Origin of the sequence: Clostridium tunisiense TJ (assembly GCF_000300195.1) — a bacterium.
Taxonomy (GTDB): Bacteria; Bacillota; Clostridia; order Clostridiales; family Clostridiaceae; genus Clostridium_J; species Clostridium_J tunisiense.
Genome location: NZ_AMQH01000021.1, coordinates 1 through 48,966 on the forward strand (window position 1 = coordinate 1; position 48,966 = coordinate 48,966).

The window sequence follows — 48,966 nt, forward strand, 5'->3', positions numbered from 1 at the left end:
CCCTAAGATGAGATTTCCCATGGCGTAAGCCAGTAAGACTCCTGAAAGAACATCAGGTTGATAGGTTAGGGGTGTAAGCATGGTAACATGTTTAGCTGACTAATACTAATAAGTCGAGGGCTTGACCTAAGACATAATTTCACTGTGCAATTTTGAAAGAACAATAAACTGTTCTTAGAACATTAAAAAGCTGTTGACAAAATAAAAACAGCTTAGTATAATGTTAAATGTAAGGTGTCAAACATCTTAAATCTGGTGATGATGCGTTTAGAAGATACACCCGTTCCCATACCGAACACGAAGGTTAAGATCTAAACGGCCAAGAGTACTGCAAGGGAGACTTTGTGGGAGGGTAGGTGGTCGCCAGGTAATATATGGATCTTTAGCTCAGTTGGTTAGAGCAACCGGCTCATAACCGGTTGGTCCGGGGTTCGAGTCCCTGAAGGTCCACCATACTTGGGGGTATAGCTCAGTTGGGAGAGCACCTGCCTTGCACGCAGGGGGTCAAGAGTTCGAATCTCTTTATCTCCACCAAAAGCAATCCATTTGGATTGCTTTTTTACTTTATAAAAAAATAACTATTAGCCATAATAATCTATAGCTTTTTAATAATTAATAAATAGCTAGTAGTAAGAATGCTAATAATAAGAGCAAAATAACAATGAGTAAAGAATTTTAGAAGTACTAAACTAATTTATTTCTAAGGAGAGAAATGTATGGCAGTATATAGAATACAACAATTTGTTAAAGCTATCACTGCAAAAATAACAGAAGAAGATTTAGCTTTAATTAATAAGTATTTAAATCATAGTGAAATAGAGCTTTTCAATAAGTTACCCATATATGACAGAAAACACTCCATTAATGTAGCTAAGGATATTATGAGGGAAGTAAATAAAGAAAGCTTTAATAAAAACAATAAAGATTTCAACTATGAGACTTTAATAAAAGCTGCATTACTTCATGATATAGGAAAGTCCTATAAAAAGCTTAATCCAATAGATAAATCTGTATTAGTACTATTAAATAAATTTACTAAGGGAAAATTAAAGAACTATAGCAATTTTAAAAAGATTCATGTTTATTATAATCATGGAGAAGAGGGCTACAAGCTTTTAAAACATAAAAATTATAGTGATAAGTTTTTAGGTGTCATAAGAGATCACCATAAAAGAGATATAAGTTGTGATTACACTAAAATTATTAAGGAATATGATGATAAAAATTAATGATATAACCTCTAGGATATAATCTTACCAATAAGGTGGATCTATCCTAGAGGTTTTTATTTTGTACTTTTATATAATGGAAAAACCTCTTCAAACTTAAGTAGAGCAATTCATTGAAAAATTACATTACATATTTCATAAATCTACCAAAGGTGGTTGACTTTATAACTACTATGCAATACAATGTAGTTATAAGGTAACTTGTATTGCAAGGTAGGTGATATTGTGGCTAATAAAACGCAACTTCTTAAAGGCATTCTAGAAGGATGTATTCTTAAGATAATAAATGAAAAAGAAACCTATGGATATGAAATTGTTGAGAAGTTAAAAAATTACGGATTAGAAGATATAAGTGAAGGAAGTATATATCCACTTCTTATAAGACTGGAGAAAAATGAGTTTTTAAATTCTACAATGAAAGACTCTCCTTTTGGACCTAAAAGAAAATATTATAGCTTATCAGTAAAAGGTGAAGCAGAGTTAGAAAGCTTTAAAGATGCATGGAATTACCTAAGTAAGGTTGTAAGTAATATTATGGAGGATTAGTTATGGGGATAGTAAAAAATTATATAAAGGATACCAATATTCATAAGGAGAAGTTAGATAAGGAGTATAGAGTTATATTTGATGAGATTATGGTATACTTTAGAACTTCAGCTTTACCAGAGAAGGAAATAGAAGTTACCATACAGGATATTTTGAGTAGCTTCTTAGAAGCTCAAGAAGCAGGAAAAACTGTAGATGAAGTTATAGGGGGGAGCTATAAAGACTTTTGTGAAAATATAATAGAAGAACTAAAGAGCACACCAAAGGATAGGAAAAGAATTATATTGTCTAATATATCTATGTTATTTCTAATTTCTATAGTTCTTATTGCTACTGACTATATTTTATATTCTATAGAAGATTTTGTGAAAGACAGAACTATAATCTTTAATTATTCAGTAAGCTTAGATACTATATTACAAGTTTTTATAGCAGTTTTAGTAATATATGCATTTTTTAAGTATGTAAGAAGCAGTGGTGTAACTAAAAAAAGTACAAAAGCTAAATTGAAAGAAGGTGCTATTTTATATTTAGCAAGCTTAATTTTTATATCTATACAAATAGGAATTAAATATTTTAAGTTATTTAATTTTGAGGGAATAGTTTTATTAAATATAAACATATATATAATAATTCCTATTCTCTATATAATAATGAAGATATTTGATTATTTTTCCAATAAGTAATATAATTAATGAAAAATAATAAATAGAATTCTACTATATGCCCTTCTAGTTTAAAACTATAAGGGCTAAACTTATAATAATTTTATATAGCAGGAGAAATTCATTATATTATTTACCATTAAATGATAAAATATATTTATAGGCAAAAATACAAGTTTGTAGCACCAAATAGTACAAGAATTATTATATGGAGGAAAATATGAGTTCTAAAAGCCGTAGAGATAAAATAAGAGAATTGTTCATAAATAATAAAGAGCCTTTAAAGGGGCAAGTTTTAGCTGAAATGTTTAATGTAACAAGGCAAGTAATTGTAAAAGATATAGCTATCATAAGGGCAGAAGGGCTAAATATTATTGCTACCCCAGAAGGTTATATCACGCTAATAGATAATTCTAACGCCCTAAAGAGAGTTATAGCAGTAAGTCACTCTAAAAACCATATGGAAGATGAATTAAAAACTATTATAAAGTATGGTGCAACTATTGAAGATGTTATAGTTGAACATCCTCTTTATGGGGAAATAAAGGCAATGCTTATGATAAAAAACTTATTTGATTTGGAAAGCTTTGTAGAAAAGTTTCAGGATTATGCTGCAGAACCATTATCAGCTATAACAAATGGTGTGCACTTGCATACAATAAGTTGTGATAATGAAGATATTTTAAATAAAATTATCAATGAACTGAGCACAAAGGGATATTTAGCTGATGCTAAAGATAAAGATTAAAGAAAAATTTCCTATGAAGTAACTATAATTAACTAAGTATAAATAAAATACTTTTAATTTAAAAGTGTAATAAATTACTTTAATGTAGACATAAATAATTTTAGGGGGAAAGGCTTTGGAAAAGGTTGCATTATTAAAATGTGAAAGCTATGATGTAGATTTAATAGAAAGTAAGATTAGAGAAGGCTTTAAACTTCTTGGGGGAGAAAAGTTTTTAAGAGAACTAATTCCTCTAAATAGTAAGGTACTACTAAAACCTAACTTACTTAGTGTAGAGCATAAGGAATCTCCTGTAGTAACTCATTATGCTGTTTTTGAAGCAGTTATTAGGGTTATTAGGGAGTATAGTGACAATATAGTCTTTGGTGATTCTCCAGGGTTTGGCGATGGAAGAAAAGCAGCAGAAAAATGTGGACTTATAGCTGTTGCTGAAAAGTATAATGTAAGCTATGTAGACTTCAATGAAAGTGTAAATGCAAAGCTAGAAAATTCACTTCTATGTAAAACTTGGACTGTGGCCAAGGCACCTTATGAAGCAGATGTGGTTATAACATTACCTAAACTTAAAACTCATGCCATGGCTTACTTCACTGGCGCAATAAAAAACCAGTTTGGTTGCATACCAGGCACAGGAAAAGCCACTTGGCATACTAGGATGCCTAAAGCAGAAAACTTTTGCAAAATGCTTTTAGACCTAAATTCTGTAGTTAAAACTAGTTTTGCTATTATGGATGGTATAGTTGCAATGGAGGGAAATGGACCTAAATCAGGAAGTCCCTATAAGCTTAATACATTAATTATGGGAAGAAGTATTACTGCAGTGGATTCAACAGCTGTAAGGCTTATAGGCTATGATAATCCTTTAGATACACCAGTATTAAAGGAGGCTTATGATTCTGGATATGGACCAGTTTTACCAGAGGATATAGAAGTACTAGGAGAAAAATTAGAAAGCTTAAAAGCTAAGGATTTTGAACTTTGTAGGAAGGGTGGAGATTTTTATTTTATAAGTCCTAAGGTTACAAACTTTTTAAGAGAGCTTATTGCTCCTAGTCCGCACTTAATACCAGAGAAGTGTATTTCTTGCAGTAGATGCAAAAAAGTATGTCCAGAAAATCCAAAGGCAATAGAAATGACAGAGAAAAATGGTAAAAAGTATCCGGAGTGGGATATGAAAAAATGTATAAGATGCTTTTGTTGTCAAGAGTTATGCCCAGTGGGAGCAATTGAAACAAAACAAAGTTCTTTAGGAAAATTAATTAATAAGGGTAAGAGGTGATATGAGTGAAAACTAAAAAAATAGCAACGTCCATAATATTAGGAATTTTAGTAATTATAGCTATCCTTGCATCTAGTATAAATATAATCATTGATTATCAATGGTTTAAGGAATTAGGATATCTTTCTGTATACTTTACAAAAATTATGGCAGTATTAAAACTTACTGTTCCAGTATTTTTAGTTGTATTTATAGGAATAACCATTTATTATAGGAGTTTAATACCTAATATAAGAAAAATTAAAAAGGTAATTGAGATAGATAAGGTAAAAGAAAGAAGAAGCTTTAAGATTTTTCTTGTTATAAATTTTATAATTTCTATGGTATTCTCCATAGCTTTTTCTAGTGAGTATTGGTATAAGATATTAGAGTATACAAGCTCTACAGAATTTTCTTTAACGGACCCAATTTTTAACAAGGATATTTCTTTCTTTGTTTTTAAACTGCCATTAATTCAGTCGCTATATAATAGTTCAATATCCTTTATGATACTTTTAGTGGTGGGTACCTTTGTTATTTACATGATACTTACAGCAAAGGATAAAATGTTTAGTAAAAATGTACAAGTAGATGGAAGAAATATTAAAAATCTTACTAGCGGAATAACTTCCTTTGCAGGAAAACAATTAGCTGTAGTTGCTGCATTTATAATGCTTCTTATATCCCTTGGATACATGATAAGTGGATGGAACTTGGCTTACTCTCCAAGGGGAATTGTGTTTGGAGCAAGTTATACAGATGTAGCAGTATCTTTAAAATTCTTTAAGGTTATAACTATAGTAGCTTTAGTTGGAGCTTTCGTAGTGTTCTTTAGTATTATGGCTAAGAAGGCTAAACCTATTATAATTTCTGTAGTTTTAATTGTAATTTTAATGATTGGAGAAAATTTAGCAGCTGGAGTGGTTCAGAAGTTTATAGTTCAATCTAATGAAAAGTCTCTAGAAAAACCTTATATTGAACATAATATAAACTACACTAAAAAGGCTTTCAATATTGATGAAATAAAAGAAGAGAACTTTGAGATTAAGAATGAGTTAAGTAGTGAAAATTTAAAGGAAAATGAAGAAATAATAGATAACATTAAAGTTAACTCCTATAGACCAGCTCTAGAGTTTTATAATCAGTTTCAGTATATAAGATATTATTATAAGTTTAATGATATTGATATTGATAGATATAATATTAATGGTAAATATAATCAAGTATTTGTGGCAGCAAGAGAGTTAGATTTTGAAAAGTTAGATGATAACTCAATCACTTGGCAAAACAAACATTTAGCTTATACTCATGGCTATGGAGTTGTAATGAGTAAGGTTAATTCTGTTACTAGCGAAGGACAGCCAGACTTTATAATGAGTAATATACCAATTTCAAATGAAACCAATATACCAATTGAAAACCCAAGAATTTATTTTGGTGAGGGTTCTAACGACTATAGCATTGTAAACACTAAACTTGGAGAACTTGATTATCCAGTTGGTGGTGAAAATGCTACTAATAACTATGATGGCAATGCAGGAATAAAAATGACTTTCCTAAATAAGCTTATTTTTGCATTAAAAGAACAAAATCCTAAGTTTATATTATCTAATGATATAACTAGTGACAGTAAAATAATTCTTCATAAAAATGTTATGGAAAGAGTTAATAAAATAGCTCCATTCTTAAGATATGACAAAGATCCTTATGTTGTTATAAGTGATAATAGACTTTACTGGATAGTAGATGGGTATACTACTTCAGATAAGTTTCCATTCTCTCAACCTATGGATGGCATTAACTATATAAGAAACTCAGTTAAAGTAGTTATTGATGCTTATAATGGGGACACTAATTTTTATGTAGTTGATGAAAGTGATCCTATTGCAATGACTTATTCAAAAATATTTCCAGAGCTTTTCAAGAAGAGCAGCGAACTTTCTGAGGATTTAAAAGCTCACTTTAGATATCCAGAGGATTTATTTACAATTCAATCTAATGTATTATCTAAATATCATGTATCAGATCCAGGAGTGTTTTATAATGGTGATGATGTATGGTCTATGGCTGAGGATAAAGAAAAAGTGGAAGCTGAACAGAAGTTTAATGAAGCAGATTATGTTACTATGAAGTTACCAAATGAAAGTAAACAAGAGATGGTAATTTTAGAGTACTTTAATACTAAGGGTAGAGATAACATGGTTGCTATGTATGGGGCTAGAATGGATGGAGAAAACTATGGAAAGATGTTCCTATATAAGTTTCCAACAGGAGGAACAATATATAGCCCAATGCTATTTAAGCAAAAGATAAATCAGGACCCAGTTATTTCTAAAGAGTTATCTCTTTGGGATACAAAAGGCTCCGAAGTTCAATTTGGAGATATATTAATAGTACCAATAGAAAATTCGCTATTATATGTAGAGCCACTTTATCTTAGAGCTTCAGGTGATAAGAGTATACCAGAGATGAAAAATGTTATAGTTGGTTATGGGGATAAGCTAGTATTAGCTCCTAATATAGAAACTGCTCTAAAGAATATTTTTAATATTAAAGATGAGAGTGGTAGCAAACCAAATACTCCAGGGCAACCTGTAGTAACAGGAGATATGAACAAGATTAAGGAAATCTATAGTAAGGCCATAGAAGCTCAAAAAAGTGGTGATTGGGCAAAATATGGTGAATATATAACTGAACTTGGAAACTTAATCAACAGTTTATCACAATAACTGACCTTATTGGAGGATACTATGGATTATGATATATTAATACTAGGTGGGGGCATCATAGGTTGTGCCCTTGCCTATGAACTTTCAAAATACAACTTAAATATTGCAGTATTAGAGAAGGATTATGATATAGGAAGTGACACTGCTTTAATAAATACAGCAACTATTTATGATGGATTAGAGAGTGAAGATGAACTATCTTCAAAACTTATAAGAAAAGGCAATTTAATGATAGAGGAATATGCAAGTAAATTTAATGTGCCTTATAAAAGATGTGGTTCTATTTATATTGCTAAGGATAAAGAGCAAGAAGAGTTTATTGATAGCATGTATAAAAGAGCTCAAAAGAAAAAAATAGAAGATGTAAAACTTTTAGAGGGCGAGGATATCTTTAAATTAGAGCCAAGTTTAGATAAAGATATAAAAAAGATACTTTATATTCCTAATACAGGAGTACTTCGTTCCTATGACCTTGCATTAGCCTATGGGGAAATTGCTTTTGATAATGGGGTAAAGTTTAAGCTTGAAGAAGAAGTAGAAAGCATAGAAAAACTTACTAAAGGCTTTAAAGTAGAAACAAATAAGAATAAGTTTACTTGTAAGATTGTAATAAACACTACACTAGATGAGAAGCTAACTAGAGGTTATGATAATAAGCCAGAAAGAACATACAATAAGAATTACTTAAAATATATTATGCTGGATAAAAAGTATGAAAAGCTATATTCTAATATAATCTTTGATATAAAGGGGAAAGAAAGAATTTATATTAGGCCTACCATAGCTGGTGAAATTATTGGTGCATACAGTAATGATAAAAATGTAAGCTATGATAAGGTTATAAAAAGATTATCCCCTGTGCTAAAATCAATAGATAGCAATAGAATAAAGATGGTGCTAGATTGGCACCTATTTGATGAACCAGTGAGAATTGATAATAATGTGGATGAAAATGGTTATATCAATGTAGAGATTAGACACTATGGTCAAGTTACCATGACCCCAGCTTTAGCCCTTAATATTTGTAATTTAGTAGTTGGAAATTTAAATTGTAAGTTAAAGAAGGACTTCATTGACAAAAGAAGAGAATACTATAAATTTAAAGAGCTTTCCAATGATGAAAGAAATGAAATAATTAGGGTAGATAAAAAGTATGGAAAAGTAATATGTGCCTGTGAAAGCATTACTGAGGGTGAGATTGTAGATGCTATAAGAAGACCCTTAGGAGCTAGAACCTTAGAAGGCATCAAGAGAAGGACTGGAGCAGGTTTTGGAAGCTGTAGAGGTTGTTACTGTAATGAGCAGATAATTTCCATACTAGCAAGAGAAACAGGAAAGAAAATAACAGAGATTGTTAAGCACTCTAAAAACTCTAGGATTATTCTAGGAAGAATAAAAGAATTTGATACTATGTAAGGAATGATTAGTTTGATGAGCGATAAAGATATATTAACTAGTATAGTTAGAGTAAAGGGTTCTTCAATACATGATGTGATGCCAGTAAAGAGTTCTAAACCTATAGATAAGGAACTTTGGATAGAATGTTCTAAAGCTTTAAGTAGAATTCATGTAGGTCCTCCTATGAATATTGGAGACATAGTGTGCAAGAATATCTTAAATACTGGAATAGATATTATATGTACTAAAAATATACCAAGAGATAAGAAATGATTTTATAATAAGTCATTGACAAATCCTAGGTAAGATAATAAAATTTATATAAAATATAAGTATTTGTATAGATTTTGGCATAAAATTTATACTAATAATAAAATAGTTAAACCATAGAAGAGAATAGTAACAGTAATATAGTGTTAAAGAGAGTCAGTATTTGGTGGAAGCTGATACACTTTATGTTGTGAATCCGCCTCTGAGGGACTGTGATGAGCAGTACGGCAATGTCGTTAAATTATTAAGAGGAATAAGTATTTTACTTATTCAATTAGGGTGGTAACGCGGAGTCTTTCGTCCCTTTGGGGACGAGAGGCTCTTTTTGTTTTATTTAAGGACACTTTATAAGGATAACCCTGTATATTTTACAGGGAAGGCTTTGGCAAAAGAATAAGCTTTTGGGGAAATTTAATTTCCTTCAAAGTCCATCTTAAAAGTGACTTGTTCTGTAATAAACTATTTTTATAAAAAATCTTGTAAAATAAACTTTAAATAAGTATATAAAGCATAGGAGGAATAGATATGTTAGATTTAAAAAGAATAAGAAATAACCCAGATGAAATTAAAGCAGGACTACTTGGAAGAAGTAAGGATTTTAATGTTTCCTTAGTAGATGAAGTAATAGGGTTAGATGAAAAAAGAAGAGGAATTCTAGTAGAAGTAGAAAACTTAAAGAGCAGAAGAAACCAAGTATCTTCAGAAATACCAAAGCGTAAAAAAGCAGGGGAAGATGTAGCTCCTATAATGGCAGAAATGAAGAAGTTAGGAGAAGATGTTAAAGCTTTTGATACTGAGGTAGCTGAAATAGATGAAAAAATTAAGAATATATTATTAAGCTTTCCAAACATTCCAAATGGGGATGTACCAGAAGGAGCTTCTGATGCAGATAATGTAGAGGTTAGAAAGTGGGGAGAACCAACAAGCTTTGGCTTTGAACCACAAGCCCATTGGGATCTAGGAACGAACTTAAATGTATTCGATTGGGAAAGAGCAGGTAAAATAACTGGTTCAAGGTTTACTGTATACAAGGGACTAGGTGCAAAACTTGAAAGGGCTATAATAAGCTACTTCTTAGACACTCATACAGAGGAAAGTGGATACACAGAAATATTACCTCCATTTATGGTAAATAGGGATAGTATGATGGGAACAGGACAGCTTCCAAAATTTGAGGAAGATGCTTTTAAGGTTACAGATACAGATTACTTCTTAATTCCTACAGCAGAAGTGCCAGTAACTAACCTTTATAGAGATGAAATATTAAATGGTGCAGAGCTTCCAATAAAGCACGCTGCTTACAGTGCTTGCTTTAGAGCAGAAGCTGGATCAGCAGGAAGAGATACTAGAGGTCTTATAAGACAGCATCAATTTAATAAAGTTGAATTAGTTAAGGTTACAAAGCCAGAACAATCCTATGAGGAGCTTGAAAAATTAACTAGAGATGCAGAAAAGGTACTTCAAGGTTTAGGACTTCCATATAGAGTAGTTAAGCTTTGTAAAGGTGATTTAGGCTTCTCTTCAGCTACAACTTACGATATAGAAGTTTGGATGCCAAGCTACAATAAATATGTAGAAATATCAAGCTGTAGCAACTTTGAAGATTTCCAAGCAAGACGTGCTAATATAAAATACAAGGAAACTCCAAAGGATAAACCAAACTTTGCTCATACACTAAATGGATCAGGGGTTGCGGTAGGAAGAACAGTAGCTGCAATTCTTGAAAATTACCAAAATGAAGATGGAACAATAACAATACCAGAAGTTTTAAGACCATATATGGCTGGAAGAACTATAATAAAATAATTAAAAAGTAAAAACTAAATGTAGGTAAAATTACTTTAAATTTCATAAAAAAATCTGTTGACTAAAGTCATTAAAGTTGTTATAATAGTCTTTGTCAGCAGACATGGAGAGATGGTCGAGTTGGTTTAAGGCACCGGTCTTGAAAACCGGCGTACGTGTGAGCGTACCGTGGGTTCGAATCCCACTCTCTCCGCCAATATTCGGAGAAATACTCAAGTGGCCGAAGAGGCGCCCCTGCTAAGGGCGTAGGTCGGGTAACCGGCGCGAGGGTTCAAATCCCTCTTTCTCCGCCAGGGATGCTCTAAGCTAGAGCATCTTTGATTTTGTTTTAACACCCTATTCATCATCACTTGATTAGTGATGTTAAAATAAATTAAATAAAAACATTGACATGGTATTGAGATTTTGATAAAATAACTATGTCAAATGATACGGAGAGATGGTCGAGTTGGTTTAAGGCACCGGTCTTGAAAACCGGCGTACGTGTGAGCGTACCCAGGGTTCGAATCCCTGTCTCTCCGCCATTTTTTTACTGTAAAATACTTAAGGCTTAAACTTAGTATTTTTTTCTTTTATATAAAGAAATTTTACTTTATAAATATTTTTAATAACTTAGGCATGGAGAAATACTCAAGAGGCCGAAGAGGCGCCCCTGCTAAGGGCGTAGGTCGGGTAACCGGCGCGAGGGTTCAAATCCCTCTTTCTCCGCCACCAAAACCTAATATGCGGCGGTAGCTCAGTTGGATAGAGTAGCTGGCTACGAACCAGTTGGTCGGGAGTTCGAATCTTCTCCGCCGCACCATGAAAATCAAGACTTGAAGTAATTCAAGTCTTGATTTTTTTGTGTAACAAAGTAAACCACTTGCTAAGCAAGTGGAAGACAAAGTCTTATGCCGTTAAGTAAAAAAACTCCTATGCTAAAATAAAAGCAGGTCTAGCTAGTCGCAAATATTAAAACATAGGAGGTCATCTAATGAAAGACACAAATATTTTATCCTATACAACATAGAACTACAAGTATCATATAGTTTTTATACCAAATACCGTAGGCAAGTGATATACGGAAGAATTAAAGTTTATATAGGTAAAATACTTAGAAAGTTATGTGAGCATAAATGTATGAAGATTATAGAGGCAAATGCATGTTTAGATTACATACATATTATAGTTAGCATTCCACCTAAAATTAGCGTAATTCAATTTATGAGATACCTAAAGGGAAAAAGTTCGCTAATGATATTTGATAGACATGCAAAGTTAAAGTATAAGTACGAGAAGAGACAGTCTTGGTGTAAAGGATATTATATAGATACAGTAGGGAGAAATAAAAACGCAATTGAAAAGTATATAAATAAACCAACTACAAGAAGGTATTACTGATGATCAAATAAGTTTAAAAGAATTTATTGACCCGTTTACGGGTGGTCTTGACTCTTTTTAAAATTCCTAACAAATACAAATGCTAATATAAGGACATCATCTGGACTTTAGAAGTCTTGTTATTTTATAAATTCTCTTAAAAGTTCTTTAGAAATTTAAGACATAAAAAACGCTTTATTACAATTATTGTAAATATTTTCACCTGAATTATTGTCAAGAAAGAGCACTTTTTTATTTACACAAAATATTTTACAGACTCTCCAATAACACAATTCTTGTAAATTCATATCTTAGAAGTATAGATTATACAAGCACTCATAAAAATTTTAAATAGTTTATCCTTTTAATCCTCATATAACCGATTATGTTCTATAACTCATCATTTTTCTTACTAAATGATTTTGATGAGTTACTAATCAATTAAGTTTTTCATTTACTTAATTGATTATACATAGATTTCACAATGAGCACCAATTTCATTTACGGTTTTATCCTCCTGTAAAACTTCAAGTACAATTTTAACTTTTCACCCAGATTTGAAACTTTTTCTCGCTTTCAGAATAATAGTGCAACCTGAGGTAGCATATTTGTGTGTCTGAGTTATTTATATCATTATAAGGAAAATAAATATACATATACTATGTCAAAATATGTTGTAAAAATATTTTGACATAATATTCGCAATAGTATATATTATGAAATATATTATATTTTATACATTTGAGTATAAAAATGTAAATTAGAATATTATTATTGGTTGTTGACTATAGGGTATTAGTAGTTAATAAGTAAACTTTTGTAGATTAGGAGATATATATGTTTGATGTAGTAACTTATTATTTGAGCAATGGAATGAGAATTATGTTACACAGGGAAAAAGGCACTAGAGTAGTAAAGACTGGAGTTATTGTAAATCAGGGAAGCATGCACGAGGAGGATAAATCAAATGGTATTTCACATTTTATAGAACATATGATATTTGCTCAATATGAGAATAATTTAGATATACAAAGCTATGTAAATGATTTGTACTCATTTGGAGCTAAATATAATGCTACAACCTATAAGGCTAATACGATGTATTATATTAGTGGGCTGTCTGATGGTGTGGAAACTTATTTGCGAATATTAAAAGACTTGGTGTTTAAGCCAAAACCTTTTGAGATCACAACTTTGAATCGCGAAAAAAGTGTAGTTGAGAGAGAATTAGTATCTTTTTACTCATCTTTTAATCAAATATCGGATAGGAGTTTACAAGCATTGTTTGGGGAAAGAGGCATTGGGAGGATTATTGTTGGGAAAAAAGAGAATATTAAAAATTTTACTCTTGATCAAATTAACGAAAAAGTAAAAAATACATATACGCCTGAAAATTCGGCTCTTGTTGTTTTTGGTGATATTGATTATTACGAAATGCAGAAGCTTATTGAAGATCTGTTTGGTGAATTAGATGATATTAAAACTATCCAACATCATGAAAATGTTCAACAGTCACCGAGCATTTATTTTAACCCTAATTATAAAGGTGAACATTCTATCGTTTCGGTCTGTTATAGAAAGATTACTAATGAAAATTCAGCTCTAATGGAAAATGTACTCGCATTATTATTATGTTCTCTTTGTGATCCTACATTATCTAATAGAATAGCCTATAGATTAAGGATGGATACTGGTTTATCGTATAAAGTAGGAGGTTTTATAAAAACTCTTAATGAATTTTATGCATCTGGAATAACTGCTGTTGCAAAAAATATAGATATTCCAGAGGTTGTTAAGATTATGATACAAAATCTAAATGAAATTCGGGAAACAGGATTTTCAGATGATGAGTTGCTTAGAGTTAAAAAAAATATAATTTACCAAAAGCTTGCTGCAAGAAATGATATGTCTACACAAGCTGATTTATTGCTGAATATGTCTATGAAGCCTATGATTTATTCTCCTGAGAATGAGATTAGGATCATTGAGAAGTTATCAAGGGATGATGTAAATAGGTGTGTGTATGACTTGTTGAATCCAGACAATTTTGGACTAGCATGTATAGGCAACTGTAATATTGATCAAGCAATTAAAGAGTTTTCTTTTTAGAGAAGGAAGGAGAAGATAATGAGTCAACTTATAACAACTGTAACATTTGGTAGTCGCATTGGGGACAAGTTTGATGAAGAAATAGATGCGAAAATAGTTTCAAATATTATGTCGTATATATATAGTGATAGAAAAACTGTTAAACAGATTTCAAGGAAGTTAAATATGCATCTTATTAGGACAACCCTCTATTTGGATTATCTGGTAAGAGAAGGTATGGTTTCATGTATAGAAGAAGAAAGTTCCTTTGGTGTCGAACGATATTTCTTTATTGAAAAAGAAAGTGAAGATGTCAAAGTACAGACAAGAGTTCGAGGTGAAAATGCACTAATTCAAATTGCTAACGAAATGGGAGAAAAAACAAAAGATATTATTGTTTCATTGAGTAAGGAAGATAAAAAGAGTATTTCTTACACTATATCAATGTTATCTGATGAAGATGTGGAAGAAATTATGATGGCTAAGAAGAAGATGGATGATCTAATGAATAGTCTTGAATCAAAATCAAATGAAGCAAAAACAAAATCTAGTCGTTATATCCTCATGTCTACATTTGCTCCTTACAAGTTTGAATCTGATAAGGAGGAAGAAGTTAGTTGTGAAAATAATACTAATTGATAGCATAAGCATTGTAAAGGTTAGGCTTGAGCCTCAGCTAGGACCATTGATCATTAGGGATTTATTAAAGGAAGAACATGATGTTGAACTTATCAGTTTTACAACTAAAATAGCTAACAATCAATTAGAATTAAAGAAATCGATTAATGATAATATTATAGAATTTTCAAAGGAAATAATTCAAAAAAGACCAGATGTAGTCACGTTCTATACTATGTGTGATTCTTTTTATTACTCGTTACGAATTGCTGAGAGGATTAAAAAGTTACAATCAAATATAATTATTATCTTTGCAGGACCTCATGCGACATTATTAGCTGAGGAGTGTTTGAATGAGTTTTGGTTTATTGACTATATTGGTTTAGGGGAAGGAGAAAAAACTGTTCTTCCGTTAATGAATGCAATTGAGAAAAATTATGGATTTGAAAAATTGGAAGGAATCGCATTTCGTAAATATAATAAGGTTATTATTAACAAACAGAAAAATTTTATTGATAATGAAGAATTGGGAAATTATACACCATATGATTACAAGCCTTATTTAGTAGAAAAAATGAAAGTAATAAGCATTGAAGGTGGGCGTGGTTGTCCTTTTAATTGCTCTTTTTGTAGTACAAGCAAGTTTTGGGGGCGAAGATATAGAATAAAACCTGTTGAGGTACTTATGAAAGAAATGAAGTTATTAAATGAAAAGTACGGTTTTCGTTATTTTACAATTCAACATGATATGTTTACTGCAAATAAGGAACATATTGTAAATTTTTGCAATTTTATGTTGGAAGATGGTAATGGCTATTTCTGGGGATGTTCATCAAGAATTGATGTTTTAGACAAATCGTTAATTCAATTGATGGCTGATGCAAAGTGTAAAAATTTATTTCTTGGTATTGAATCAGGGTCGCCAAAAATGCAGAAAAGCTTAAATAAAAATTTAGATTTAAATAATGTTCTCGACAAAGTTAGATTCATTGAACAGGTAGGAATTAAATCCACTTTGTCATTTATTTATGGTTTTCCTGATGAAAAAATAGAAGACTTTAAAATGACTATTGATTTAATAGAGCAATTGTTCATAAATAGAATTAACAATATATCTCTTCATATGTTTATGCCATTACCAAAAACTAATGAAACTAAAAAGATTGTTGACCATTTATATTTTGATGAAAAATGTATAGAACCATCAATTTTTATAAAAGGTCTTTATACAAAAGGTGATTTTGATTACATAAAAGAGCACAAAGAAGTATTTTTACAATTCTTTAGTTTCAAAAGTGAAATAAGAGAGAAGTATTCTAAATTTCCTCTATTGTTATCTGTTTTAAGAAATTCATTTAACGTGTTTACAGCATGTATTATTTATTTAATCAAAAAAATGGGATTAGTTAAGTTATATGAAAAGTATCAAGACGATATTATAAGGTTAGATTATATTATTCAGGATAAAATGTTTCAAGAAGATAAATGGGTTTTAATTAAAAAGCAGTATGAATTCATTGAAAACATATTGGATAGAGAGTTTGAGAATGAAATAAATTCTGAATATAAGCAGGTTTATTTGTTTGAAAAACTGATAATGAAATCTAAAATAAATATCAATTCAAATTCAGAAATCTATGAGTTTGATTATGATGTTTTTGAAGCAAGGAATAATTTCAACTTTATTCGTCGTAAAACATTGGCAAGGATTTTGAATGAAGGAGATAATAATGTGCGCGTTGCTAAGCTAAGTATAAAAAAATAGAACAGAGCAACAAGGAGACCTGGATAAGTGGTATAACCTCCAGAATTAATAAGTAACATGAAAACTGACCACAATTTCAAAAGTTACTTTTTAATTTAGGGGCGCACAGCGTTGCATTTTTATATGTAACTAGTAAGTGCTTTTTTAAAAAATTAATCTAAAGGAAATATGTGACATCAATTGGGGATTATGGGAAGCTATTACTAATAAAGGAGGTGAGATTTTATGAATAAGAAAATGCAAGTTAAGGGTGCATCTCAATTGAAGGATACGTCTCAAGTTAAAGATACATCTGATTTGAAGCCAAAGGATTTATGTGATGAAACAGAAATAATTGAAGAAGCAACCTTTGATGTTTCAAGCGATGAAGGTGATAACTCTTTTACTGTTGATATTATAATAGACTAATCAAGAGTAAAAAATAAAATTTATTAAGGGGGAAACAAAAATGGAAGATAAAAAAATTAAAGATGAAAAAGTTAAGGATGAAAAAATTAAGAATGAAATGATTATTGAAAAGGAAGACCAAGTAGTGACAGTTGAAGAAGGATTTGATGTAGATACTACAGAGGGTGATGATGCTATTACTATAGCATGTCTAGTTAAAGATTAGTTCTATAAGCATATAAATTTGTTGCTGTAAAAGACGTGTGCTAGTACACCTATGAATAAGAAAACGCAATTAAAAGGTACATCTCAATTGAAGCCAAAGGATTTATGTGATGAAACAGAAATAATTGAAGAAGCAACCTTTGATGTTTCAAGCGATGAAGGTGATAACTCTTTTACTGTTGATATTATAATAGACTAATCAAGAGTAAAAAATAAAATTTATTAAGGGGGAAACAAAAATGGAAGATAAAAAAATTAAAGATGAAAAAGTTAAGGATGAAAAAATTAAAAATGAAATGATTATTGAAAAGGAAGACCAAGTAGTGACAGTTGAAGAAGGATTTGATGTAGATACTACAGAGGGTGATGATGCTATTACTATAGCATGTCTAGTTAAAAGTTAGTTCTATAAGCATATAGGTTTGTTGATGTAAAAGACGTGCACTAGTACACGTCTTTTATGAAACTTTTAGGGGGAGTTTTATGGATGTATTATTCGTAAATAGTATTGAGTTTGTCGAAGGAAATGATCATCCTCAAATAGGTCAATTGATATTAAAAAAAATACTAAGTAAAAAGTATGACACAGATTATCTTAACTTTGATTACTTGCATAAAATCGGAAAAATAAAATATGTTAATTCATTAATTGAAAATTTTAAACAAATTGCAGAATATATAATAGAATTGGATCCAAAAGTTGTTGGTTTCTATACCATTAGTGATTCTTTTATTACAACTGTAAAAGTTGCTGAAATGTTAAAAAAGTTGGCACCACAGATTAAGATAATATTTGGCGGTCCTCATGCATCTTTAATTGCAGAGAAATGCATTGAACAATTTTCATTTGTTGATGCTGTAGCTATTGGCGAAGGAGAAAAGCTAATAGTTCCATTAATTGATAGGTTAATCAATGACTTCTCTCTAAGTGATGTTAAAGGAATTTGTTACTGTGAGAGTGGAAAAATTATTGTAAATCCCTGTAATGAGCTTATATCAATTGATGAATTAAATGCGAACGACAAGTTGGATTTTGGAGAGTATAATTTTAAAAAAAATGATTCACTTATGCTTGAAGCGGGAAGAGGTTGCCCTTTTAAATGCTCATTTTGTTCTACTAGCGTGTTTTGGAAAAGGAAGTACAGAGTTAAATTAGCAGAAAAAATTGTTGATGATATGGAATATTATAACAAAACCCATAAAGTAACTAAGTTTAAACTTGAACATGATATGCTAACAGCTAATAAGAAATATATTAAAGAATTGTGTGAACACATATCAATTATGAAGATGGATTATACATGGACTTGTTCAGCTAGAATAGATTGTTTAGATGAAGATATCTTGAAAGAAATGCGAAGGGCTAATTGTACAGGAATATACTTGGGTATAGAAACTGGATCGGCACGTATGCAGAAAATAGAGAATAAGAATCTTAATCTAGAAAATGCACCTAAAATATTAAAGATTTTAAAGCAATTAGAGTTTAATGTTACGGTCTCTTTTATTTATGGTTTTTATGAAGAAAATATTGAAGATTTTCGGGAGACGCTAAAATTAATGGAAAAGTGTTTGGAGTTTGATATAGACTCAATTCAACTACATAAATATATGGCTTTACCTGGAACAAAAGATAGTAATATAGTTTATGATGATTTATACTTCGATCCTGAATATGCAGGTGAGGTTTCAATTCTATACAGAGAATTATTTAAATGTGATGAATTATCTAACTTAGCGAAAAGCTCTAAAGAGATGTTTATGCAATATTATACATTTGACAATGAAGTGAGAAAAAGATATTCAAGATTTGATTTATTTATTGTCATGTTAAATATTGCCATGAATCAGGGGTTTAGAAGTAGTGTCAAATTACTGGTAAAAAGGTATGGTTATGAGCAACTTTATATAAAGTATGAAGTTTTATTCTGCCAATACTTGGATAAATATTGTGATTTAGTATTGGAGGAAATTATATCTGGTAGTTTTTTCAGAAACCAACTCATAAAAAGTTTTTTGAACGTTATGAAAACTGAATGCAAAGAGCTTGATGAAACGATATTTAAACAGATATTTATGTTTGAGTATAAGTTTTATGAGCTTAGATATATTAAAAAATTTAAGCAGATAGAGAAACCGTATCAAACTTATAAGTTTTCAATAGATATATTTGCGATGATAAAAGAAGGAAAATTGATAGTTAAAGATACTTTTGTTATGTTTGTTAGGGAAAAAACAAGACTTAAAGTCATGAAAATAAATGAGAATCAGAATTATTTTAGAGAAAATGAAATTGAGGTATTTGAATCAGATGGATGGGAGTTAGAAAATGAAAAAATATATATTTAGTAATAAAAAATTAATTTTTATGTATTTAATGATTTCTGTTGTGGTTTATATTTCTGTAACACGTATTTATGGGCTTTATTCAATAATAACTGATATTGTTAACACCATGGATTCAAGTAGAGTTCTTGAGGTGATTATTTATTGTGCAGGAGTACTTGCAATTCTGCTCATCACGCTGATTTTAAGTTCAATTTTAAAACGAAATATATTGCAAAATATATCCTATGAGATTAGAAAAGATATAATGAGAAAAGTGTATAAAATGGATATAAAATCATACTATACTAAAAATTCATCTTATTATACATCTATGCTGGTTAATGATGTAAATATGTTGGAAGAGAATTATTTTTCAAACGTATTTGAATTAGTGAGTGATATAATCCAATTATTAATTATGATATTTGCAATTGCGGTAGTAGGGTTGCCGTACTTATTAATAGTTATTATTGCAGCAATCCCTTCAGCTATTCAGCCACTGATTCTAAAAAAGAAACTTGGAAAAAAAGGCGAAAAGGTATCAGATGAAATGAAAAACTATACCAATAAGACGAAAGAATTCTTTTTATCATATGAAGTAATACATGCTTTTAGGAGAGTTTCAATATTCAATCAAATATTTAGAATCACTACTTTTGAGCTAGAAAAATCCAAATATAATTTAGAATTAATAAAAACTTTTAACACAGGGTTAATGCTAGTAGCTGTATATTCTTTAAAAATAGGTACTCAGTTATACTTCGCCAACAGCGCAATAAATGGATTAATAACTGTTGCAACGGTAACATTGTTGTTTGGATTGGCAAATAATGTAGGTAATCCGATTACTTCAATACTAACTTATCTTCAACATATAAATTCAACTAAAGAAATACAAAAAAAGGTCAATAAATTTATAAATGATAACACTACTTTAGAAAGATTAGAAGGTAGTGAATTAAATGAAAATATAAAAAATATTTGCTTAAAAGACGTTACTTTTAGTTATGATAATGAGAATAAAATTCTAGATAACCTTAATGTGAAATTTGAAAAAGGTAAAAAATATGCATTAGTAGGTGAAAGTGGTAGTGGTAAAAGTACAATTCTTAAACTTATAATGGGATACTATGAAAACTTTACAGGTAGTTACTCTATGAATGGGGTAGAGACAAAGGATTTGTCAAAAAAGTGTATAAGAAATAAAATAGTTTATCTTACACAGAATTCAGTATTGTTGGATGGAACGTTTAAAGAGAATATTACATTGTTCAGAGACAATTATCTGGACTCAGAAATCGAAAGAGTTATTAATGACGCTGCTCTTGATGATTTATATAGTGGATTTAAAAATGGACTTGACGAAATTGTTTCAGGTGGGAATGTTAATGTTTCTGGTGGTGAGAGACAGAGAATTGCAATTGCAAGGGCTATGCTTTCTAAGGCTGAAGTATTACTTATGGATGAAGGTGTATCAGCTCTTGATAATATAACAGCTATGGAAGTAGAAAAAGTACTATTGAAAGATGAAAAACAAATGCTAATTTCGGTTATACATAGAATCAATGAATCTATTGAATTATATGATTGCATTTTATATCTTGAAAATGGCAAAGTTATTGAATCAGGTAATTATAATGAATTGATGAAAAAAAATGATAAGTTTAGCAAATTGGTAGAAGGACAAGGAGGTATAAGGCATGAAGAATTATCTGCGAAAGATAATGTTTCATTCATCAGTTAGAATATGGAGTTATATGCTTGTGTTTTTTGCTTATGCAATTGTAACTGTGAAGTTTTCTAAAATGCTAGGATTAGCTTTTGATGTTGCTAGAGGAACCAAGCGTGATTATTGGCAATATGCTAAAGAATTATGTATAATAACAATTCTAATGATGGTGTTATACACTATTTATTCGATGATTAAGGTTCAAAGTAGAAAAGTAATAAACAATAACCTAAGGACAAAACTATATGAGAGCATAAATAAGCTTCCAATAGATGAGTATATGAAAAAAGATTGTGATAGCTATACATCTATACTTGTAAATGATACTACAATGATTGAAACAAATTATATTACACCTTATTTATGCATAATTGAAGAGATTATAACACTATTAGTGGCAATAGTAGCAATTATAACTATGAATTGGATGTGTAGCCTTTTTGTTTTGTTTGTAAGCGTTATACCTCTTGTTATTCCCAAATTATTCGTTGGTAAATTACAGAGTATGATGATGAGTTATTCCCAGGAGAATGAAGAATTCTTAAAGAGCACTTCTAGTTATATGGAAGGCGTTGAAGTGTTTAAGAATTATAATGCAGTTAGCGTTGTTGATAGCCAGTTTGACAAGAGTAATAAGGAATTAGGAACTGTTAAACGCAGGGCTTACCAATATATGGACATTCTAATCAGTGTTATAGCAGTAGTTTCTAATATGGTAATCTTAGGCATTCTAGTATTTGGAATGATATTGGCACTAAATGGATTGTTAACGGTAGGAGAGATATTTGCAATTACTTTTATCTCTGGAAGTATTGCTGGTCCTTTAAGTAAAATTTCACAGAACCTTCCAAAGATTATGGGATGTAAAGAAATCGTCAATAAATTAAATAAAATACTTAATTACACTTATAAAGAAAAAGAAAATGTTGAGGATATAATTGAAACAATAACATTAGATCAGGTCTCATTGGAGATTGATAATAAACAGATACTTAATCAAATAACTTTGGATCTCGAAAAGAATAAAAAATATGCATTTGTCGGGACCAGTGGTTCTGGGAAAAGCACTTTGCTTAAACTAATATTAGGTTATTATAATGATTATCAGGGAGAAATAAAGATTAACAATCATTTGCTTCAGAATGTATCAGAAGATTCACTCTACAAACAGATAACGTATATTTCACAAAACAATTTATTATTAGAAGGTACGGTTAAAGATAATATTACCATGTTTGAACCAAATTATGAGAAATCTGATATTTCATCTGTTATTGAATTTGCGGCTTTGGATAATAAAATCAAGGAAATGAATGATGGTTTAGATACATGGATTTCTGAATCGGGAGTAAATTTCTCAGGAGGAGAAAAACAGAGAATATCTATTGCTAGAGCAATGTTAAAAAACAGTAGTTTTTATTTTCTTGATGAAGCAACTTCAGCACTAGATTATGAAAATTACCTAAGAATCGAAAAATGCTTGATGAATAAACCAAATACGACATTAGTGTCTGTTACACATCGGATAGATAAAAGCATATTAGGTAAATACGACAAAATTTTCGTGTTTCATAATGGCCAGATTTGTGAACAAGGACATTTCGATGAGTTATATATGAAAAAAGGTTTCTTCTATGAATTGGTTAAAGCACAGAAAACATCATAATTATTATTGAAAGGATTTGAGCATATTGTCACAATTGAAAAGTAGGCATTATAAAGATATAAGTCCTGATGTAACTGTAGAAAGAATTATATCTAAATTGTATGAGATGGATATTAAAGTTAGTGAAAGATGGTATAGAGATGAAGAAATAAAAACAGAAAGTCTTCGTTTAAACTTTACAGGTTCAGCAATTGGGTGTAACGGTAAGGGTGTCGATAGGAATTTTGCAAGAGCAAGTGCTTATGGGGAATTATTTGAAAGATATCAAAATAACATGTTATGTGATAAAACAATGGAGATGAGAAAGCAAAACAAAAGTGAATTTGGATTTGAGTTAGCCCCTGATGAGAAAAACCTTACAATTGAGGAAATATTAAATCAAGGAAATTCTTTTACCAAATTTATTGAAGATAAATTTAATATGGTTCATATGAATGATATTGAAAAGGTTGCTTTTTTATTGAAAATTAGTAAACCTGAAAATGAAGGTAAATATTTATCTTTGCCTTTTTATAGTGTATTGGATAATCAGGTTTATTATTTACCCCAGAGCTTTTATATGAAATTTTATGGTAGTAATGGTATGGCTGCGGGAAATACTCCCGAAGAGGCAATAATTCAGGGGTTGTCAGAAATAATGGAAAGAGTTGTTCAGAAGAAAGTGATTATGGAAAACCTTTCGTTACCTGATATACCTATGGACGTATTGAAAAGGTATCCTCAAGTTTATGATATGTTTGAAAAAATAAGAAGTACTGAAGGATATCATATAGAAATTAAGGATTGTTCTTTAGGTGGTATGTATCCTGTGGCGGCATTAATTATAATTGAAAAGGATACTGGGAGATATGGAATAAAATTTGGAAGTCATCCAAGTATGGGCATTGCGATTGAAAGAGCATTTACCGAAGCCACTCAAGGCCATTCTGTTTATGAATATACTAATAGGAGCATATTTGACTTTCAAAATAATGAAGTTACTACACATTGGAACTTTGAAAACAGTATTATTAATGGCCAAGCACAATATGGCTATGAACTTTTTTCTAATTCTAATAGTTATTCATTTTTTGATTTTGATTGTGGAGACATGGATAATAAAGAGATTCTTAAGTATTGCATTAAATGTCTTACGAAAAATGGTTATGATGTGTTAATACGAGATGTGTCATATTTGGGATTACCGTCATACCATATTATTGTACCAGGAGTATCTGAAGTTTTTGAATGGGAAGAACAGGCATTAAAAGCAGACAATACATTTAAGTATGTAAGAAATTTACTACACGATCCAAACCAAATTAATAAGGATAATTGTAAACATATTATTACGTCACTTAATTATTTTTCAAAAAGTATATTGGAAAATCGTGTTCGAAAATATTATGATAATCAATATATTGAAAGTATTCCCTATGAAAATATTTATTGTGATTGTATTTATTTATCAGCTATGTGTAATGTAATAAGAGAAGAATTTGATTTATCTTTTCAAAAATTAAATTATATGCTTAAAAATGTTGATATGAGTATTCTAGAAAAAGAAGAAGTATCAAAATTAAAGGCAATTACTATGTATTTGTCAGGTAGAACAAAGATTAATGATCATAAAGAAGTAATCAGATATATCTCTAAGTTTTATAATGAAAAGTTATGTAAAGAAATAGATTTATTGTTTGAAGATGTAACAAAAGTAATTGTTAGACAATATTCTTTTAATAAATTAAATGAGAAAAAAATGAAGGACCAAATGATAAGAAAAGATATAACAAGAAAATTAAGAAAAGAGCAAAAACGATTTAAAATTGACCAAAGAGATCTTAAACTACTATTTAAGAGTATATGTACGGAGGAGATAAGCCATGGAAAAAATTAAGGATCAATTCATTGATGAGAGCAGTCTACTCGATTCTGTTATTGAATATGCTGAACAAGTAAAAAACTTATATGGCGATTTCACAAAATTAGGTGGAGTAGTATATTCAGCTCACCCATTATATCAACCAATTAGGATTAGAAGAAAAGTATAATTCTATGGGTGGTAATAATAATTATTATTGGTCTCCTTCCACAATATGGTATTTGGATGATGATACTACACTAGTTGTTGGAAAACTAAGAATTACAGGAAATGTAGTTACAATATTTCCGGATTTTTACTACAAGGCATGTAGGGGATTGTCTTTACATGGTGCGTTAAGAGAATTCTCATATATAAAAAAAGATATCATGAGAAAATTTTGGTCGTTTTTGATTCAAAATAATATTCTTATCAATCAAATTCAGGAAGTGGACAATCTATTTAATTATCAATATAAGGTTTGGGCGGGTAATTCTGAGTTTAGTCGGTTGAATGTAGGAAATATAAAGACTGTTTTGGAACATATGAATAAGGGGGTAATGAGGAATCCAGTTGGTGAGGACTCTTTATTAGGCATTAATTTATTAAAAAATCCTAATAATATACTAAATGCTATAAAAGAGCGAAAAACCAATAGACTTTTTAATAAAAGGGAACCTATTTCAATGGAAGTGTTTTCTTCTTTATTTGAAGTGTTGTCATATAGATCGAGAGTTGAGTATGCAACTAGTTATTACCCTTCGGCAGGAGCGTTGTATCCTATAGATTCATATATTTATGTAAAAGAGAAACGGGTAGAAGGACTTAATGAGGGACTATATTATTACCATCCATTTTCGCATAAAATCTTAATGATAGATGAAAAATGCAATATAAGAGACGCTCATTATGAGGGAAATAAACATACTTATGATGAATCAGCTATATCAATATTCTTTGTTTTTGACTCAGATATATCAATGCCAAAATATTTGGACAGAGGGTATTACTATGCAATAATTGATGTTGGTATTATGTGCCAAACATTAGCAATTCATGCAGAAACATTGGGTTTAAGTACTTGTATAATAGGTAATCTAAATTTTGATAGAATTTCAACACATTTTAAATTAAAGGGTAAACAAAAATATCTACTAGGAATGGAATGTGGTATAAAATTAACAATATAATAATTTGAAGATTGTGGTTATTGTGATGTGCGAGTTTGAATCTCGGCATCAGATATATTAAGTATTACATGATACTTGGTAGATTTTTTACCGCAAGAGATTATATGTTAGAAACACCTGAAACAATAGAACATATTGAGTAAAGGTATAAACCCCAAAAACTCTACAAACACGTAAAGTAAGGGGGGAGATACCAACCATAGTGTAACAATAACCTTTCTTTGATATACTTGAATAAAGTAAAAAGGAAGGTTTTTTGATGCAACGAAAGTCAATTGAAAAACTGAAGCTGTGGAAGCAACGGTTATATAAAAAGGACCAAAGGGGAATAATGTTAGTATAATATTGCAGACACAGAAATCCGAGGAACTTAAAATAAAATTAAGAGGAAAGAAGAGTTTACAAAGCAACAACCTATAATTTGTCTAATGGACATAGACAAAAACAGCTTGCTACTTATAAAGCTAATGTTATAGCTGATGAGCCAATAGTTGTAGATAAAAATATTATAACCTCATTTAATCCATCTACTTCTTTTGATGTTGCTTTTAAGCTTTTTGAAGTATTAATAAATAAGGAAAACTGTAATAATATTAAAAGACTTATGGGATTTATAAAATAGAGAATTAAATGTAAAATTAACATAGAGCTTTTAAATGTAAAATCAGTGTGAATTTTATTAATAGGTAACTTAATCTTTAAATTTAATTGGGGGTAATTTGAACTAGGGTTATTGTTTAAATATCCCTTTTTTCAATTTTAAAAGATAAGCTATGTAATTACATATGACATAAACTATCTAAGGAATTCTTCAAAAAAAGAACTTCCTTTAAAGAATTCCTTAAGGATATCTTTAAAGGAAGATACTTTTCTACAATTTATGCTCGTGTATCTAAGCGATTTCCTAAATTGGGATCTACAGCAGCACTTTTAAGCATTTCTGCTAATTGGGTAGAAGTTTCTTTGCCCCTATTCATAGCGAGCTTCATTACTGCTAGTCCAGCTGCCTCTTGTACTCTTGATTGGCTCATAGCTATTGATAATGCACCTATATCCATGATTATTCCTCCAAATCTTTATTCCAATTAATTTTCTGGGAATTTATTATCCTTGTTAATAAATAAGTAGTTGTAATAACTCATTTAGTTTCACATAGATAAAAAGATATATATGTTTATTATACCTATTAATATCATTAGGGACAACTTTATATGTTATAGAGATTTCTTCGTGTATCTCATAATTAATTTACTAAGGTTATGGTTTTCTAAATCTAATATATCTAATAGAAAAATAAAAATACTTAATTAGTTTATAAGAAACCTAGGAGTTTTAAAGCTTCTGGGTTCTTCTATTTTGGTTTATGAGTTTTTGTTGAGATAAAAGGCTTTAAGGACAGAACACAAAAAAATATAATTTTAGGTATTAAAGACTATTGACTAGAATATAGTATTAGTGTACTATCAATATAGTACACTAATACTTTAGGAGGTGTGATATGAGTTTAAAGTTTGATGAGAACCTTCCTATTTACATTCAGATAATGGATTATATAAAGAAAAAGACTGTTATAGGAGAAATTAAGGAGGGAGACAAATTGCCTTCAGTGAGAGAATTATCTAGTGATTTAAAAGTAAATCCAAACACTGTTTCAAGAGTTTATCAGGAGCTAGAAAGAGAAGGGCTTACCTATACTCAAAGAGGAATGGGAACTTTTATTACAGAGGATAAGGATATTTTATATAGCCTAAAGAAAACTATGGCAAGAGATATAGTTAGTAAATTTATTTATCAAATTAAGGAACTTCACTTTAGCAAGGATGAGATACTAGCTTTATTAAAAGAAGAAATTGATGGGGATGGGGAGTAAGTATGAGTAGTATAGTTCAAGTACAAAATTTAACAAAAAAATTTATTTCTAAAAGAGCTTTAAATGGAGTAAGTTTAACTTTAGAAAAGGGAAAGGTTTTAGGTATTTTAGGGCCAAATGGTAGTGGAAAGACTACATTAATTAAAACCCTTGCTGGGTTAACTAAAGCTTCCTCTGGAGTAGTAAAGATTGATGATAAAGATATAGGAGTTCAGTCAAAGAGCATAGTATCTTACATGCCTGACAGAAACTACTTTTATAAGTGGATGAAGGTTAAAGAAACCATAGAACTGTTTAAAGATTTTTATACTGATTTTGATGAAAGTAAATGTGTGAGCTTATTAAATAAAATGAATATACCAATGGAGGAAAAGGTTACAGCTCTTTCGAAGGGAATGCTTGAAAAGTTAAATATATCTCTTGTTCTTTCAAGAAAAGCTAAACTATTTATTTTAGATGAGCCTCTAGGAGGAGTAGATCCCGTGGCAAGAGAAGAGATTTTAGACATGATAGTAGATAACTTAGATGGAGAAAGCTCTATGATAATAACTACCCATTTAGTTAGGGATATGGAAAGATTATTTGATGAAGTCATTTATCTTAGAGAGGGCGAGATATTCCTTAAAGGGAATGCAGAAGATTTAAGGGCATCTCATGGAAAAACTATTGAAGATATATATAGGGAAATATTTGGGGTTTAGGAGGGGTTTAAATGCTTAAGTTATTAAAGTATAATTTTAAGGAAAGTACAAGGATATTAGGACCTTGTCTTTTGATAATGTCTTTATTAAATATATTTTTTTATGATTTAACTCAAATTATAACAAGTGATTTAGTACCGGTGTTTTTAGTTCTTACAAATATAGTTATTGTGGTAGTAATTCTTTACCATTTAACAACTTCATTTATTAAGGAGTTTAATGAGGATAGAGGATTTTTAACCTTTACCTTGCCTATAAGTGGTAAAAAGTTTATTTTAGCAAAGTTGTTCAATACTACTATTTGGATAATACTAATTGTTGTGACACAGGCTATTAGTGCTATTATACTAGCCTTTAGGTTAGATTCTTTAAAAATAGATGATTTTCATTTTGATATTAGCCTGCTACAGGGAGATATTAAAAGCTTTATAAATTTAATGGTCTTTGGATTTTTCACGATTTTAGTTTTATATATTTACTTCATGCTTAGCGGTTATTTCTCAGAAACTATTAGTAAAATAGCTTATAGAGGAAAATCTAAGTTTACTCAGTTTGTTATTGCGGGAACTTTATGGTTAACTCAATTTATTGTGCTTTTAAATATAACAATCAAGACAGCGATAGCTATGCCACTTTATTATAATGCAGTAGATGGAAAGTTTAACTTATCGCAAGAAAGTATTTCTATGTTTTTAGACCAAGGGTTTGTTTTTACAAATATAAACATTACGGGAATAATAATGCTAGGTTTGATTTCAGTTGCATACTTCTTTGGAATGGCATGCTTAATAGATAATAAAGTAGATTTATAAATAAGAAAGTACTAGGAGAAAGCTCCTAGTACTTTGTTTTACCCTAGTTAAAGGGAAACAAGTAAAATTAAGATGGAATAATTAAATTTCTTCTAGTGGTGGTGCAATTTTATTAGTAACTCTTGTTTCAATAAAGGAAGTAATCATAAAGGCAATAATTGAAGCTACAGAACCAGCAATTATTGCTAGAATTCCATAAGGCTCTTTCATTATTTGCCAGTAGATTCCTACAGCACTACCTACTAATATAGAAACAATACCTGCATGTTTTGAACATTTCTTCATGGATATTGCAAGTATAAAGGCTGCAAAAGGACCAGCAGCTCTAAGCATAAAGGAGAATATATTAAGGGTTATTATATTAATTTGGAATAGAGCTATACACATTGCAAGAAGTCCAATTATAACATTGCTTATTCTAGTCATTTTAATCATAGAATTGTCACTAACATCTGGATTCATATATTTTTGATATAAATCTTTTGTTATTATAGTTGAAGCACATAGCATATCTGAATCTGCGCTAGACATGGTAGAAGCAATAATTGCTGCGCAAACAAGGCCAGAAACCCATTGAGGTGCTAAACTAAATACAGCAGTTGAAAGTGCCTTGCTTGGATCTATTGATGGGAAAGCAACAAAGGCTGCTATACCAATAATAGCAGGTACAAAAGCAAATAATCCCATAAATAATGCTGACATTAAGGTGGCTTTCTTTCCAGCCTTTTCATCCTTTGCTGCAAAAACTCTAGACACCATTTCTGGACCAGACATAAAGGTAATGAAGTACTGACCAATTAAGCTAACTATTGTAGCAATGCCCATTCCGTTTAGGGACATTTTTGTTGGAGGAACCTTAGCTACTATAGTTGACCAACCACCAGCACCTTTAATTACGAAGGGAATTGCAATTAAAAGTCCAAAGAATATAATTGCCCATTGAAATAAGTCAGTAAAGGCATCCGCCCAAAGGCCACCCATAACGGTATAGATTACTGTAAATAATCCAGCTATTAAAATAGCAACCTTAACATTTATTCCAACAAGAGCAGATATGATTATTCCTGAAGCGAGAATTTGAGAGGCTGTTAAACAAAAAAGAGAAATAATATTTAATATAGATGTTATTATATGACTTGATTTTCCAAAGCGTCTACCAACTACTTCTGGAATGGTGTAAGCCATTATTTTTCTAAGTTTTGGAGCAAAGAAGGCCATTGGAATAATACCAATTGCAGCTGCAAGCACATACCAAACAGCAGACATTCCCCAGTTACCATAGGCTTTACTTGCAAGACCAACAGTACTTCCCCCACCGATGTTGTTTGCTGCTAAGCTACAAGCTACCATAATAGCAGGTAAAGCTCTCCCAGCTAGCATATAATCTGTACTATCATTAATTAAGAACTTGTTTGTGTAAAAACCTACAAAAAGCATAAGAGCTAGATAAACAATTACAATAATTAATGGAACTAAGTTTAAACTCATATAATTTCCCCCTTTAAATTGGTATAGTAATTTATATTCAAAAAACCAGGGAGTATAACTAAACAAGTTAATAAGATTTTAATAATCTGTTCAAAATTGGCAAGTTTAGAGTTTCATTAATTTACATTTCCTTGGCAATAATTATGAAAGTGAAGCTTAGTTATAAAGCTAATTAAAAAAATCCCTATGCTCTAAGCAAGGGATTTTTAAATTATATTTATATCTAATATAAAAGTTAAATTAATACTGTGATTAATATTAGTGCTGATATAACTTGAAAGGTGGAAATGGACAATCCATAAAGGGATGTTTTTAAACCTTCCTTCATAAGATCTGAAAAGTTAACTCTCATTCCAATGCCTGCAAGAGCTATTACTTCAAAGTTATTACTAATTACCTTGAAAATTTTTGATATTTCCACTGGAATAATACTTAAGCTAAATAAAAAACACATTATAAAAAATCCTGTAACATACCAAGGAATTTTAACTTTAATTTTCCTATTTTTCGCTTCGGAGTTATTAGCGCTTTCTACAGAGTGATTTTTAAAAGCTGAAAGACCTAAAACTACAAATACTAAAAATATAACTCTAACTATCTTAAATATAGTAGCTAAGTCTTTAACTCCCTCATTAACTAAAGCTCCACTAGCTACAACTTGTCCTACTGACTGAAGCACTCCACCAATTAAAGCAGAAGTTTTTAAGGTTTCTAAGGAGAACAAAGCATAACCTATAAGTGGTAAAAGTAGCATTAAAATTGTACCTACTAAGTTTACTATAGTAATAGCAATTCCCTTATCTTTGTCACTAGCACCTATAGCTGGGGCAGTAGATGCTATGGCAGAAGAACCACATACTGCATTACCACTAGCCATTAAAAGTCCAAAGTCCTGGGAAAAGCCAAATTTTCTGCCAAGATATATAGCTACAAATATTGTTATTGCCATTTGAATTACAATATAGCTTAAACCTGAAACGCCTAAGTTTAAAATTGTTTTTATGCTTAAGGTCCCTCCAAGAAGAACAATAGAATAAGAAAGTAAGGTGCTTTCACAAAATTTCGTACCTTTCCCATAAACCTTGTTTTTCCCAATAGTGTTTCCAATAAGTATACCAATTAGTATTGAAAGAGTTGCACCACCTATCATAGGGATGTAACTTCCTATAAATTTACTTGCATAAGCAATTATAATGCACACAATTAACCCAGGGAATATTTCAATAAAATCATGTTTTAATTTTGATAGTGTCATATGTCTATTCCTCCTATAAACTTTAGCAGTAAGATTTTATTCAAGTGATTAAATCTTAGTGACAGTATATCCATATAGAATTATAACAATTAAAGTAATATATTAAAAATATATTATTTTAATTGTTATAATTAAAATAATTAATGGTTAAAGAGGTTAAATTAAAGTTAAGGATGAATTTAAGCTATAAAAAAGCCCTTAAAGCTCTAAAGTTACTAATTAGATGTGGTTTGCCTGAAATAATTAGTAAGTGATTTAATAGAGAACTCTTATTATAATTTTAAAATAAAAAGGATGATAAAAATAGTAATAAAGTTTATAGTTTTTACAGAATAGAAAGGAGCTAGAAAATGATTGAGGAACTCAAAACCTTTATAGCAGTAGTTGAGTATAAAAATTTTACTAAGGCAGCAGAAGCCATAAAACTATCTCAGCCTAGTGTAAGTTTACATATTAAACATCTTGAAGAATATTTTGGAATTAGACTTATTGAAAGATCAATTAAGCAAAAAAAAATAGAAATAACCAGTGGAGGATATTTACTTTATAAGAGGGCTGGAGAAATAATTCATATTTTAGAGGAAACTAAAAATGAACTCACAAACTATGAGGAAACTGTTAGTGGAACTTTACGTATAGGGGCAAGCTTTACTATAGGGGAATATATACTTCCAGCCTTCCTTGGTAAGTTTTCTAAGGAGTTTCCATATTTGAATTTAGAAGTTAAAATTGCAAATACCGCCTCAGTTTGTGACATGATTAATAATAAGGAATTAGATATAGGTCTTATTGAAGGTGTGGTACCTTCATCTAAATTTCAGTATGAGGATTTTTTAAAGGATGAAATGGTTCTTGCTGTGTATAATAGGCATCCCTTAGTAGGAAAATCTTTAACCATAGAAAGTCTTCAAAACCAGACTTGGATTAGTAGAGAAGCTGGTTCAGGTACACAGGAGTACTTAATGGTATTCTTATCTGGAAATAATATTATTCCTAAAAATATTGTAGTGTTTGGAAGTAATTATGCGGTAAAAGAGGCTGTAGAAAATGAATTGGGAATAACAGTTATTTCTTCTCATGTAACAAAGAAAGATGTTAAAAATGGAGAAATTTCAGTAGTACCTTTAGGGGAAAAATATACAAGACATTTTTCTTATATACTACCTATTAATACTACTCCTTCAAAAGCAGTAAGAGTATTTATAGAAAAAATAAAAGAGTTAAAAAAGCCAGTATTAAAATAAAATTCAATATAATTATTAAAATAGATAAAATATTAAGCATATTCACATATTTTCGTTAATTTATTATATATTTCTGCAAAATATGGTATTATTATATTAGGTAAGACAAATTAATATATACTATATGCTTTAAGGGGGACATGTGATGGGGATGAAGTTTAAGTGGAAACCTAAAGAAATGCTTTCAAAACTAAAAATCTTTTTTTCTAAAAGAAGTGGGGCAAAACCTGAGAAGAAAAAGAGAGAGAAAAAAAGCTACGGTAAAATATTTAAGAGCAATAAGCTACAAATTGAAGGGATTTCAATAAAATATAAATTACTTTTCAATATAACAGCGTTGCTTATTTGTGCTATGTTAATAACAAGCACTATAATGTACATAAGCTCATCAGTTACAATCTTCAATCAGAGTAAAGAAGAGATGAAATCACTAATTACTAGATCCATAGAAACTATATCAGTTATGATAGAAAAAGAAGTTAGTGAAGCTTATGCTATAGCTAACACAAAAGAGAGTAGTGAGATATTAAAGAATAATGAAAGTAAGGATGCTAATGTACTTAGTAGTAATATAGGTCTTATAAACATAAATAATAAGTTTTTTAAGGAATATTTAGCTGCTAACGCTCATGTCGATAGAATATCTTTAATTGATATAACCGGTAAGATAATTTCTGATAGTGAGGAATCTTTAATTGGAAGCAGTGTAAATGACACTGAATATCATGCTACTAGCTCTAGTGGAGGAAATAGTATAAGTGACACTCTTAAATCTGTAGATGGGAAAAAAAGTGTAGTGGTATTTACATACCCTGTACTTAATAAGGAAGCTCATGGAAAATGTGTTGGCTATGTAGCACTTCATGTTTATTCAAATAGTTTTTCAAAGTACTTAAATAAAGTTAAGGTAAATAATACAGAATCTAGCTTTGCATACTTAGTAGATGAAGCAGGAAGCGTTATTTATCATCCATCTAGTGAAAAGATAGGTCAAAAGGTGGATTCAAAGGAAATTGAGGGAGTCATAGGGAAAGTAATGAAGGGCAGTAAGGTGGAAACCTCTGCTATAGAATATAAATATGAGAACAAAAAGATTTTATCGGCCTATGGGGTAACCCCTAAAACAAACTGGTTACTGGTTGTTAATGCAGATAGAGACGAAATAAGAAAACCTGTACAAGCTATGACTAAAGTGATTTTTATTGTAGCAATTTTAGTAATAATAGGAGCTGTATTAATAACTCTAGTTATGGCAAATATTATCGTTAAACCAATTATAGGGGTAACATATCTTGTTAATAAAACTTCAGAACTTGACTTAAGTAATGACGACCTAAAAAACACAGTGAAGTCAAAGGATGAGATAGGATTAATATGGAAATCAATTATAAATATGAGAACAGCTCTAAGAGAGGTAGTTAATGAGTTAACGGATGCTGGTGAAACCTTAACTAAGAATGCTAATTTAGTTGAAGAATCTGCAGAGATTTTAAAGTATGAAGCAGATGAGACTCTTTTAGAAACTGAAAACATATCTTCAGGAATACAGCAAACAGCAGCTACTGCCGAAGAGATTTCAGCATCTTCTGATGATATGTTAAATAGGGTTAATAAAATTTCTGAAGGAGCATCCTCTGGTTATGATATTACTGAAGAAATTCTAAGTAAAGCCCAAGATATTAAAGAAACATCATTAGTATCAAAGGAAAAAACAGAAGAAGTATATAGTCAAGTTAAAACTGAACTAGAAAATGCAATTAACGGTTCCAAAGAAGTTAACCAAATTCATAAACTTGCTAATTCAATTTTGGAAATCACAGAGCAAACCAATCTTTTAGCCTTAAATGCAGCCATAGAAGCAGCAAGGGCTGGGGATGCTGGAAGGGGTTTTGCTGTGGTTGCTGATGAGGTAAGAAAGCTAGCAGAGCAGTCAGGAAAAACAGCCTCAGATATCCAACACGTAGTTAGAGTAGTCCACAATTCAGTGGAAAATTTAGCTGCTGGTTCAGAAAAGATGATTAAGTTTATGGAGATTAATGTTGGAAACGATTATGAAAGAAATATTAAAGTTGGTGAGCAATACTCTAATGATGCGGGAGAATTCAATAAGTTTATGACTGAATTTAATGAAGAGGCAAGAGCTCTAACTTCAAATATTAGTGATATTGTAAGGGCTATAGAGGAAGTTTCAACAACTGTAAGTGAGGGTGCTTTAGGAGTTTCTAATGTATCTAATAAAACTAATGACATAGTTAAAAAGATTGATGAAATTAAGATTACTGCTGTAGAAAATAAAAACAGTGCAGAAAAGATTAACAATATCACATCTAAGTTTAAATTATAAAAATAGGAGTGAAGCTAAGCCTTCACTCCTATTTTTTCACCAAATCTTACTAGAGATTCCATACCATTTCGACTATTTGAAAGTAAGTCTTTATCCAGTTTAACCACATTTTCTTTAAGAAAAAGTATTACAGTGGAGCCACCGAATTTAAAGTATCCCTTTTCTTCACCTTTCTGTATATGCGCATTAGGATTATAGGTTTGAATAATAGATCCTACAAAGGTAGCACCAACTTCTAAGTAAATTACATCATCAAAGTTCTCACTATGAAATATGCTATATTCTCTTTTATTTTCTGAAAACACTCTATTTACATTTTCTAGGGCTACAGGATTAACAGAGTAATAATGGCCTGAAATAGATTTACCTGAGGAACAAGTTCCATTATCTATAAAGTGAAATCTATGATAATCTGTTGGACATAACCTAAAGATTAAGCAATATCCATTCTTATATTCCTTAGCAAGTTTTTCATCTTTTAATAGATCTTTTACATTATAGGTAAATCCTTTTACTTTAAAGGTAGTATCTTCATTAATTTTATCTATAGCTGTGAGTTTACCATCACAGGGAGAAATTAAGATATTAGCATCCATTGGTATTTCTCTAAAGTTAGGTTTTAGCTTTCTGTGAAAAAAATCATTAAAGTTATTATACTCATCAGCATGTCTTTCATACTCGCTCATATCCATGCCAAATTCTTCAATAAAAGGTTTAATTCTTTTTTTACTTAAGAAGCTATCGCAGTACTTACCATAAAGAAGAGTTAGAAATTTACGCTTAAATATAATTTCTAAAAAGGACTTTCCTAAGGCATTAGTATAAAGATAGTTAATAAACTTTCCCGCAGCTACTTTTTCTATTTCATAACGCTTTTCTTTTCTATTATAAAATTTAATCATTTTACCAACTCCAACATAGTAGTATTTATATTCTACTTGTTTAAAAATATAATATCAATATTTATATTATAGACAAATCAATAATTAAACACACCTATTAAGTCATTATTTATTGAATTTCTTATAGAAGATTCAATTATAGCCAACAAAAAAAACAACCTAGTAAATACTCGGTTGTTTTTGATTGGGTATAATTATAAACTTATATTTTATCTTTCTTTGAAGTCTTAAAGACTTCATATTCATTCATTAAGGATATTACCACTGGGCTAAGAGCCAGAAGTGCTACTAAGTTAGGGAATACCATAAAACCATTGAACATATCAGCAAGTTCCCATACTAAGTTAACTTTTAAGGTAGAACCTACAACTATAAATAATAATACTAATAATCTATATGGAGTTAAGCCTTTTTTACCAAACATATATTTTATATTTAGCTCTCCAAAGAAGTACCATCCAACAATTGTAGAGAAGGCAAAGAATAATAGACAAATTGCTATGAAGGTATGACCAAAGCCCCCAAGCCCTCTAGCAAAGGCTTCTTGAGTTAGTTGGATACCTTGTAATGCTTTACCTGAACCATCAGTAGCACTTAATGCTCCTGTAGTTATTATAACGAAAGCAGTTAGGTTTAAAATTACAAAAGTATCAATAAATACGCTTATTATAGCTACGACACCTTGCTCACCAGGGTGTTTAACCTTAGCTACTGCATGAGCATGAGGCGTTGAACCCATACCAGCTTCGTTAGAGAATAATCCTCTTGCAACCCCATATCGTACAGCTTGTTTTATTGTAACTCCTACAACACCACCAACTACAGCACTTGGATTGAAGGCACCAACTACTATAGAAGTTAAAGCAGGAATAAATTCTCCTATGTTCATAACTAAAATTCCTAAAGAAAACACAATATAAAATCCAGCCATTATAGGAACTAATTTTTCAGTAACTGATGCAATTCTGCCCATTCCACCGATAAATATAAAACCTGCAAGAACAGCAACAATAATTCCAACTACTATAGGGTTAATCCCGAAAGCAGTGTTAAAGGCATCGGCAATAGAGTTTGCTTGCACCATGTTGCCCATGAAGCCAAGAGCTAATACACAAGAAATAGAAAAAAATCCAGCTAAAAATTTACCAAGTGATTTATTTTCAAGTCCATTACTAATGTAGTAGGCGGGTCCCCCAGTAACTTCTCCATCTACTTTAGTTTTAAACTTTTGAGATAATACAGCTTCGGAATAGACAGTAGCCATTCCAAAGAATGCACTAATCCACATCCAAAAAATTGCACCAGGTCCACCAAGAGCAATAGCAGTAGCTGCTCCAGCTAAGTTACCAGTTCCAACTTGTGCGGCAATAGCAGTTGTAAGTGACTGGAAGGATGACATTCCATCTTCATCTGCTTTTTTTCCCTTTAGAGTAATACCGCCAAAAACGCTTTTGAAGCTTTCTCCAAACTTTCTAACTTGTATAAATCTAGTTTTGAAAGTAAAGTAAATACCAGTTCCACAAAGTAAGAATAGTAGAACTGAACTCCAAAGCACTGAGTTAATGTTTTCAACAATTGGTAATAATGAGTCCATGATAAATCCCCCTTATTGATTAAACTTGTTCTCAAAACTAGTTTAACACACAATTGCGAAAATTTAAACAAGTTTGATAAAAAATTCACTAAATATACAGGAAGTTTCATAAGATGACATTATTATGGCTGTTTATTATGAATAAATATAAAAAAGTTAGCAAGTATTAACTCACTAACTTTTTATTAAGATTATTATATTACTTCACTATTTGTAATTTTTCTCATATCATCATTAGATGGATTTTCGCTTCTTTTCTTGAAAAATTCTTCAGCAATTTGTGGGAACGCAAGATAAGAAAGTACATCTTCTTCTCTTGTAGTCACATCTTTTAGCATTTCTTTTGTTTTTTCAAAGGCTGGTTCCAAAGTATCGGCAAATCTTCCTGTAATAGGTTCTTCATTTCCAAGGGCTTTTTTAAGCACATCTTCATTGATTTTACCAGGAGCAGTTCCATATTCACCCTTGCAGTAAGCTTTAACCTCTTTTAGTACCATTTTATATCTTTCACCAGTTAAAATATTAACAGTTGCTTGAGTTCCTACCATTTGACTCATTGGAGTTACAAGTGGTGGATATCCTAAATCTTCTCTAACTTTTGGAACTTCAGCAAGCACTGCATCAAGCTTATCTATAGAATTTTGAGCTTTAAGTTGAGAAATCATGTTAGATAACATACCACCAGGAATTTGGTTAGTTAAACCTTCAGGTTGAGGAGTTAAAACTTTAGGATCCAGAAGACCCGAAGCTAAAACATCATTCCTTATAGGTTTAAAGAAATCATTTATATAAGTTAATTTCTGAATATTTAAGTTCGTATCATATCCTGCAGAAGTTAATGCTTGGTGAAGAGTTTCTGTTGGTGGCTGAGAAGTACCACTAGAAAATGAAGATATTGCACAATCTATACCATCAACACCAGCTTCAGCAGCTTTAAAGTAAGACATTTCAGCAAGACCATTTGTACTATGTGAATGTAAGAACACAGGAACTTTAACAGTTTCTTTTATGCTCTTAACTAAGTCATGTGCTATATTTGGCATTATAAGACCTGCCATGTCTTTGATACATATTGAGTGAGCGCCCATATTTTCAAGTTGCTTAGCTAAATGAGTATAGTTATTTACATCATGAATAGGACTCACGGTATAAACTATAGTTCCTTGAGCATGTGCACCTTGTTTTATTGTTTCATCCATGGCAACTTCAATATTTTGAAAGTCATTTAAGGCATCGAATATTCTAATTATATCCATTCCGTAGTATACAGTCATTTTTATGAACTCTCTTACTACGTCATCAGGATAATGTTTGTAACCTAATATGTTCTGACCTCTCAATAGCATTTGAAGAGGAGTTTTCTTTACTACATTTTTAATGTTTTTTAATCTATTCCATGGATCCTCATTTAAGTATCTTAGGCAAGAGTCGAAAGTTGCGCCGCCCCAACATTCCAATGAATAATATCCTGCATCATCTAATTCCTTAAGTATAGGAGCAAACTCCTCATAAGGAAGCCTAGTTGCAATAAGAGATTGATTAGCATCTCTTAGAACCGTCTCAGTTATATGAATTTTTTTCATTAAAATCACCTCTAAATAAAATGTACATAGTGTAATATTTTAGTTAATCATTAATATTTTAACATAAAGCTTTATAAAAATCTGCAACAAATCATTTATTTTTCTGAAAAATTATCCATTCCATATTAGGTTATCCTAAAAAATAGCTTAAAATTCATGAATTATTTTAATTTAAATTATAAAATTTTAATATAAAGATATGTTGACATTTTAAACCAGTTGTTATTATAATATAATTATAATTCATGCGCCCGTAGCTCAGTAGGATAGAGCGTCCCCCTCCTAAGGGGAAGGCCGGAGGTTCGACTCCTCTCGTGCGCACCAAACTTAGTAAGGCTTTGCTTTGCTAAGTTTTTTTATTATATAGAATAACCTTGGGGAAATATTTCATCTAAACTTCAAGTATATATAGATGGATAGGTTATTTGTGGTTTAATTTTACTATAAACAGGTATAATAAAATTTATTAAGGAGTTTTTATGGAAAATTCACATATGAAAATGGCTATTGAGGAAGCGAAAAAGGCCTTAGAAAGAGCTGAGGTTCCAGTTGGAGCGGTAATAGTAAAGGATGATAAGGTAATATCCGTAGCACATAACTTAAAGGAAGGGACTAAGGATCCTACTAACCATGCTGAAATTATAGCAATAAGAAAGGCTAGTGAAGTGTTAGGCAGATGGAGGCTCAATGATTGTAGTATGTATGTAACCTTAGAACCCTGCGCCATGTGTGCAGGAGCAATTATACAAAGTAGAATAAAAACCCTTTATATTGGAACTTTTGATCCAAGGGCAGGGGCTTGTGGGTCTGTGTTTAACATAACTCAAGACCATAGATTAAATCATTGGGTTAATGTAAAGTGGTTATATGATGAGGAATGTAGCAACTTATTACAAGAGTTTTTTATTGAAAGGAGAAAGTAAATGGAGAATAATTTAAATGAAGAAATACTAGATAAACTTACAAAGGTATGCATATGCAAGGGAATTCCTAGATCAACTATTAAGAAAGCAATAGCAAATGGAGCTAAAACTGTAGAGGAAGTTAATAAGGCTACAGGTAGTGGTAGTGGTGGATGCAAGGGCAGAAGATGCTCAGTAAAAATAGCAGAACTTATAAAACAATATAATGAAGAAAATGCAATAGAATAAACTTAAAGTTCAAATTGTTTTTATAGTTTAGTAAAGCTGATTTTTATATAACATTAATAAACTTTAGAGGAATCTAATTGAAATAATGAAAGTAAAAATTTTATTTTCATTTCCTATATGGTAAAATATAATAAAAAAATACAAAGGGGGATGAGCAATATGGATCCAGTGGCAATAAGATTATTTGGAATAGATATTATGTGGTATGGAGTAATAATATCTACAGGGATAATAATTGCATTATTATTAACAGAATATACCTGTAAGTTGAGAGATATAAAGTATGATGATGTATTAACAATTTTTTTAATTACATTTCCACTTGCTGTTATAGGTGCTAGGCTTTACTATGTAATATTTGAGTTTAATAATTACTATAAAGACAACCTAGGAGATATATTTAATATAAGGCAGGGAGGACTTGCAATACATGGAGCAATAATTACTACGGTATTAGTTGTGTATTTGTATGCTAAAAAGAAAGGAATGAACTTTTTAGCTTTACTGGATGTAGCAGCTCCATCTTTAATAATTGCTCAATCTCTAGGCCGTTGGGGTAACTTCTTTAACCAAGAAGCTCACGGTGGACCAGTATCTAAAGAATTTATAAGTATGTTTCCAGAATTTATTCAAAAAGGAATGTTTATAGACGGTACCTATTATCACCCTACCTTCTTATATGAATCCATCTGGAACTTAGCAGTATTTTTAGTGCTATTTTACTTAATTCATAAAGTGAGAAAAAGAGGAGTTGTAGCTTTATCTTACTTAGGATTATATTCCTTAGGAAGGTTTTTTATAGAAGGACTTAGAACTGATAGTCTTATGATAGGACCAATTAGAACGGCTCAGTTGATTAGTATTTTAGGAATAGTAATATGTATAGCAGGATTATTTATGATTTATAAAGGTAGAAAAGAATCTTTATAAGAAATGAATCTAATTTAAAGGAGTACTGGAAAATATTTATTTTCAGTACTCCTTATTTATTTGTTCGACATAAAGTAAAACACAAAATTAATAGAATACCTGAAGAGTTATTAAATGTTCTTTAAAAGTCTAACAGTAATAGTAAAATCTATTAGTATGTTTTCAGTGATTCAGCATATCTGATTCTGCCGCTAATTTTTCATTACTATTATATGTAACAAAGAGCTACTGACATTGAAACCATCTTAATTAACAATAGAATAATAACTATTTTAAAGTTGGTTTCTGTGATTTTTGTTATAACTTCTATATTATTAACATATAATAAAATTATCTCAAATGTGGAACATTTATTACAATATTAGAAAAAATTAATATACAGGATTTAAAGTTTTTTACTTGCAACATATGAATAACAATAGTATAATCATGTTACACAGTGGTGAGTTAAACAATCACTGATGGAACTTAATATAACATGGAGAGATGTCCGAGTGGTTTAAGGAGCACGCCTGGAACGCGTGTGTAGGGGTAACTCTACCGAGGGTTCGAATCCCTCTTTCTCCGCCATGTCGTACTAGATGGGGAGTTAGCGGTGCCCTGTAACCTGCAATCCGCTACAGCAGGGTTGAATCCCTCGCCTAGGTTTTAACTTGTGTGGTCTGACCCATATAAGTGGTGTTGAGAACTGGGTCCCACGCAATGGAAATTCATGAACCTCGTCAGGTCCGGAAGGAAGCAGCGATAAGTGAACACTTCCATGTGCCGTGGATTAACCTGGTTTGAGCTAACTGTATGGGTAACGCACATAGGCTAATTATCGAAGCGAGGTGTACGACTTTAATAAGATATTCAAGATGCTTTTGTGGCATCTTTTTTGTTTTATATTGAAATAAATTAAGGGTATAATTAGCTACATAGGAATTAAATTTTAAAATTTATCTATGTACATTTTTCTTCATTCTATTAGATTTTTGAGAAGTCTATATGAAGTTTATAAATATTAAAGATAAATAATATAATTCACAGATATTAACAAAGGATATATAATAGAGTTAACATAGAAAAAGAGGTGAGGCACTGTGGCATATACAGCTTTATATAGAGAGTGGAGACCTAAAGACTTCAATGACGTAGTAGGGCAAGAACACATTACTACAACCCTAAAAAATGCAATAAAAACTGATAGAATAGCTCATGCATACTTATTATGTGGTACTAGGGGAACTGGTAAGACCTCTACGGCTAAAATTCTTTCAAAGGCAGTAAATTGCCTTGATTTACAGGATGGAGAACCTTGTAATCAGTGTGAGATGTGTAAGAAAATTAATAGTGGAACAGCTATAGATGTTACTGAACTTGATGCTGCTTCCCATAACAGCGTAGATAATATAAGAGATATAATTGAAGATGTACAGTATCCTCCACAGGAAGCAAAATTTAAGGTTTTTATCATAGATGAGGTCCATATGTTATCTGTAGGAGCAGTAAATGCATTTTTAAAAACCTTAGAAGAACCACCAAGTAAAGTTATTTTTATTTTAGCAACTACGGACCCTCAAAAACTTCCAATCACCATATTATCAAGATGTCAGAGATTTGATTTTAAAAGAATAAAGGGTGAAGATATCTTTGGTAGACTTAGAACTATAGTAAGCGATTTAGGGGTATATGCTGATGATAAAAGCTTAAAACTAATTTCAAGAATTTGTGATGGAGCAATGAGAGATGCGCTTTCTGTACTAGATCAGGTAATCTCTATGAGTGATGGGAAAGTTGAATATGACAACTTAATTCAAATGCTAGGGCTTATGACCAATGAAGGATTAATCAAGGTTATGGATTCAATCATAGCTAAGGATACAGAAAGAGCTATAAGAAATATAAATGATATAGTTTATAGTGGAAAAGATATTAATATTTTTATTAAGGATTTAACAGCTCACATGAGAAATCTTCTTATGGCGAAAGTTAGTGATAATCCAGAGGAAGTTTTAGATATGTCTAGTGAAAATATAGAACTTCTAAAGGAACAAGCTAAGCAAGTTAGAGTTGAAGAGTTAATGAGGTATATCAATATTCTTCAAGAGGCTGAGGAGAATGCTAAGTTCACGAAACAAGGCAGGATATACTTAGAACTTGCTATAATTAAAATGTGTAAGATAGAATATGATACTTCTATTGAGACCATTTTAGGTAGAATAAATAAACTAGAGGAAAGTATAAGAAGTGGAGCAATTGCAGTTACTGTAAGTGAAGCATCAGAAATTAAAAACTCCATAAAAGAGGTAAAAAAGGTCTACGCTGTTCCAGAAAGAAAAGTTGAGGAAAGCTCTTCTGAAGTTCGTGAATTTCAAGAAAATAGTGAGTGTAGCTTGACTACTGAAGAAGTAAGAAAATCTTTTAAGGACATACAAGGTCTTTTAAAGGCTAGAAAAAATATGGTATTAGCAACAGCTCTTATGATGGGAGAAGTGGTATCCTGTGATAATGGAGTTATAACTATCGGCTTTGAAAAAGACTATAGCTTTCACAAGAATAGATTAGAAAAGGATGAAAGTAGAAAGGTAATGGATAATATCTTCTCGGAGGTATTAAAGCAGAGAGTTAAGGTAATATATACAATGGAGGGGGAGTATAAGGTTGTAGAGAAATCAAAGGAAGAAATTTTACTCGAAACCTTCCCATCAGAATTAATAGAAGTTCTTGATGAATAAAATTTATAGATAAAATTATAAAACTGGTTACATTATTTGATATTATTATATATACTAATATAATGAGATTATATTTTTAAGGAGGCACTATTATGGCAAAAGGCGGATTCCCAGGAATGGGCGGAAATATGAATAATTTAATAAAGCAAGCACAAAAATTCCAAAAAGAAATGGAAGAAATGCAAAAGAATCTTGAGACTAAGGCTTTTGAAGCTTCAGTTGGTGGAGGAGCAGTTACTGTAGTTGTTAACGGAAAAAAACAATTAACAGATATAACTATAAAACCAGAAGTTGTAGATGCTGATGATGTTGAGATGCTTCAAGACTTAGTTTTAGCAGCTGTAAATGAGGCTTTAAAGAAAGCTGAAGAAGATACAAACAATGCAATGGGTAAATTAACTGGTGGAATGAACATGCCAGGATTATTTTAACAACATTTTGGAGGCTTCAAGTCAATAAGCTTCTATAATTGGTAGTTGCTTAGTTTAGAAAAATTGCTTTAGTAGCAGTTTAAATCTGCTTCCAAAGCAGCTCTACAAAATGAACTAGTTCATTATTTAATAATTAGTCTTCTAAACAAAAGAGGACCTTTTAGAGGTGAATACTTTGGATTTTTATCCTATAGCCATAGAAAAACTAATTGAAGAATTTGCAAAGCTTCCAGGTATAGGGGGGAAGACGGCTCAAAGGCTGACCCTTCATGTATTAAATCTTCCTAGGGAAGAAGTAGAAGAGTTTGCAAATGCACTTATTAAAGCAAGGGGAACTATTAAGTATTGCTCCATATGTGGAAACTTTACAGACAAAGATCCTTGCTCCATATGCTCTAACCCAAATAGGGATAGAAGCACCATTTGTGTTGTGGAACAGCCAAAAGACATTATGACCATGGAAAAGGTTAGAGAGTTTAATGGCCTATATCATGTACTTCATGGTACTATATCACCTATGAGTGGCAGAGGACCAGAGGACATAAAGTTAAAAGAGTTAATAACTCGTATAAATGGTGAGCCAAAGGAAATTATAGTTGCAACTAACCCTAATATTGAGGGGGAGGCAACAGCAATGTATATATCTAAGATTTTAAAACCTTTTGGAATCAAAGTTACAAGAATTGCTCATGGAGTACCAGTAGGTGGAGATTTAGAATATGCAGATGAAGTAACTTTATCTAAGGCTCTAGAAGGAAGAAAAGAAATATAAAAACATCCCATTTGTTGGGGTGTTTTTTTATGTAAAAAGCTTGTATACATATCCCAATATATGTAAATAATCATAAATGAAGTATATAATGGGAGGTATGAGCATGAATAGAAAAAGAATTATTGAAATTATACTTTCTCAAAATAAGTATAATGAAGAACAAAAGGAAATAATTAAACAATTAGAAGAATCTATGATTGAATGGGAAGCAGCTAAAGCTTGTTTTCAACAAGTAAATGAGGATAAGCTTATAGACTTTGCTATATATAGGGAAGATCAGGCTAAAGCTAAGTATGTGTACTTTTTATCCCAAGCTAAGTCTAAAGGAGTAACCTTGGATGCATCCTATATGATTGAGGAACTAAGTGGTGGAAGTAGATGGTAGTTTTATAAAAGACACTTTCTTTTAATTGTAAAATGCATCATAATTGGTTATAGGGGATAATATATATTACTATAAATTCAATTTTTAATAGTTGGATTTTGTGAAAGGGGGGTATTACAGTGCATACAGCAATATATTTTATAATTGCAGTACTGTTTTTATTAATAATAGGTAAGGTACTTGCATGGCCACTTAAAATGTTAATGAAATTAGTGATTAATGCTATTGCAGGTGGAATACTATTGTTACTTATAAATTTTGTTGGAGGGCCATTTGGTATAACTATAGCTATTAATGCAGTTACAGCACTAATAGCAGGCTTATTAGGAATACCAGGGGTTATATTCTTAATAATATTTAATATGATTGCATAAAATAAAGTTAGAAGGTTATAGGAAAATAATACGAATTCCTATAACCTTTTTTATATAGTTTTTTTATGATTTTATTTTTTATAGATGTCTATATCACCAGACACAGTAGATAGGTTAATTTTACCTTTAGTATTAGAGTTTCCTACAAATCCAGTAATGTTTTTTTTAGAGGAATTATTAACTGTTACAGGAAAAACTATATCCATATCTCCAGAAGTAGAGGTAGAACTTACATAAAAGCTAGGGCTATTTGGAAGACTTATAATTAATTTTCCAGAGGTGGACTTGAATTCAATGGTATTTTCTTGAAAATTTTTATAAGAAATATTTAAGTTACCTGAAACAGTTTTCCCCTCTAAATTACCCATAAAGTCTGCAACTTTAATATCACCAGAGATAGAACTTATAGAAGCTGAGGTATTTGTTAGACTATCAATAGTTATATTCCCAGATACAGAATTAAACTTAGAATCTGTTGAAGATATATTAGAAAGATTTACCTTACCAGAAACAGAGGATGCTGTAACCTTATTCACATTTAAATTGTCACCAGTAATATTAGCTGATACAGATTTAACTGAAAGATTTTTATTATAAATCTTAGGAATATATACATCTAATTTGAAGTCATCACTAACACTTATTGAGTTCAATGAACCATTATCTTTTAGAAACCTTATAGTAACAGTTTTTCCTGAAGATTGAACTTGAAGATGGGGTAAATCGTTAGATGCAATTTTGAAGGAACCCTTTAAGGTTGCCTTAATATCTTTGCCATCATAAGGAATTAAAGATATATTTCCACTGACTAAATTAATATCAATAAGTTCAGTTTCATCAATTGCTTGTGATTTAGTTTCATCTATATCATAAGCTTTAGCGTTTCCTAGATTGAAGGTGTTATCAAGATTAATATTTACGTTATTTAACCCTTTAAACATATCTGAAAGCTCAGTTTCATTTGAGGATTTATATAACATATAATATCCTATTCCATAAGTTAGGAACATTATTGCAAGTAGGATTATAATAACACTTTTAATTTTACTAGTTCTAAACATATACGAATCCTCCTAAATTAATATATCGGTTTTTATCCATTTTATTAATTTTAATATCAGTCCATAAATAAATTTTGTAATCCATAGTGATGTTATGAAAAGTAATATGCCAAGGCATACTGTGCCTATACCGATTAATATAAGAGCTGATAAAGGGATGGAAGCAGGTATATAAATAAAGGAACTTGCAATACTACCAGTGATGCCACCTATCATCATTCCAATACCACCTATAACTAAACCAATAGAGGTCCCATACATACCAATTAAAAAAGAACAAATAGATCCTATAACAGGGAAACAAGTTAATATAAGGGCTACTAATATAATTATCTTTAGTGGTTGAGGTAGCGGACTCTTTCTATTGCAATAGTAGTCATTATCTTGGTTATAGTTAGGAGTGGAGCTATAGTAAGAGCTATTAGAGGTATCTGTATTTTGTGATTCAGTGTAGTTATTACTATAATTATATTTGTACTGAGCAACTATCATATAAGGGTCACCCAATTCCATTATTATTTCTGAGTCTGACTTTCCGCTTGATTTACCAACCCTAAAATGTTCTTCATAATCGTATAAGATATCCTTACGTTCTTTCTCAGGAAAAGTTTCTAGACCTTGGGATAAAACTTTTAAAAATTCATACCTATCCATCTTTTTAATCCTCCCCAATAATGTTGTTTACACTATCAATAAATATAAGCCATTCTTTTTCTAAAATTTCTTTTGTTTTAATTCCAATATCCGTGATTTTATAATACTTTCTAGGGGGACCCTCTTGGGATTCCTGAAGATAGGTAACAAAATACCCGTCCTGAGTTAAACGCCTTAGAATTGGATAAATAGTTCCGTCGGATATTTGAATGTTTTTGGATATTTCATTTACTAATTCATATCCATAGTAATCTTTTCTAGTAACTAAAGATAGAACACACAGCTCTAGAACACCCTTTTTAAGTTGTACATTCATTAAATCACCTCAAAGCTGTAGTATATAATTTGGTACTATACAATATAAGATACTAATTATAGTTACATAATATGATTATATGAAATGAATGACACATATTTTTACAAATATTAGCACAATAATTAAACTAAAAGATAATATAGTGCATAATTTTGCCATTAACTTTATAACTGAATGAACACAGTTCCAAGTGTATCTGCAAAGGCATTCGGAAGGTATTTAAAGGATTTATTAGAAATGATGGAATAATTTTTTGAAATGGAGGAAATATATAAAGAGAACTTGTGAATTCATGATATTATATTCCTTGTCGCTGATGCACAGCAGAGCGATAAAGCTTCAGGTTTGAAAATAGTTTCTAAATAAAATTTAAAAACATGTTGACAAACAAGAGGATAGATGATAAACTTATAGAAGTCGTCACTTGATTCAATACAATGCAGTGATGAAGTGGTCTTTGAAAATTAAACAGAGAAAAAGGTAAAACCAGTTAATTCCGAATCAGAAATGATTCTTAGTGAACGATAAGTTCACAAAA

44 protein-coding genes, 9 tRNA genes, 2 rRNA genes, 1 other RNA gene, 2 pseudogenes and 1 other annotated feature are annotated in these 48,966 nt (G+C 30.7%); of the genes and pseudogenes, 49 read left to right on the forward strand and 9 right to left on the reverse strand.

Annotated elements, in window-relative coordinates; translation table 11 throughout:
• The 33 genes and pseudogenes from C661_RS0119585 to C661_RS0119745 form a co-directional block, all read left to right on the forward strand.
• Window positions 1-129: ribosomal RNA gene (locus tag C661_RS0119585) — 23S ribosomal RNA — on the forward strand; the annotation flags it as partial.
• A 122-nt stretch (window positions 130-251) separates the two neighbouring features.
• Window positions 252-369: ribosomal RNA gene (gene rrf / locus C661_RS0119590) — 5S ribosomal RNA — on the forward strand.
• Window positions 370-376: 7 nt separating this feature from the next.
• Window positions 377-453, forward strand: a tRNA-Ile gene (locus C661_RS0119595).
• A gap of 5 nt (window positions 454-458) precedes the next feature.
• Window positions 459-534 (forward strand) — tRNA-Ala (locus C661_RS0119600).
• Window positions 535-716: 182 nt separating this feature from the next.
• Window positions 717-1,229, forward strand: a complete 513-nt coding sequence (locus C661_RS0119605; protein ID WP_017417037.1) for an HD domain-containing protein — start codon at window positions 717-719, stop codon at window positions 1,227-1,229.
• Window positions 1,230-1,454: 225 nt separating this feature from the next.
• Entirely contained in the window at window positions 1,455-1,775 is a 321-nt protein-coding gene (locus C661_RS0119610; RefSeq protein WP_017417038.1) for a PadR family transcriptional regulator, read from the forward strand.
• Between the two features lie 2 nt (window positions 1,776-1,777).
• Window positions 1,778-2,461, forward strand: coding sequence for a DUF1048 domain-containing protein (locus C661_RS0119615; RefSeq protein WP_017417039.1), 684 nt, complete (start codon window positions 1,778-1,780; stop codon window positions 2,459-2,461).
• Window positions 2,462-2,660: 199 nt separating this feature from the next.
• The gene (locus C661_RS0119620) at window positions 2,661-3,188 is read left to right on the forward strand and encodes a transcription repressor NadR (protein ID WP_017417040.1); all 528 of its coding nucleotides are present in this window, start codon (window positions 2,661-2,663) and stop codon (window positions 3,186-3,188) included.
• Window positions 3,189-3,303: 115 nt separating this feature from the next.
• Window positions 3,304-4,467 carry a DUF362 domain-containing protein gene (locus C661_RS0119625; RefSeq protein ID WP_017417041.1) on the forward strand — a complete coding sequence of 388 codons (1,164 nt, stop codon included), beginning with the start codon at window positions 3,304-3,306 and terminating at the stop codon, window positions 4,465-4,467.
• Window positions 4,468-4,472: 5 nt separating this feature from the next.
• Complete coding sequence (locus C661_RS0119630; protein WP_017417042.1) at window positions 4,473-7,175, forward strand: UPF0182 family protein; 2,703 nt, start codon at window positions 4,473-4,475, stop codon at window positions 7,173-7,175.
• A 21-nt stretch (window positions 7,176-7,196) separates the two neighbouring features.
• Window positions 7,197-8,591, forward strand: a complete 1,395-nt coding sequence (locus C661_RS0119635) for an NAD(P)/FAD-dependent oxidoreductase (protein WP_017417043.1) — start codon at window positions 7,197-7,199, stop codon at window positions 8,589-8,591.
• A gap of 15 nt (window positions 8,592-8,606) precedes the next feature.
• Window positions 8,607-8,846, forward strand: coding sequence for a DUF1667 domain-containing protein (locus tag C661_RS0119640; RefSeq protein ID WP_017417044.1), 240 nt, complete (start codon window positions 8,607-8,609; stop codon window positions 8,844-8,846).
• Window positions 8,847-8,951: 105 nt separating this feature from the next.
• Window positions 8,952-9,151 (forward strand) — a binding site (T-box leader).
• A gap of 217 nt (window positions 9,152-9,368) precedes the next feature.
• Entirely contained in the window at window positions 9,369-10,649 is a 1,281-nt protein-coding gene (serS, locus tag C661_RS0119645; RefSeq protein WP_017417045.1) for a serine--tRNA ligase, read from the forward strand.
• A gap of 105 nt (window positions 10,650-10,754) precedes the next feature.
• Window positions 10,755-10,845, forward strand: a tRNA-Ser gene (locus C661_RS0119650).
• 6 nt (window positions 10,846-10,851) lie between these two features.
• Window positions 10,852-10,942 (forward strand) — tRNA-Ser (locus C661_RS0119655).
• Between the two features lie 140 nt (window positions 10,943-11,082).
• Window positions 11,083-11,173 (forward strand) — tRNA-Ser (locus tag C661_RS0119660).
• A 96-nt stretch (window positions 11,174-11,269) separates the two neighbouring features.
• Window positions 11,270-11,360: transfer RNA gene (locus C661_RS0119665), tRNA-Ser, on the forward strand.
• 14 nt (window positions 11,361-11,374) lie between these two features.
• Window positions 11,375-11,451, forward strand: a tRNA-Arg gene (locus tag C661_RS0119670).
• A gap of 222 nt (window positions 11,452-11,673) precedes the next feature.
• A pseudogene (tnpA, locus tag C661_RS22380) lies at window positions 11,674-12,090 on the forward strand (IS200/IS605 family transposase).
• A 755-nt stretch (window positions 12,091-12,845) separates the two neighbouring features.
• Window positions 12,846-14,117, forward strand: coding sequence for a M16 family metallopeptidase (locus tag C661_RS0119680; protein ID WP_017417046.1), 1,272 nt, complete (start codon window positions 12,846-12,848; stop codon window positions 14,115-14,117).
• Window positions 14,118-14,225: 108 nt separating this feature from the next.
• Window positions 14,226-14,735 (forward strand): hypothetical protein, encoded by a 510-nt coding sequence (locus tag C661_RS0119685; RefSeq protein WP_192812677.1) that lies wholly within the window; start codon window positions 14,226-14,228, stop codon window positions 14,733-14,735.
• Window positions 14,716-16,479, forward strand: coding sequence for a B12-binding domain-containing radical SAM protein (locus C661_RS0119690; protein WP_017417048.1), 1,764 nt, complete (start codon window positions 14,716-14,718; stop codon window positions 16,477-16,479). Before C661_RS0119685 ends, C661_RS0119690 begins: the two co-directional genes overlap by 20 nt.
• Window positions 16,480-16,704: 225 nt before the next feature.
• On the forward strand, window positions 16,705-16,887 hold the full coding sequence (locus tag C661_RS0119695; RefSeq protein ID WP_017417049.1) for a hypothetical protein: 183 nt from the start codon (window positions 16,705-16,707) through the stop codon (window positions 16,885-16,887).
• A gap of 40 nt (window positions 16,888-16,927) precedes the next feature.
• Complete coding sequence (locus C661_RS24085; RefSeq protein WP_017417050.1) at window positions 16,928-17,092, forward strand: hypothetical protein; 165 nt, start codon at window positions 16,928-16,930, stop codon at window positions 17,090-17,092.
• Window positions 17,093-17,143: 51 nt separating this feature from the next.
• The gene (locus C661_RS23795) at window positions 17,144-17,290 is read left to right on the forward strand and encodes a hypothetical protein (protein WP_157785712.1); all 147 of its coding nucleotides are present in this window, start codon (window positions 17,144-17,146) and stop codon (window positions 17,288-17,290) included.
• A 40-nt stretch (window positions 17,291-17,330) separates the two neighbouring features.
• Complete coding sequence (locus C661_RS24090) at window positions 17,331-17,495, forward strand: hypothetical protein (RefSeq protein WP_017417052.1); 165 nt, start codon at window positions 17,331-17,333, stop codon at window positions 17,493-17,495.
• A 79-nt stretch (window positions 17,496-17,574) separates the two neighbouring features.
• The gene (locus C661_RS0119715; RefSeq protein WP_017417053.1) at window positions 17,575-19,440 is read left to right on the forward strand and encodes a B12-binding domain-containing radical SAM protein; all 1,866 of its coding nucleotides are present in this window, start codon (window positions 17,575-17,577) and stop codon (window positions 19,438-19,440) included.
• Window positions 19,421-21,163, forward strand: a complete 1,743-nt coding sequence (locus tag C661_RS0119720) for an ABC transporter ATP-binding protein (RefSeq protein ID WP_017417054.1) — start codon at window positions 19,421-19,423, stop codon at window positions 21,161-21,163. Before C661_RS0119715 ends, C661_RS0119720 begins: the two co-directional genes overlap by 20 nt.
• Window positions 21,120-22,814: an ABC transporter ATP-binding protein gene (locus C661_RS0119725; RefSeq protein WP_017417055.1), complete on the forward strand. Its 1,695-nt coding sequence runs from the start codon at window positions 21,120-21,122 to the stop codon at window positions 22,812-22,814. Before C661_RS0119720 ends, C661_RS0119725 begins: the two co-directional genes overlap by 44 nt.
• A 34-nt stretch (window positions 22,815-22,848) precedes the next feature.
• Window positions 22,849-24,690, forward strand: coding sequence for a YcaO-like family protein (locus tag C661_RS0119730; RefSeq protein WP_192812678.1), 1,842 nt, complete (start codon window positions 22,849-22,851; stop codon window positions 24,688-24,690).
• Window positions 24,677-24,844 carry a hypothetical protein gene (locus C661_RS23800; RefSeq protein ID WP_017417057.1) on the forward strand — a complete coding sequence of 56 codons (168 nt, stop codon included), beginning with the start codon at window positions 24,677-24,679 and terminating at the stop codon, window positions 24,842-24,844. Before C661_RS0119730 ends, C661_RS23800 begins: the two co-directional genes overlap by 14 nt.
• A 4-nt stretch (window positions 24,845-24,848) precedes the next feature.
• Window positions 24,849-25,844 (forward strand): SagB/ThcOx family dehydrogenase, encoded by a 996-nt coding sequence (locus C661_RS0119740; RefSeq protein WP_017417058.1) that lies wholly within the window; start codon window positions 24,849-24,851, stop codon window positions 25,842-25,844.
• A 406-nt stretch (window positions 25,845-26,250) separates the two neighbouring features.
• Window positions 26,251-26,466 (forward strand): annotated as a pseudogene (locus tag C661_RS0119745) (DJ-1/PfpI family protein); the annotation flags it as partial.
• A 256-nt stretch (window positions 26,467-26,722) separates the two neighbouring features.
• On the opposite strand, the gene C661_RS0119750 reads toward C661_RS0119745, so the two are convergent.
• A complete protein-coding gene (locus tag C661_RS0119750; RefSeq protein ID WP_017417060.1) occupies window positions 26,723-26,902 on the reverse strand; it encodes a YjfB family protein in 180 nt (59 codons plus the stop codon).
• A gap of 440 nt (window positions 26,903-27,342) precedes the next feature.
• Here C661_RS0119750 and C661_RS0119755 point away from each other — a divergent pair, with 440 nt between their 5' ends.
• The 3 genes from C661_RS0119755 to C661_RS0119765 are packed head-to-tail and all read left to right on the forward strand — an operon-like array spanning window position 27,343 to window position 29,227.
• A complete protein-coding gene (locus tag C661_RS0119755; RefSeq protein ID WP_017417061.1) occupies window positions 27,343-27,714 on the forward strand; it encodes a GntR family transcriptional regulator in 372 nt (123 codons plus the stop codon).
• A 2-nt stretch (window positions 27,715-27,716) separates the two neighbouring features.
• On the forward strand, window positions 27,717-28,415 hold the full coding sequence (locus C661_RS0119760; RefSeq protein WP_017417062.1) for an ABC transporter ATP-binding protein: 699 nt from the start codon (window positions 27,717-27,719) through the stop codon (window positions 28,413-28,415).
• An 11-nt stretch (window positions 28,416-28,426) separates the two neighbouring features.
• The gene (locus tag C661_RS0119765) at window positions 28,427-29,227 is read left to right on the forward strand and encodes a hypothetical protein (protein WP_017417063.1); all 801 of its coding nucleotides are present in this window, start codon (window positions 28,427-28,429) and stop codon (window positions 29,225-29,227) included.
• 81 nt (window positions 29,228-29,308) lie between these two features.
• On the opposite strand, the gene C661_RS0119770 is transcribed toward C661_RS0119765, so the two are convergent.
• Together C661_RS0119770 and C661_RS0119775 are read right to left on the reverse strand one after the other, a co-directional pair.
• On the reverse strand, window positions 29,309-30,715 hold the full coding sequence (locus tag C661_RS0119770) for a sodium:solute symporter family protein (protein ID WP_017417064.1): 1,407 nt from the start codon (window positions 30,713-30,715) through the stop codon (window positions 29,309-29,311).
• Between the two features lie 235 nt (window positions 30,716-30,950).
• Window positions 30,951-31,970, reverse strand: a complete 1,020-nt coding sequence (locus C661_RS0119775) for a YeiH family protein (protein ID WP_017417065.1) — start codon at window positions 31,968-31,970, stop codon at window positions 30,951-30,953.
• Between the two features lie 350 nt (window positions 31,971-32,320).
• On the opposite strand from C661_RS0119775, the gene C661_RS0119780 reads away from it, so the two are divergent.
• Window positions 32,321-33,214, forward strand: a complete 894-nt coding sequence (locus C661_RS0119780) for a LysR family transcriptional regulator (RefSeq protein ID WP_017417066.1) — start codon at window positions 32,321-32,323, stop codon at window positions 33,212-33,214.
• Between the two features lie 145 nt (window positions 33,215-33,359).
• A complete protein-coding gene (locus tag C661_RS0119785; protein WP_017417067.1) occupies window positions 33,360-35,558 on the forward strand; it encodes a methyl-accepting chemotaxis protein in 2,199 nt (732 codons plus the stop codon).
• A gap of 14 nt (window positions 35,559-35,572) precedes the next feature.
• Here the strand turns inward: C661_RS0119785 and C661_RS0119790 are convergent, their stop codons facing one another.
• The 3 genes from C661_RS0119790 to C661_RS0119800 form a co-directional block, all read right to left on the reverse strand.
• On the reverse strand, window positions 35,573-36,460 hold the full coding sequence (locus tag C661_RS0119790) for a phosphatidylserine decarboxylase (RefSeq protein ID WP_017417068.1): 888 nt from the start codon (window positions 36,458-36,460) through the stop codon (window positions 35,573-35,575).
• Window positions 36,461-36,662: 202 nt separating this feature from the next.
• A complete protein-coding gene (locus C661_RS0119795) occupies window positions 36,663-38,054 on the reverse strand; it encodes an alanine/glycine:cation symporter family protein (protein WP_017417069.1) in 1,392 nt (463 codons plus the stop codon).
• 194 nt (window positions 38,055-38,248) lie between these two features.
• Window positions 38,249-39,637 (reverse strand): pyruvate carboxylase subunit B, encoded by a 1,389-nt coding sequence (locus C661_RS0119800; RefSeq protein WP_017417070.1) that lies wholly within the window; start codon window positions 39,635-39,637, stop codon window positions 38,249-38,251.
• Window positions 39,638-39,884: 247 nt separating this feature from the next.
• On the opposite strand from C661_RS0119800, the gene C661_RS0119805 reads away from it, so the two are divergent.
• The 11 genes from C661_RS0119805 to C661_RS0119850 all read left to right on the forward strand — a co-directional run bounded on the left by C661_RS0119805 (window position 39,885) and on the right by C661_RS0119850 (window position 46,397).
• Window positions 39,885-39,961 (forward strand) — tRNA-Arg (locus C661_RS0119805).
• A gap of 155 nt (window positions 39,962-40,116) precedes the next feature.
• The gene (gene tadA, locus C661_RS0119810) at window positions 40,117-40,560 is read left to right on the forward strand and encodes a tRNA adenosine(34) deaminase TadA (protein ID WP_017417071.1); all 444 of its coding nucleotides are present in this window, start codon (window positions 40,117-40,119) and stop codon (window positions 40,558-40,560) included.
• A complete protein-coding gene (locus tag C661_RS0119815; RefSeq protein ID WP_017417072.1) occupies window positions 40,561-40,788 on the forward strand; it encodes a (2Fe-2S)-binding protein in 228 nt (75 codons plus the stop codon).
• A 159-nt stretch (window positions 40,789-40,947) separates the two neighbouring features.
• Window positions 40,948-41,718: a prolipoprotein diacylglyceryl transferase gene (gene lgt / locus C661_RS0119820; RefSeq protein WP_017417073.1), complete on the forward strand. Its 771-nt coding sequence runs from the start codon at window positions 40,948-40,950 to the stop codon at window positions 41,716-41,718.
• Window positions 41,719-42,198: 480 nt separating this feature from the next.
• A tRNA-Ser gene (locus C661_RS0119825) sits at window positions 42,199-42,288 on the forward strand.
• A 2-nt stretch (window positions 42,289-42,290) separates the two neighbouring features.
• Window positions 42,291-42,556, forward strand: an RNA gene (ffs, locus tag C661_RS23260) — signal recognition particle sRNA large type.
• A gap of 244 nt (window positions 42,557-42,800) precedes the next feature.
• Complete coding sequence (dnaX, locus tag C661_RS0119830) at window positions 42,801-44,435, forward strand: DNA polymerase III subunit gamma/tau (RefSeq protein WP_017417074.1); 1,635 nt, start codon at window positions 42,801-42,803, stop codon at window positions 44,433-44,435.
• Window positions 44,436-44,527: 92 nt separating this feature from the next.
• A complete protein-coding gene (locus C661_RS0119835; RefSeq protein WP_017417075.1) occupies window positions 44,528-44,866 on the forward strand; it encodes a YbaB/EbfC family nucleoid-associated protein in 339 nt (112 codons plus the stop codon).
• Window positions 44,867-45,041: 175 nt separating this feature from the next.
• Window positions 45,042-45,638 carry a recombination mediator RecR gene (recR, locus tag C661_RS0119840; RefSeq protein WP_017417076.1) on the forward strand — a complete coding sequence of 199 codons (597 nt, stop codon included), beginning with the start codon at window positions 45,042-45,044 and terminating at the stop codon, window positions 45,636-45,638.
• Window positions 45,639-45,741: 103 nt separating this feature from the next.
• Complete coding sequence (locus tag C661_RS0119845; protein ID WP_017417077.1) at window positions 45,742-46,023, forward strand: DUF2508 family protein; 282 nt, start codon at window positions 45,742-45,744, stop codon at window positions 46,021-46,023.
• Between the two features lie 119 nt (window positions 46,024-46,142).
• Entirely contained in the window at window positions 46,143-46,397 is a 255-nt protein-coding gene (locus C661_RS0119850; RefSeq protein WP_017417078.1) for a pro-sigmaK processing inhibitor BofA family protein, read from the forward strand.
• A 71-nt stretch (window positions 46,398-46,468) separates the two neighbouring features.
• On the opposite strand, the gene C661_RS0119855 is transcribed toward C661_RS0119850, so the two are convergent.
• The 3 genes from C661_RS0119855 to C661_RS0119865 are packed head-to-tail and all read right to left on the reverse strand — an operon-like array spanning window position 46,469 to window position 48,428.
• Window positions 46,469-47,458: a DUF4097 family beta strand repeat-containing protein gene (locus C661_RS0119855; RefSeq protein ID WP_017417079.1), complete on the reverse strand. Its 990-nt coding sequence runs from the start codon at window positions 47,456-47,458 to the stop codon at window positions 46,469-46,471.
• Between the two features lie 12 nt (window positions 47,459-47,470).
• The gene (locus tag C661_RS22980; RefSeq protein WP_017417080.1) at window positions 47,471-48,112 is read right to left on the reverse strand and encodes a DUF1700 domain-containing protein; all 642 of its coding nucleotides are present in this window, start codon (window positions 48,110-48,112) and stop codon (window positions 47,471-47,473) included.
• Between the two features lie 4 nt (window positions 48,113-48,116).
• On the reverse strand, window positions 48,117-48,428 hold the full coding sequence (locus tag C661_RS0119865; protein ID WP_017417081.1) for a PadR family transcriptional regulator: 312 nt from the start codon (window positions 48,426-48,428) through the stop codon (window positions 48,117-48,119).
• Window positions 48,429-48,966: the final 538 nt, after the last annotated feature.

Excerpts from the sequence above, each read along its gene's own strand:
- C661_RS0119605 (WP_017417037.1), top strand. The coding sequence starts at position 717 with ATGGCAGTATATAGAATACAACAATTTGTTAAAGCTATCACTGCAAAA.
- C661_RS0119615 (WP_017417039.1), top strand. The coding sequence starts at position 1,778 with ATGGGGATAGTAAAAAATTATATAAAGGATACCAATATTCATAAGGAG.
- C661_RS0119620 (WP_017417040.1), top strand. The coding sequence starts at position 2,661 with ATGAGTTCTAAAAGCCGTAGAGATAAAATAAGAGAATTGTTCATAAAT.
- C661_RS0119635 (WP_017417043.1), top strand. The coding sequence starts at position 7,197 with ATGGATTATGATATATTAATACTAGGTGGGGGCATCATAGGTTGTGCC.
- C661_RS0119640 (WP_017417044.1), top strand. The coding sequence starts at position 8,607 with ATGAGCGATAAAGATATATTAACTAGTATAGTTAGAGTAAAGGGTTCT.
- serS (WP_017417045.1), top strand. The coding sequence starts at position 9,369 with ATGTTAGATTTAAAAAGAATAAGAAATAACCCAGATGAAATTAAAGCA.
- C661_RS0119680 (WP_017417046.1), top strand. The coding sequence starts at position 12,846 with ATGTTTGATGTAGTAACTTATTATTTGAGCAATGGAATGAGAATTATG.
- C661_RS0119685 (WP_192812677.1), top strand. The coding sequence starts at position 14,226 with ATGTCGTATATATATAGTGATAGAAAAACTGTTAAACAGATTTCAAGG.
- C661_RS0119695 (WP_017417049.1), top strand. The coding sequence starts at position 16,705 with ATGAATAAGAAAATGCAAGTTAAGGGTGCATCTCAATTGAAGGATACG.
- C661_RS24085 (WP_017417050.1), top strand. The coding sequence starts at position 16,928 with ATGGAAGATAAAAAAATTAAAGATGAAAAAGTTAAGGATGAAAAAATT.
- C661_RS23795 (WP_157785712.1), top strand. The coding sequence starts at position 17,144 with ATGAATAAGAAAACGCAATTAAAAGGTACATCTCAATTGAAGCCAAAG.
- C661_RS24090 (WP_017417052.1), top strand. The coding sequence starts at position 17,331 with ATGGAAGATAAAAAAATTAAAGATGAAAAAGTTAAGGATGAAAAAATT.
- C661_RS0119715 (WP_017417053.1), top strand. The coding sequence starts at position 17,575 with ATGGATGTATTATTCGTAAATAGTATTGAGTTTGTCGAAGGAAATGAT.
- C661_RS0119720 (WP_017417054.1), top strand. The coding sequence starts at position 19,421 with ATGAAAAAATATATATTTAGTAATAAAAAATTAATTTTTATGTATTTA.
- C661_RS0119725 (WP_017417055.1), top strand. The coding sequence starts at position 21,120 with ATGAAGAATTATCTGCGAAAGATAATGTTTCATTCATCAGTTAGAATA.
- C661_RS23800 (WP_017417057.1), top strand. The coding sequence starts at position 24,677 with ATGGAAAAAATTAAGGATCAATTCATTGATGAGAGCAGTCTACTCGAT.
- C661_RS0119740 (WP_017417058.1), top strand. The coding sequence starts at position 24,849 with ATGGGTGGTAATAATAATTATTATTGGTCTCCTTCCACAATATGGTAT.
- C661_RS0119750 (WP_017417060.1), bottom strand. The coding sequence starts at position 26,902 with ATGGATATAGGTGCATTATCAATAGCTATGAGCCAATCAAGAGTACAA.
- C661_RS0119755 (WP_017417061.1), top strand. The coding sequence starts at position 27,343 with ATGAGTTTAAAGTTTGATGAGAACCTTCCTATTTACATTCAGATAATG.
- C661_RS0119760 (WP_017417062.1), top strand. The coding sequence starts at position 27,717 with ATGAGTAGTATAGTTCAAGTACAAAATTTAACAAAAAAATTTATTTCT.
- C661_RS0119765 (WP_017417063.1), top strand. The coding sequence starts at position 28,427 with ATGCTTAAGTTATTAAAGTATAATTTTAAGGAAAGTACAAGGATATTA.
- C661_RS0119770 (WP_017417064.1), bottom strand. The coding sequence starts at position 30,715 with ATGAGTTTAAACTTAGTTCCATTAATTATTGTAATTGTTTATCTAGCT.
- C661_RS0119775 (WP_017417065.1), bottom strand. The coding sequence starts at position 31,970 with ATGACACTATCAAAATTAAAACATGATTTTATTGAAATATTCCCTGGG.
- C661_RS0119780 (WP_017417066.1), top strand. The coding sequence starts at position 32,321 with ATGATTGAGGAACTCAAAACCTTTATAGCAGTAGTTGAGTATAAAAAT.
- C661_RS0119785 (WP_017417067.1), top strand. The coding sequence starts at position 33,360 with ATGGGGATGAAGTTTAAGTGGAAACCTAAAGAAATGCTTTCAAAACTA.
- C661_RS0119790 (WP_017417068.1), bottom strand. The coding sequence starts at position 36,460 with ATGATTAAATTTTATAATAGAAAAGAAAAGCGTTATGAAATAGAAAAA.
- C661_RS0119795 (WP_017417069.1), bottom strand. The coding sequence starts at position 38,054 with ATGGACTCATTATTACCAATTGTTGAAAACATTAACTCAGTGCTTTGG.
- C661_RS0119800 (WP_017417070.1), bottom strand. The coding sequence starts at position 39,637 with ATGAAAAAAATTCATATAACTGAGACGGTTCTAAGAGATGCTAATCAA.
- tadA (WP_017417071.1), top strand. The coding sequence starts at position 40,117 with ATGGAAAATTCACATATGAAAATGGCTATTGAGGAAGCGAAAAAGGCC.
- C661_RS0119815 (WP_017417072.1), top strand. The coding sequence starts at position 40,561 with ATGGAGAATAATTTAAATGAAGAAATACTAGATAAACTTACAAAGGTA.
- lgt (WP_017417073.1), top strand. The coding sequence starts at position 40,948 with ATGGATCCAGTGGCAATAAGATTATTTGGAATAGATATTATGTGGTAT.
- C661_RS0119835 (WP_017417075.1), top strand. The coding sequence starts at position 44,528 with ATGGCAAAAGGCGGATTCCCAGGAATGGGCGGAAATATGAATAATTTA.
- C661_RS0119845 (WP_017417077.1), top strand. The coding sequence starts at position 45,742 with ATGAATAGAAAAAGAATTATTGAAATTATACTTTCTCAAAATAAGTAT.
- C661_RS0119855 (WP_017417079.1), bottom strand. The coding sequence starts at position 47,458 with ATGTTTAGAACTAGTAAAATTAAAAGTGTTATTATAATCCTACTTGCA.
- C661_RS22980 (WP_017417080.1), bottom strand. The coding sequence starts at position 48,112 with ATGGATAGGTATGAATTTTTAAAAGTTTTATCCCAAGGTCTAGAAACT.
- C661_RS0119865 (WP_017417081.1), bottom strand. The coding sequence starts at position 48,428 with ATGAATGTACAACTTAAAAAGGGTGTTCTAGAGCTGTGTGTTCTATCT.